This window comes from Streptomyces vietnamensis (assembly GCF_000830005.1).
Taxonomy (GTDB): Bacteria; Actinomycetota; Actinomycetes; order Streptomycetales; family Streptomycetaceae; genus Streptomyces; species Streptomyces vietnamensis.
The window spans coordinates 628,448-686,118 of sequence record NZ_CP010407.1 but is presented as its reverse complement, the minus strand read 5'-3'; the positions used below and the strand labels follow the sequence as shown (position 1 = coordinate 686,118).

The 57,671-nt window shown below is 73.1% G+C and carries 46 protein-coding genes and 1 pseudogene (2 of these 47 running past the window's edge); 34 read left to right on the top strand and 13 right to left on the bottom strand.

Features of this window, described 5'->3' with window-relative positions; all coding sequences use genetic code 11:
• The 5 genes from SVTN_RS03040 to SVTN_RS03020 all read left to right on the top strand — a co-directional run.
• Nucleotides 1-955, top strand: partial view of a phytoene desaturase family protein gene (locus SVTN_RS03040; protein WP_041127689.1) — the 3' portion only. It extends 614 nt beyond the left edge of the window; the window shows 955 of its 1,569 coding nt (coding positions 615-1,569); the start codon falls outside the window, past its left edge; its stop codon occupies nt 953-955.
• Between the two features lie 222 nt (nt 956-1,177).
• On the top strand, nt 1,178-2,212 hold the full coding sequence (gene tdh, locus SVTN_RS03035) for an L-threonine 3-dehydrogenase (protein WP_041127688.1): 1,035 nt from the start codon (nt 1,178-1,180) through the stop codon (nt 2,210-2,212).
• Between the two features lie 3 nt (nt 2,213-2,215).
• Nucleotides 2,216-3,415 (top strand): glycine C-acetyltransferase, encoded by a 1,200-nt coding sequence (locus SVTN_RS03030; protein ID WP_041127687.1) that lies wholly within the window; start codon nt 2,216-2,218, stop codon nt 3,413-3,415.
• Nucleotides 3,416-3,453: 38 nt separating this feature from the next.
• Entirely contained in the window at nt 3,454-4,362 is a 909-nt protein-coding gene (locus SVTN_RS03025) for a LysR family transcriptional regulator (RefSeq protein WP_041127686.1), read from the top strand.
• An 81-nt stretch (nt 4,363-4,443) separates the two neighbouring features.
• On the top strand, nt 4,444-5,220 hold the full coding sequence (locus tag SVTN_RS03020; RefSeq protein ID WP_041127685.1) for an alpha/beta fold hydrolase: 777 nt from the start codon (nt 4,444-4,446) through the stop codon (nt 5,218-5,220).
• A gap of 6 nt (nt 5,221-5,226) precedes the next feature.
• Here SVTN_RS03020 and SVTN_RS03015 read toward each other — a convergent pair whose 3' ends face one another.
• Nucleotides 5,227-7,008: a serine hydrolase domain-containing protein gene (locus tag SVTN_RS03015; RefSeq protein WP_245727427.1), complete on the bottom strand. Its 1,782-nt coding sequence runs from the start codon at nt 7,006-7,008 to the stop codon at nt 5,227-5,229.
• Between the two features lie 208 nt (nt 7,009-7,216).
• On the opposite strand from SVTN_RS03015, the gene SVTN_RS03010 reads away from it, so the two are divergent.
• The 5 genes and pseudogenes from SVTN_RS03010 (at nt 7,217) to SVTN_RS02990 (ending at nt 12,195) form a co-directional block, all read left to right on the top strand.
• A complete protein-coding gene (locus SVTN_RS03010; protein ID WP_041127684.1) occupies nt 7,217-8,329 on the top strand; it encodes an NAD(P)H-dependent flavin oxidoreductase in 1,113 nt (370 codons plus the stop codon).
• Nucleotides 8,326-9,876 carry an acyl-CoA synthetase gene (locus tag SVTN_RS03005; protein ID WP_041127683.1) on the top strand — a complete coding sequence of 517 codons (1,551 nt, stop codon included), beginning with the start codon at nt 8,326-8,328 and terminating at the stop codon, nt 9,874-9,876. The genes SVTN_RS03010 and SVTN_RS03005 overlap by 4 nt, the downstream gene beginning before the upstream one ends.
• Before the next feature lie 169 nt (nt 9,877-10,045).
• Complete coding sequence (locus SVTN_RS03000; protein WP_041127682.1) at nt 10,046-10,714, top strand: hypothetical protein; 669 nt, start codon at nt 10,046-10,048, stop codon at nt 10,712-10,714.
• Nucleotides 10,715-10,752: 38 nt separating this feature from the next.
• Nucleotides 10,753-11,046: pseudogene (locus SVTN_RS02995) on the top strand (MarR family winged helix-turn-helix transcriptional regulator); the annotation flags it as partial.
• A gap of 42 nt (nt 11,047-11,088) precedes the next feature.
• The gene (locus SVTN_RS02990) at nt 11,089-12,195 is read left to right on the top strand and encodes a calcium:cation antiporter (protein WP_078908712.1); all 1,107 of its coding nucleotides are present in this window, start codon (nt 11,089-11,091) and stop codon (nt 12,193-12,195) included.
• Here SVTN_RS02990 and SVTN_RS02985 read toward each other — a convergent pair.
• On the bottom strand, nt 12,185-14,569 hold the full coding sequence (locus SVTN_RS02985; protein ID WP_041127680.1) for a penicillin acylase family protein: 2,385 nt from the start codon (nt 14,567-14,569) through the stop codon (nt 12,185-12,187). The genes SVTN_RS02990 and SVTN_RS02985 overlap by 11 nt on opposite strands.
• A gap of 156 nt (nt 14,570-14,725) precedes the next feature.
• Between SVTN_RS02985 and SVTN_RS02980 the strand changes: the two genes are divergently transcribed.
• Nucleotides 14,726-16,237, top strand: a complete 1,512-nt coding sequence (locus tag SVTN_RS02980) for a fatty acyl-CoA synthetase (protein WP_041127679.1) — start codon at nt 14,726-14,728, stop codon at nt 16,235-16,237.
• Here the strand turns inward: SVTN_RS02980 and SVTN_RS02975 are convergent.
• On the bottom strand, nt 16,228-16,611 hold the full coding sequence (locus tag SVTN_RS02975; RefSeq protein ID WP_041127678.1) for a VOC family protein: 384 nt from the start codon (nt 16,609-16,611) through the stop codon (nt 16,228-16,230). The genes SVTN_RS02980 and SVTN_RS02975 overlap by 10 nt on opposite strands.
• Nucleotides 16,612-16,664: 53 nt before the next feature.
• Nucleotides 16,665-17,951 (bottom strand): phenylacetate--CoA ligase PaaK, encoded by a 1,287-nt coding sequence (gene paaK, locus SVTN_RS02970; protein WP_041127677.1) that lies wholly within the window; start codon nt 17,949-17,951, stop codon nt 16,665-16,667.
• A 295-nt stretch (nt 17,952-18,246) separates the two neighbouring features.
• Here paaK and SVTN_RS02965 point away from each other — a divergent pair, with 295 nt between their 5' ends.
• Nucleotides 18,247-19,674, top strand: coding sequence for a family 2B encapsulin nanocompartment shell protein (locus SVTN_RS02965; RefSeq protein ID WP_041127676.1), 1,428 nt, complete (start codon nt 18,247-18,249; stop codon nt 19,672-19,674).
• A gap of 57 nt (nt 19,675-19,731) precedes the next feature.
• A complete protein-coding gene (locus SVTN_RS02960) occupies nt 19,732-20,508 on the top strand; it encodes a GNAT family N-acetyltransferase (protein WP_041133481.1) in 777 nt (258 codons plus the stop codon).
• Between the two features lie 6 nt (nt 20,509-20,514).
• On the opposite strand, the gene SVTN_RS02955 is transcribed toward SVTN_RS02960, so the two are convergent.
• Nucleotides 20,515-20,856 (bottom strand): ArsR/SmtB family transcription factor, encoded by a 342-nt coding sequence (locus SVTN_RS02955; RefSeq protein WP_041127675.1) that lies wholly within the window; start codon nt 20,854-20,856, stop codon nt 20,515-20,517.
• A 149-nt stretch (nt 20,857-21,005) separates the two neighbouring features.
• Between SVTN_RS02955 and SVTN_RS02950 the strand changes: the two genes are divergently transcribed.
• Nucleotides 21,006-22,010, top strand: a complete 1,005-nt coding sequence (locus tag SVTN_RS02950; protein WP_041127674.1) for a zinc-dependent alcohol dehydrogenase family protein — start codon at nt 21,006-21,008, stop codon at nt 22,008-22,010.
• Between the two features lie 12 nt (nt 22,011-22,022).
• On the opposite strand, the gene SVTN_RS02945 is transcribed toward SVTN_RS02950, so the two are convergent.
• Nucleotides 22,023-22,838 (bottom strand): pentapeptide repeat-containing protein, encoded by an 816-nt coding sequence (locus tag SVTN_RS02945; protein WP_041127673.1) that lies wholly within the window; start codon nt 22,836-22,838, stop codon nt 22,023-22,025.
• A 130-nt stretch (nt 22,839-22,968) separates the two neighbouring features.
• Between SVTN_RS02945 and SVTN_RS02940 the strand changes: the two genes are divergently transcribed.
• Nucleotides 22,969-24,489, top strand: a complete 1,521-nt coding sequence (locus SVTN_RS02940) for an alpha/beta fold hydrolase (RefSeq protein ID WP_041127672.1) — start codon at nt 22,969-22,971, stop codon at nt 24,487-24,489.
• Between the two features lie 9 nt (nt 24,490-24,498).
• Here the strand turns inward: SVTN_RS02940 and SVTN_RS02935 are convergent, their stop codons facing one another.
• The gene (locus SVTN_RS02935; protein ID WP_041127671.1) at nt 24,499-26,139 is read right to left on the bottom strand and encodes an acyl-CoA synthetase; all 1,641 of its coding nucleotides are present in this window, start codon (nt 26,137-26,139) and stop codon (nt 24,499-24,501) included.
• A 172-nt stretch (nt 26,140-26,311) separates the two neighbouring features.
• Between SVTN_RS02935 and SVTN_RS02930 the strand changes: the two genes are divergently transcribed.
• The 7 genes from SVTN_RS02930 to SVTN_RS02900 all read left to right on the top strand — a co-directional run bounded on the left by SVTN_RS02930 (nt 26,312) and on the right by SVTN_RS02900 (nt 32,297).
• A complete protein-coding gene (locus tag SVTN_RS02930; protein WP_041133480.1) occupies nt 26,312-27,112 on the top strand; it encodes a crotonase/enoyl-CoA hydratase family protein in 801 nt (266 codons plus the stop codon).
• Between the two features lie 357 nt (nt 27,113-27,469).
• Nucleotides 27,470-28,432 carry a Zn-ribbon domain-containing OB-fold protein gene (locus tag SVTN_RS02925; protein WP_041127670.1) on the top strand — a complete coding sequence of 321 codons (963 nt, stop codon included), beginning with the start codon at nt 27,470-27,472 and terminating at the stop codon, nt 28,430-28,432.
• Complete coding sequence (locus tag SVTN_RS02920) at nt 28,429-29,487, top strand: thiolase domain-containing protein (protein WP_041127669.1); 1,059 nt, start codon at nt 28,429-28,431, stop codon at nt 29,485-29,487. Before SVTN_RS02925 ends, SVTN_RS02920 begins: the two co-directional genes overlap by 4 nt.
• Nucleotides 29,480-30,646 (top strand): thiolase domain-containing protein, encoded by a 1,167-nt coding sequence (locus SVTN_RS02915; protein ID WP_041127668.1) that lies wholly within the window; start codon nt 29,480-29,482, stop codon nt 30,644-30,646. The genes SVTN_RS02920 and SVTN_RS02915 overlap by 8 nt, the downstream gene beginning before the upstream one ends.
• Before the next feature lie 20 nt (nt 30,647-30,666).
• Nucleotides 30,667-31,077 carry an ACT domain-containing protein gene (locus tag SVTN_RS02910; protein WP_041127667.1) on the top strand — a complete coding sequence of 137 codons (411 nt, stop codon included), beginning with the start codon at nt 30,667-30,669 and terminating at the stop codon, nt 31,075-31,077.
• 337 nt (nt 31,078-31,414) lie between these two features.
• A complete protein-coding gene (locus tag SVTN_RS02905; RefSeq protein ID WP_030688984.1) occupies nt 31,415-31,915 on the top strand; it encodes a hypothetical protein in 501 nt (166 codons plus the stop codon).
• A 16-nt stretch (nt 31,916-31,931) separates the two neighbouring features.
• Nucleotides 31,932-32,297: an RNA-binding S4 domain-containing protein gene (locus SVTN_RS02900; protein WP_041127666.1), complete on the top strand. Its 366-nt coding sequence runs from the start codon at nt 31,932-31,934 to the stop codon at nt 32,295-32,297.
• Nucleotides 32,298-32,380: 83 nt separating this feature from the next.
• On the opposite strand, the gene SVTN_RS02895 is transcribed toward SVTN_RS02900, so the two are convergent.
• The 3 genes from SVTN_RS02895 to SVTN_RS02885 all read right to left on the bottom strand — a co-directional run bounded on the left by SVTN_RS02895 (nt 32,381) and on the right by SVTN_RS02885 (nt 38,177).
• Nucleotides 32,381-34,579 (bottom strand): terpene synthase family protein, encoded by a 2,199-nt coding sequence (locus SVTN_RS02895; RefSeq protein WP_041127665.1) that lies wholly within the window; start codon nt 34,577-34,579, stop codon nt 32,381-32,383.
• Between the two features lie 159 nt (nt 34,580-34,738).
• Nucleotides 34,739-36,712, bottom strand: coding sequence for an N-acetylmuramoyl-L-alanine amidase (locus SVTN_RS02890; RefSeq protein WP_167352190.1), 1,974 nt, complete (start codon nt 36,710-36,712; stop codon nt 34,739-34,741).
• A 337-nt stretch (nt 36,713-37,049) separates the two neighbouring features.
• Nucleotides 37,050-38,177 carry an aminoglycoside phosphotransferase family protein gene (locus tag SVTN_RS02885; RefSeq protein WP_041127663.1) on the bottom strand — a complete coding sequence of 376 codons (1,128 nt, stop codon included), beginning with the start codon at nt 38,175-38,177 and terminating at the stop codon, nt 37,050-37,052.
• A gap of 232 nt (nt 38,178-38,409) precedes the next feature.
• On the opposite strand from SVTN_RS02885, the gene SVTN_RS02880 reads away from it, so the two are divergent.
• Nucleotides 38,410-39,900, top strand: a complete 1,491-nt coding sequence (locus tag SVTN_RS02880; protein WP_041127662.1) for a DNA-binding protein NsdB — start codon at nt 38,410-38,412, stop codon at nt 39,898-39,900.
• 215 nt (nt 39,901-40,115) lie between these two features.
• Here SVTN_RS02880 and SVTN_RS02875 read toward each other — a convergent pair whose 3' ends face one another.
• Entirely contained in the window at nt 40,116-41,594 is a 1,479-nt protein-coding gene (locus SVTN_RS02875) for a PP2C family protein-serine/threonine phosphatase (RefSeq protein WP_041127661.1), read from the bottom strand.
• Nucleotides 41,595-41,770: 176 nt separating this feature from the next.
• Between SVTN_RS02875 and SVTN_RS02870 the strand changes: the two genes are divergently transcribed.
• On the top strand, nt 41,771-43,402 hold the full coding sequence (locus SVTN_RS02870; RefSeq protein WP_425428939.1) for a hypothetical protein: 1,632 nt from the start codon (nt 41,771-41,773) through the stop codon (nt 43,400-43,402).
• A gap of 46 nt (nt 43,403-43,448) precedes the next feature.
• Nucleotides 43,449-44,660: a threonine synthase gene (locus SVTN_RS02865; RefSeq protein ID WP_052498899.1), complete on the top strand. Its 1,212-nt coding sequence runs from the start codon at nt 43,449-43,451 to the stop codon at nt 44,658-44,660.
• Nucleotides 44,661-44,860: 200 nt separating this feature from the next.
• Here the strand turns inward: SVTN_RS02865 and SVTN_RS02860 are convergent, their stop codons facing one another.
• Nucleotides 44,861-46,111 (bottom strand): MFS transporter, encoded by a 1,251-nt coding sequence (locus tag SVTN_RS02860; RefSeq protein WP_041127659.1) that lies wholly within the window; start codon nt 46,109-46,111, stop codon nt 44,861-44,863.
• 236 nt (nt 46,112-46,347) lie between these two features.
• On the opposite strand from SVTN_RS02860, the gene SVTN_RS02855 reads away from it, so the two are divergent.
• Complete coding sequence (locus tag SVTN_RS02855; RefSeq protein WP_041127658.1) at nt 46,348-46,851, top strand: GNAT family N-acetyltransferase; 504 nt, start codon at nt 46,348-46,350, stop codon at nt 46,849-46,851.
• A gap of 13 nt (nt 46,852-46,864) precedes the next feature.
• Here SVTN_RS02855 and SVTN_RS02850 read toward each other — a convergent pair whose 3' ends face one another.
• On the bottom strand, nt 46,865-47,413 hold the full coding sequence (locus tag SVTN_RS02850) for a YdeI/OmpD-associated family protein (RefSeq protein WP_041133478.1): 549 nt from the start codon (nt 47,411-47,413) through the stop codon (nt 46,865-46,867).
• Nucleotides 47,414-47,618: 205 nt separating this feature from the next.
• Between SVTN_RS02850 and SVTN_RS02845 the strand changes: the two genes are divergently transcribed.
• The 8 genes from SVTN_RS02845 to SVTN_RS02810 all read left to right on the top strand — a co-directional run.
• On the top strand, nt 47,619-48,605 hold the full coding sequence (locus SVTN_RS02845; RefSeq protein WP_245727426.1) for a LacI family DNA-binding transcriptional regulator: 987 nt from the start codon (nt 47,619-47,621) through the stop codon (nt 48,603-48,605).
• A gap of 74 nt (nt 48,606-48,679) precedes the next feature.
• A complete protein-coding gene (locus SVTN_RS02840; protein WP_041127656.1) occupies nt 48,680-50,368 on the top strand; it encodes an ABC transporter substrate-binding protein in 1,689 nt (562 codons plus the stop codon).
• Nucleotides 50,369-50,436: 68 nt separating this feature from the next.
• Nucleotides 50,437-51,414 carry an ABC transporter permease gene (locus SVTN_RS02835; RefSeq protein ID WP_041127655.1) on the top strand — a complete coding sequence of 326 codons (978 nt, stop codon included), beginning with the start codon at nt 50,437-50,439 and terminating at the stop codon, nt 51,412-51,414.
• A gap of 15 nt (nt 51,415-51,429) precedes the next feature.
• Nucleotides 51,430-52,425, top strand: coding sequence for an ABC transporter permease (locus SVTN_RS02830; protein WP_078908159.1), 996 nt, complete (start codon nt 51,430-51,432; stop codon nt 52,423-52,425).
• The gene (locus SVTN_RS02825; protein ID WP_041127654.1) at nt 52,422-53,369 is read left to right on the top strand and encodes an ABC transporter ATP-binding protein; all 948 of its coding nucleotides are present in this window, start codon (nt 52,422-52,424) and stop codon (nt 53,367-53,369) included. The genes SVTN_RS02830 and SVTN_RS02825 overlap by 4 nt, the downstream gene beginning before the upstream one ends.
• Complete coding sequence (locus SVTN_RS02820; RefSeq protein WP_041127653.1) at nt 53,366-54,379, top strand: ABC transporter ATP-binding protein; 1,014 nt, start codon at nt 53,366-53,368, stop codon at nt 54,377-54,379. The genes SVTN_RS02825 and SVTN_RS02820 overlap by 4 nt, the downstream gene beginning before the upstream one ends.
• A complete protein-coding gene (locus SVTN_RS02815; protein ID WP_041127652.1) occupies nt 54,376-55,872 on the top strand; it encodes a glycoside hydrolase family 32 protein in 1,497 nt (498 codons plus the stop codon). Before SVTN_RS02820 ends, SVTN_RS02815 begins: the two co-directional genes overlap by 4 nt.
• Nucleotides 55,873-56,065: 193 nt before the next feature.
• Nucleotides 56,066-57,671: the start of a glycoside hydrolase family 32 protein gene (locus SVTN_RS02810; protein ID WP_041127651.1), read on the top strand. It continues 1,988 nt past the right edge of the window; only the first 1,606 of its 3,594 coding nucleotides appear in the window; the start codon lies at nt 56,066-56,068; the stop codon falls past the right edge of the window.

The window sequence follows — 57,671 nt, the reverse complement described above, 5'->3', positions numbered from 1 at the left end:
CTTCGCCGACGCCCACGACCCCGCGCTCCTCCAGAACCGCTGCTTCCTGTACCACGTCATCGGCGGCGGCACCGGCGACTGGGACGTGCCCGTCGGCGGCATGGGCGCCCTCACCGACGCCCTCGCCGGCGCCGCCCGCGCCGCCGGGGCCCGCATCCTCACCGGGCACGAGGCCACCCGGATCGAGACCGACGGGCGCCGCGCCTCGATCACCTACCGCACCGCCGACGGCGAGGGCACCGTCGAGGCCGGCCAGGTCCTCGTCAACGCCTCCCCGCAGGAACTCGCCGCCCTGCTCGGCGAGACGCCCCCGCCCGCCCCGGAGGGCGCCCAGCTCAAGGTCAACATGCTGCTGACCCGGCTGCCGCGACTCCGCGACCGCTCCGTCGACCCGCGCGAGGCCTTCGCCGGCACCTTCCACATCGCCGAGGGGTACGGGCAGCTGGCCACCGCCCACGCCGAGGCCGCCGCCGGGCGCCTGCCCTCCGCCCCGCCGTCCGAGATCTACTGCCATTCGCTCACCGACCCGACGATCCTCGGCCCGGAACTGGCCGCCACGGGCCACCAGACGCTCACCCTGTTCGGCCTGCACACCCCCGCCCGGCTGTTCGCCGCCGACAACGAGGGCACGCGCGCGAAGCTCCTCGCGGCGACCCTCGCCCAGCTCGACGCGCACCTCGACGAGCCGATCGCCGACTGCCTCGCCCTCGACGCGGAGGGCCGGCCCTGCATCGAGGCGAAGACCCCGCTCGACCTCGAACGCGAACTGCGGCTGCCCGGCGGCCACATCTTCCACCGCGACCTCTCGTTCCCGTACGGGGAGGAGGGCACGGGCCGCTGGGGCGTCGAGACCCCGCACGCCAACGTCCTCCTGTGCGGAGCGGGCGCGATCCGCGGCGGCGGAGTGAGCGGCATCCCCGGCCACAACGCGGCGATGGCCGCGCTGGGCCGCTGACGCGGGCCCGACGGAGAGGCCGCCCCACGGTGGTCTCTCCGTTCGGCCCCGTTGACGTCGCCGTCTCCCCGCCTGCGGTGTGAAGCTGATCTGCGAGCGCGCTTAAGAAATCCTCGATGGACCGCAAGCCTCGCGTACGGAAGATTCTCTTCCGGGGATCTTGGGCACTCAGCCGTGCCCGCACCCTCACATCACAGGACACGCACGTCGGGAGCCGTTGCATTGAAGGCGCTGGTCAAGCTGAACGCGGAGCCGGGACTCTGGCTCACGGACGTGCCCGAGCCGGAGACCGGCCCCGGAGACGTCCTCATCAAGGTCAAGCGGACCGGTATCTGCGGGACCGACCTGCACATCCGCTCCTGGGACGGCTGGGCGCAGAAGACGATCGCCACGCCGCTGACGATCGGCCACGAGTTCGTCGGCGAGGTCGTCTCCGTCGGCCGTGACGTCGCCGACATCAACGTCGGCGACCTGGTCAGCGGCGAGGGCCACCTCGTCTGCGGCAAGTGCCGCAACTGCCTGGCCGGCCGCCGCCACCTCTGCCGCGCCACCGTCGGCCTCGGCGTCGGCCGGGACGGCGCCTTCGCCGAGTACGTCGCGCTGCCCGCCTCCAACGTGTGGGTCCACCGCGTCCCCGTCGACCTCGACGTCGCCGCGATCTTCGACCCCTTCGGCAACGCCGTGCACACGGCCCTGTCCTTCCCGCTCGTCGGCGAGGACGTCCTCGTCACCGGCGCCGGCCCGATCGGCATCATGGCCGCCGCCGTCGCCAAGCACGCCGGCGCCCGCAACGTCGTCATCACCGACGTCAGCGAGGAGCGCCTGGCCCTGGCGCGCAAGACCGGCGTCTCGCTCGCCCTCAACGTCGCCGAGCAGACCATCGCCGACGGCCAGCGCACCCTCGGGCTCAAGGAGGGCTTCGACGTCGGCCTGGAGATGTCCGGCAACCCGCGCGCGATGCGCGACATGATCGCCAACATGACCCACGGCGGAAAGATCGCCATGCTCGGCCTGCCCGCCGAGGACTTCGCCGTCGACTGGGCGAAGATCGTCACCTCCATGATCACGATCAAGGGCATCTACGGCCGCGAGATGTTCGAGACCTGGTACGCGATGTCGGTGCTCCTGGAGGGCGGCCTGGACCTCAGCCCGGTCATCACCGGCCGTTACGACCACACCGACTTCGAGGCCGCCTTCGACGACGCGGCCTCCGGCAAGAGCGGCAAGATCATCCTCGACTGGACCACGGGAGCCTGACCCATGTTCGATTCCGTACGCGACTCCGTCCGCGCCACCCTCGAAGAGATCGAGCAGGCCGGACTGCACAAGCCCGAGCGGGTCATCGGCACCCCCCAGTCCGCGACCGTCGAGGTCACCGCGGGCGGCCGCCCCGGCGAGGTGCTCAACTTCTGCGCCAACAACTACCTGGGCCTCGCCGACAACCCCGAGATCATCGCCGCCGCCCACGAAGCGCTCGACCGCTGGGGCTACGGCATGGCGTCCGTCCGCTTCATCTGCGGCACGCAGGAGGTGCACAAGGAGCTGGAGGCCCGCCTCTCCTCCTTCCTCGGCCAGGAGGACACGATCCTCTACTCCTCCTGCTTCGACGCCAACGGCGGCGTCTTCGAGACGATCCTCGGCCCCGAGGACGCGGTCATCTCCGACGCCCTCAACCACGCCTCGATCATCGACGGCATCCGCCTCTCCAAGGCCCGCCGCTTCCGCTACGCCAACCGCGACATGGCCGACCTGGAGCAGCAGCTCAAGGCGGCCGTCGAGGGCGGCGCCCGGCGCAAGCTGATCGTCACCGACGGCGTCTTCTCGATGGACGGTTACGTCGCCCCGCTCGACGAGATCTGCGACCTGGCCGAGCAGTACGACGCCATGGTCATGGTCGACGACTCGCACGCGGTCGGCTTCGTCGGCCCCGGCGGCCGCGGCACCCCCGAGCTGCACGGCGTCATGGACCGCGTCGACATCATCACCGGCACCCTCGGCAAGGCCCTCGGCGGCGCCTCCGGCGGCTACGTCGCGGCCCGCGCCGAGATCGTCGCCCTGCTGCGCCAGCGCTCCCGCCCGTACCTCTTCTCGAACACCCTCGCCCCGGTCATCGCCGCCGCCTCCCTCAAGGTCCTCGACCTGCTGGAGTCCGCCGGCGACCTGCGCGAGCGCCTCAACGCCAACACGGCGCTGTTCCGCTCCCGCATGACCGAGGAGGGCTTCGACATCCTCCCCGGCGACCACGCCATCGCCCCCGTCATGATCGGCGACGCCGCCGAGGCCGGCCGGATGGCCGAGCTGCTCCTGGAGCGCGGCGTGTACGTGATCGGCTTCTCGTACCCGGTCGTGCCGCAGGGCCAGGCCCGCATCCGCGTCCAGCTCTCCGCCGCCCACTCGACGGAGGACGTGAACCGGGCCGTGGACGCCTTCGTCGACGCCCGAGCGGCTCTGCGGGGCTGAGCACCCGGCCTGTGTCCGCAGGCTGAGACACTAGGGGCATGATCGAAGCGCGGCGGTTGCACATCCTCCGTGCGGTGGCCGACCACCGCACGGTCACGGCGGCGGCCGCCGCGCTCTATCTCACCCCTTCCGCCGTCTCCCAGCAGCTCGCCGCCCTGGAGCAGGAGACCGGCCACCGGCTCGTGGACCGCAGCGCGCGCGGCGCGCGCCTCACCCCGGCCGGCGAGATCCTGCTCAGCCACGCCAACGCCGTGCTCGCACAGCTGGAGCGCGCCGAGGCCGAGCTCGCCGCCTACGGCTCGGGAGACGCCGGTACGGTCACGGTCGCCGCCTTCGCCACCGGCATCGGGCTGGTGGTGGCCCCCGCCATCACGGCCCTCGCCCGCACCGCGCCCGGCATCCGGGTCCGGGTCCGGGACGCGGAGGGCGACGAGAGCCTGCTCATGGTCCTGGACCGGCAGGTGGACGTGGCCGTCGCGGTCGAGTACCGGGGCGCCCCCGGCGAGGACGACGACCGGCTCACCCGCGTCCCGCTCTACGCCGAGCCCTTCGACGCCGTCCTGCCGCCCGGCCACCTCCTGGCGGCCGGCGAACGGGTCGCGCTCGCGGACCTCGCCAAGGACACCTGGATCGGCCAGTCCGAGGGCAACCCCTGCCATGACGTGACCGTCCTGGCCTGCGAGTACGCCGGGTTCACCTTGAACCCGGAGCACTCCTCCGACGACTTCCGCGCCGTCGTCGCCCTCGCGGCGGCGTCCGCCGGCGTGGCGCTCGTGCCGCGTTCGGCCCTGCGCGGGATGGAGCTCGGCGGCGTGGAGGTCCGCCCGATCGAGGGCGTCGCCCCGACCCGCCGGGTCTTCGCCGCCGTCCGGCGCGGAGCGGAGGACCACCCCCTCATCAGCCCCGTCCTGACCGCCCTGCGCGCGGCGTCCGAAAACGGTGCCTGACGGGCGCCTCGTCGGCCGGACTCCCGGAGGCGCACTGGCGGAGTTCCCGTACGCCCCATCAGACTGGGGCCCGTGGAAACCATGATCCCTGTCAAGGACGGCGAAGTCTGGGCGGACGACACGGGAGGGGAGGGCCTGCCGCTGGTCCTGCTGCACCCCGGCGTCGGCGACTCCACGGTGTGGGACCCCGTCCTGCCCCCGCTCCTCGCGCGGCACCGGGTGATCCGCTACGACGTGCGCGGCTACGGACGCTCACCCGCGCCCACCGCCGCGTACTCCCCGGTCCGTGATCTGGCCGAGGTCCTCGACCGCTTCGAGATCGAGCGGGCGGTCCTGGTGGGCTCCAGCATGGGCGGGGCCACGTCGGTCGACTTCGCCCTGGAGGCTCCCGGGCGGGTGGCGGGCCTCGCCCTCTTCGTTCCCGGTGTGTCGGGGTACGAGGGGCTGGACTCGGGCGAGTTCTTCGAGCGCCTCGGACCCATGGCCGAGGCCGGTGACACGGAGGGCATCGTCCGGCTCGGCCTCGCCGAGTGGGGGAAGGCCGGCGGCGGGTCCCCCGAGTCCGACCCGGTCGCGGCGCGGCACTGCCGGGCGGTGCTGCCCGCCTGGCTCAGCAACGTCGGCCGCCAGCTCACGGGCCCGCCCGCCTTCGACCGGCTCGAGGAGATCTCCGTGCCGACCCTGCTCGCGCTGGGCGAGCAGGACCGGCCGGTGGTCGTGCGCTGCAACGAGGACATGGCCGACCGGATCCCGGGCTGCCGTCTCGTCCGACTGGCCGCGTCCGACCACTACCCGACGCTGCGTGAGCCGGAGCACGTCGCCGGGCTGATCGAGGAGCTCTACGCCGAGGCGGCGTGATCGGCCTCAATCGGCCGACCTGGTCCAGCCGTTCGCCTCGATGCGGGCTCCGTCCGTCGGCCGTGTCTCGTCGAACACCGGCAGCCCGGCCCCGTCGAGAAGCCGCAGCCCGTCGACGTACACGCCCCGCCCCACGTACCGCTGATCCGTGGTGTACCGCCAGCGCAGGAGGGCGTTCGCGTCGGGCAGCGCCGCGGACACGGTGTGCCAGACGCGGCCGGACCAGCCGCCGAGGCTGCCCGTCGGATGCTCGGTACGGCTGTCGGTGGTGAAGGGCATCGGCCGCCAGGTCGTGCCGCCGTCGGCCGAGGCCTCCAGGGAGACCCGGTCCGCGCCCGGTTCGGTGTCCCACCACAGCGCGCACTCCAGGCGGGCGGCTTCGGGCACAGGCGGCAGGGTGAGCGTGCCGGTGGCGCCGCTGTCCATGCCGGAGAACCAGGAGGCGCGGCCCCGGGCCGGCCGTACGGGCACGGCCCTGGCCAGCCGGTCCGCCGTGGCGACGCGCGGCGCGGAGCCGGAGCGCCAGGACCGCACCGGGTGCACGGAGTTGCCGAGCACGATCAGGAACGCGTCGGTCGTCGGGTCGAGGACGAGGCTGGTGCCGGTGAAGCCGGTGTGCCCCGCCGTGTGCGGGGTGGCCATGGCGCCCATGTACCAGTGCTGGTAGAGCTCGAAGCCGAGCCCGTGCCCGTCGCCGGGGAAGGCGGTGTTGAAGTCGGTGAACATCAGCTCCACCGACGCGGGGGAGAGGATCCGGGCCCGGCCGTACGCGCCGCCGTTGAGCAGGGTGCGGGCGAGGATCGCGAGGTCCCAGGCGCGGGAGAAGACCCCGGCGTGGCCCGCGACGCCGCCGAGGGCGTAGGCGTTCTCGTCGTGGACCTCGCCGTGGACCATGCCCCGGTCGAGGCCCGACCAGGGCGGCCGGGCGTCCTCGGTGGCGGCGATCCCCGGCCGCCAGGAGAGCGGTGGATTGAAACGCGTGCGGTGCATCCCGAGCGGAGCGGTGATCTCGTCGTGGAGCAGGATGTCCAGACCGAGACCGGTGATCTTCTCCAGGATCAGCTGGAGCGTGATCAGGTTGAGGTCGGAGTAGAGGTACGTGGTCCCTGGCGGGTTCGCCGGGACCTCCTTCCACAGCAGCCGCAGCTTCCCCTCCCGCGTCGGTTCCCGGTAGAGCGGGATCCAGGACCGGAACCCGGAGGTGTGGGTGAGCAACTGCCGTACGGTGACGTCCTGTTTCCCGCCCCCGCCGAACTCCGGCAGGTACGCGGTGACCTTCGCCTCCAGTTCGAGCGCCCCGCGCTCGATCTGCTGCACCGCCAGGATCGAGGTGAACAGCTTGGAGACCGACGCCAGATCGAAGACGGTGTCCTCCGTCATGGGGATCCGCTGCTCCGGCGGCAGCTCGATCCCCGTGTCGGTCTTCTCGTCGTACGCCGCGTACCGCACGGCCGAGCCGATCGCCCGGTGCAGCGCGACGGTCCCGCCCCGCCCGGCGAGCAGCACGGCGCCCGCGTACCAGGGGTGCGCGGGGGAGGGGGCGAGGAAGCGCTCGGCCTCCGCGACGAGCCCGTCCAGGTGCGGTGCGAGCAGCCCGGCCCGCTCGGCCGACCCGCGCCGCAGCGTGGTCCGCCGCGCGGCCGATCCCGGTCCCGTCGCCCGGCCGGCCGATCCCGGTCCCGTCGCCCGGCCGGCCGATCCCGGTCCCGTCGCCCGGCCGGTCGCGGTCGGTCCCGACCCCGGCTCGGGGCCGGCCGCAGCCGCCGCCCCCGGCACCGCACCGATCATCAGCGCACCTCCGAGGGCCAGTATCCCGCCGCCGAACGCGCGGCGGCTCGGCCCTCCGTCTCGTTTCGCTTCCCGCGTCAGGCCCACCCTCTCCCACCGGACGCGGCCGCGAAACGCAGACGCACCGGCACGCACCCGCCCCAAAGAATCTGACGTTGCGTCAGAAAACCTCTTCCCTCCGCCGCGCCGCTGCGGCATCCTGCCGCCCATGGAGACGGAGCTGAGTCGCACACTGGGGATCGAGCACGCCATCTTCGGCTTCACGCCCTTCCCCGCGGTGGCCGCCGCACTCACCAGAGCCGGCGGCTTCGGCGTCCTCGGCGCGGTCCGCTACACCGCGCCCGACGACCTCGCCCGCGACCTCGACTGGATGCAGGAGCACACCGACGGCCTGCCCTACGGCCTCGACGTCGTGATGCCCGCGAAGAAGGCGGTCGAAGGCGTCGGCGAGGCCGAGATCGAGGCGATGATCCCCGAGGAGCACCGGGCGTTCGTCCGCGCCACCCTCGCCAAGCACGGCGTCCCCGAACTGGCCGAGGGTGAGGCCTCCGGCTGGCGGATCACCGGCTGGATGGAGCAGGTCGCCCGGAGCCAGCTCGACGTGGCCTTCGACTACCCGATCAAACTCCTCGCCAACGCCCTCGGCTCGCCGCCGCCGGACGTCGTCGCCCGCGCCCACGACCACGGCGTCCTCGTCGCCGCACTCGCCGGCAGCGCCCGCCACGCCCGCCACCACGCCGCCGCCGGCATCGACATCGTCGTCGCCCAGGGGTACGAGGCGGGCGGCCACACCGGCGAGATCGCCTCCATGGTCCTCACCCCCGAGGTCGTCGACGCGGTCTCCCCGCTGCCCGTGCTCGCCGCCGGCGGCATCGGCAGCGGCGAGCAGATCGCCGCCGGACTCGCCCTCGGCGCCCAGGGCGTCTGGCTCGGCTCGATCTGGCTCACCACCACCGAGGCCGAACTGCACTCCCGCGCCCTCACCGCCAAGCTCCTCGCCGCCGGCTCGGGCGACACGGTCCGCTCCCGCGCCCTGACCGGCAAGCCCGCCCGCCAGCTCCGTACCGAATGGACCGACGCCTGGGACGACCCGGCGGGGCCGGGGCCGCTCCCCATGCCGCTCCAGGGACTCCTGGTCGCCGAGGCCGTCTCCCGCATCCAGAAGTACGAGGTGGAACCGCTGCTCGGCACCCCCGTCGGCCAGATCGTCGGCCGGATGAACTCCGAGCGCAGCGTGCAGCAGGTCGTCGACGAGCTCACCCGCGGCTTCGAGAAGGCCGTCGACCGCATCAACCGCATCGCCGGACGGAGCACCCAGTGACGCAGACTCTCCCCGGGTTCTGGGCCCAGGCCGCCGCCGACCCCGGTCGCACCGTCCTCGTCGCACCCGACGGCGAGGAGTGGTCCGCCGGCCGGCTGCACGCCGAGGCCAACCGGCTCGTCCACGGGCTGCGCGCCGCCGGCCTCGAACGCGGCGACGCGTTCGCCGTCGTCCTGCCCAACGGCCCCGAGTTCTTCGCCGCCCATCTCGCCGCCACCCAGGCCGGGTTCTACCTCGTCCCGGTCAACCACCACTTCGTCGGCCCCGAGATCGCCTGGATCGTCGCCGACTCCGGCGCCAAGGTCCTCGTCACCCACGAGCGGTTCGCCGAGGCCGTGACCCTCGCCGCCGACGAGGCCGGACTCGCACCCACCCACCGGTACGCCGTCGGTACGGTCCCCGGCTTCCGCCCGTACGCCGAACTCCTCGACGGGCAGCCGGAGTCGGCGCCCGAGGACCGCACCCTCGGCTGGGTCATGAACTACACCTCCGGCACCACCGGCCGGCCCCGGGGCATCCGCCGCCCGCTCCCCGGGAAGCTTCCCGAGGAGACCCATCTCGGCGGCTTCCTCGGCATCTTCGGCATCCGGCCGGCCGACGGCAACGTCCATCTCGTCTGCTCGCCGCTCTACCACACCGCCGTGCTCCAGTTCGCGGCCGCCGCCCTCCACATCGGACACCCGCTCGTCCTCATGGACCGCTGGACGCCCGAGGAGATGCTGCGCCTGATCGACCGGTACGCGTGCACCCACACGCACATGGTCCCCACCCAGTTCCACCGTCTGCTCGCCCTCCCCGCGGAGGTGCGGGAGCGGTACGACGTCTCCTCCATGCGGCACGCCATCCACGGCGCCGCGCCCTGCCCCGAGCACGTCAAGCGGGCGATGATCGACTGGTGGGGCCGGTGCGTCGAGGAGTACTACGCGGCCAGCGAGGGCGGCGGCGCCTTCGCCACCGCCGAGGAGTGGCTCAAGAAGCCCGGGACGGTCGGACGGGCCTGGCCCATCAGTGAACTCGCCGTCTTCGACGACGACGGTCAGCGGCTGCCGGCCGGCGAACTCGGCACCGTCTACCTCAAGATGAACACCGGCGGCTTCCAGTACCACAAGGACGAGGCGAAGACCGCGAAGAACCGCATCGGCGACTTCTTCACCGTCGGCGACCTCGGCGTCCTCGACGAGGACGGCTACCTCTTCCTCCGCGACCGCAAGATCGACATGATCATCTCCGGCGGGGTCAACATCTACCCCGCCGAGATCGAGGCGGCCCTGCTCGCCCACCCCGCCGTCGCGGACGCCGCCGCCTTCGGCATCCCGCACGCCGACTGGGGCGAGGAGGTCAAGGCGGTCGTGGAGGCGGCCGAGGGGTACGAGCCGGGTCCGGCGCTCGCCGCCGAGATCCTGGCCCACTGCGGCGACCGCCTCGCCGGCTTCAAACGCCCGAAGTCGGTCGACTTCGTCGCGGCCATGCCCCGCGACCCCAACGGCAAGCTGTACAAGCGCCGCCTCCGCGACCCGTACTGGGAGGGCAGGGAGCGCCCGCTCTAGGAGGTCTCCTGCCGACGGACCATGTCGTCGGCCTCGGCCGTCACCTCGGTCGTCACCTCGGTCGACGCGGTCCCGGCCGCCTCGTCCTCCGGTCCGTCGCCCGCGAAATCCGGCTCGGGGCGGCCACGTGCCGGGTTAGGGTGCGGCGGATCGAGGATGCGAGGGGCGTGTGGAACAGCGGGTACGGGTGCACAAGGTCCGTTTCGGCGGCGGCGAGCTCAGGGTCGTCCGGCCGGACCCGGCCCCGGGGCGGCTCGCCCTGCGCGACGACGGCCACTGGCTGTCGATGTACGCCGACCGGGACGGTGCCGAGCGGCTCACCGCGCTGTGGTCGCTGGCCGCCCGCTCCGCCCGCTCCCTGGTCCATCTCCCGATCCGGGCCAACCGGGCCCCCGACGGGGCCGCGGGGGAGGGCGAGCCGGTCGCGCTCGATCTGGTCCTGGTCCACCACAGCCTGCAGTTCCCCACCGCCTCGTGGAAGCAGGTCCGGTCCCGGCTCGGTGCCGGCAGTCCGCACACGGCCTCCACCCCGGACCGTGACTTCCCCGAGGCGAGTGCCATCGACCACGACCGCAGGTACCACCCGACGTACCGGGACCACCTCGGCTTCGACATCGCCGCCCACACCCTCTTCGTGGTGGGCAGCGCCACCGCGTTCCGCGAGCACGGCACGGCGCTCCGCGGTCTCGTCGACGAGGCCCCGTCCCACCGGCACCGCCACCCGGGAGCCGGGCACTTCTGCGTGGAGTTCAGCTCCGGCCCCTGGACCCGGCCCCGCACCCGCCGGCATGTGCCGGGCGCCCTGCACATCGAGTACTGCGAGGACTGGCCGGTCTGATCAGCGCTCCGGCGCCAGGGCCGGGAGCAGCTGGGACTCCGCTCGGCGTCAACGAGCTCGCCGCCCGCCTGGAGGTTGCCCCGACCACCGTGAGCCTGATGGTCGGCGACCTCGCCAAGAAGGGGGTCCTGGAGCGGGCCGAGGACCCCGTCGACCGGCGGCGGAAGATCGTCTCCATCGCCGAGGCGCACCGCCCCGCCATCGACGGCCGGCTGGGCCGCAGTGCCGGCGCCTGGCGCGCGGCCCTCGCGCCCCTGAGCCCTTCCGAACGCAGGATGTTCGTCGAGACCCTCGCCGCCTACGAGAACGGCCTCACCGACCCCGAGGGCTGAGTGAAGCGGGCGAAAAGGCCCTCTTGTGGCAATATGCGGATCATGAGTTCGAGTGTGACGGCAAGGGCACGGCAGTGGACCACCTGGGGGCCGGTGGTGGCGGCGCTTGTGCTCGGCCTCGCCTGGGGGCGCGAACTCCCGGGCTTCGCGGTGGCGATCGTCGTCATCTGTCTGTTCGCCGCGGTGCTCTCCGCCGTCCATCACGCCGAGGTCATCGCCCACCGCATCGGCGAACCCTTCGGCTCCCTCGTCCTCGCCGTGGCCGTCACCGTCATCGAGGTCGGACTGATCGTCATGCTGATGATCGGAGGCGGCGACAAGGCGACGAGCTACGCCCGGGACACCGTCTTCGCCGCCGTCATGATCACCTGCAACGGCATCGTCGGCCTCTCCCTGCTCGTCGGCGCGCTGCGCAACCGGATCGCCGTGTTCAACGCGGAGGGCTCCGGCGGCGAGCTCGCCATCGTCTGCACCCTCGCGACCATGACGCTCGTCCTGCCGACGTTCACGACGAGCCACCCGGGCCCCGAGTTCTCCGCCGCACAGCTGGCCTTCGCCGCCGTCTCCTCGCTCCTCCTGTACGGGGTGTTCGTCACCGTCCAGACGGTTCGTCACCGCGACTACTTCCTGCCCGTGCCGCGGCCGGACCGGGGGATCCCGGAGTCGGAGGACGAGCACGCCGCGCCGCCGACCGCCCGTGACGCCTGGTTCAGCCTCGGTCTGCTCGTGGTCGCCCTGGTGGCCGTCGTCGGCAACGCCAAGCTCGTCTCGCCCACCATCGAGGACGCCGTCGCCTCCGCGGGCCTGCCCAAGGCGGTCGTCGGCGTGGTCATCGCCCTCATGGTGCTGCTTCCCGAGACGCTCGCCGCCGTGCGCGCGGCGAGCCGGGACCGCATGCAGACCAGCATGAACCTGGCCTACGGCTCGGCCATCGCCAGCATCGGCCTGACGATCCCGTCGATCGCGCTCGCCTCGATCTGGCTGGAGGGACCCCTGATCCTCGGTCTGGGGCCCCTCCACATGGTGCTGTTCGTGCTCACGGCCGTGGTGAGCGCCCTGACGGTGGTGCCCGGACGGGCCACCCTCCTTCAGGGCAGCGTCCACCTCTCGATCTTCGCGGCCTTCGTGTTCCTCTCGTTCAGCCCCTGACGACCTCCACCTTCAGCGCGGGCGAGCGCAGGATGTCCTTCTCGCAGAACCGGGAGGTCACCCAGCGCCCGTCCGAGAACAACCGGGTCTGGTCGCTGTAGTGCGGCGACGCCGGGTTCGACGACTGGGAGTACGAGAGCAGGGTGCGGGCCACCGGACACCGGCTGCCGTCCCAGCCCACCGCCTGCACGTGGCTGGTCCCGTGCGCGACCTCCACGTAGCCGCCGCCCGCCGCGTTCCACACGGGCTCGGTCTTGTTCCAGATGCCGAGCGCCTCGGTCCCGCCGCTCACCGGGATCCGCTCCCCGTTCCGTACGACGAACTGGTGGGCGCCCAGCGGTGCGTCGAGGGCGATGCCCGCCGCCCGGAGTTCCGCCGCCGCGTCCTTGAGGGCCTGCGCGAAACCGGGCGTCCCCGTGTTGAGGGTGTGCGGGGTGCGGACCGGGTCGGCCGCCGAGAACGGCACCAGCCACTGGTCGGCCGGCTTCACCGTGCCGGTGAACTTCCGCCAGAAACGGTCGAAGAGCAGCGCGCCCCGGCTGTCGGTGTTCACGGTCCGGTCCCAGTCCCCGATCACCCGGCAGACCTCCGGGTCCTCCGGCAGCACCGACGCGCAGGCCTTCGCCGCGTCGGCCGCCGCCAGGTCACCGGCCGGCGCCCAGTCGGCGAACTGCTGGCGCTGGAGGTCGGCCACCGTGAGCCCGCCCCGGTCCGCCATCGCCGCCACGTCCTCGATCCCGCCCCGGGTGCGCAGCGAGCGCGGGGTCGCGACCGTGCCGAAGATCCGCTCGTAGCCGGTCAGCGGCCGGTCGGCGTTGGCCAGCCACGCGCTGTCGTTGGAGTTCTCCACGTACGGGGTGTCCCGCAGGACCGGCATCCGCGCCGGGCCGAAGACGCCCGGCTGCACCGCGTCCGGGTCGGAGCCGAGCGCGCAGTCCGACCGCGAGCCGTCGAGCACGGCGACGCCCGAGGCCGGGTAGGTGGCCCGGCCGAGCGGCGTGGAGCAGCGCGCGGCGAGCTCGTCGGTGATCCGGGGGAGCACCTGGGACTGGGCGAAGAGGGAGTGCCCCGCCGAGTCCGCCGCGATCGTGTTGACCCAGGGCAGCCCCTGTGTGCGCGCCAGGGTGTCGGCGATGTCCTGTGTGGAGCGGGCCCTGCCGAAGCCGAGGGCGGTGTCGGAGCCGCGCAGGTTGGCGGCGTTGGGGTCGTTCAGCGCGTACGCCGTGGTCGCGGTCCACGGCAGTGGCAGCTGCGCGCCGAGGCCGCCGACGACGGGTCCGTACCGGGTCCACCACTGGGTACGGGTGACGGGGGCGCCGTCCTTGACCGCCACCGTCACCGCGCGCGGGGTCATCCGCTCGGGCTTCCCGTCCACCAGGTACGCGGTCGGGTCGCCCGGCACCAGGGCCAGCTGATGCAGGTTCAGCGGCACCCCGGTGGCGACGGTGTGGCTCCAGGCGACCTTGTCGTTGAAGCCGATGTTGACGACGGCCGTGCCGAGGAGCGAGGCGCCGGAGACGTTCAGCTCGCCCGGGATGGTCTGCTGCGACTGCCAGAACCGGCGGCCGCCCTGCCACGGGTAGTGCGGGTTCCCCAGGAGCAGCCCGCGCCCGTTCGCCGTCGTGGCCCCGGAGAACGCGACGGCGTTGGAGCCCATGGTGGCGTTCTCGGGAGCGAACAGCTCACGCGCGGCCCCGGCGGCGTCCTCCGGATCGGGGACGGCGGCCGACGGGGGAGCGATGGCCGGCGGCCTGGCCGCCGTGATCCCGTCCACGGCCCTGCCCTGCCCGCCGAGCACCGAGACGGCGAAGCCGCGCCGGGCCACGTCGAGCGCGGTGACCGGGCGGACCCAGTCGGCGTCCGCGCAGGCCGGATCGGTGATCCGGTTCTTCCGCAGCCAGGCGTTGTAGCCGGCCGCCCAGCCGCGCATCAGCTCCTTGAGGTCCCGGCTCGGCCCGGCGGGGGCCGGGGTGGCGAGCAGTTCCTCGACCGTTCCGGCGTCCTTCACGCCACGGAAGTACAGGTCGCTGGAGAGGTTCGTCGTGGCGGAGGAGAGCGAGCCGTCCGGGGCGGCGTCCGGGCCGAAGTGCCGGGAGCGTTCACCGTTCACGGTCAGGAAGCCGTCGGCGAGCACGCAGACCTGGTCGGCGGCCTGCGCCCAGCCCGTGCCGAAGCCGAGGTCCGCGTAGTCCTTCGCCACGATGTGCGGGATGCCGTACTCGGTGTAGCGGATGACGGCCGACAGGCCCCGGTCGGACGGGTGACGGTCCCGGCCCCCGGAGTCGGCGGCCGCCGCGCCGGGCAGCGAGGCCGTGACGACGGCGAGGGCCGCGCCGGTGAGCGCCAGGTGTTTCAGACGGGTGCGGAGGTGCAAGATGCCTCCCAACGGGCGGATGAGCACTGCGGGTTGGACCATGCACGCAGCCGCGCGGCCCCTTGTCAACATCCCGTTCGGTATCCGAGGTCCGGGTGTGTACGGCGCGCCGCGCGGTACTTGACCTTCCGCCCGCTCCCCGCCGAGGATCACCGCATGGACCGACTCCTCAGCCGCACGGTCGACGGTGTTCTGCGCGCGAGCGCCCGGCGCGTGCCCGACCGGATCGCCGTCCGGTACGCCGACCGGACCTGGACGTACGCGGAGCTGGACGCGGCGGTGTCCACCGCCGCCGCCGTCCTGCGGGAGCGGCGGCACGGCCTCGCCCTGCCGGAGTACGCCCGGGTCGCGACGTACGGCCACAACTCGGACGCCTATCTGATCGCGTTCCTCGCCTGCGCCCGGGCCGGCCTGGTCCACGTACCGGTCAACCACCATCTGACCGGCGAGGACCTCGCGTACGTCCTGGAGCAGTCGGACAGCTCGCTCGTGCTCGCCGACCCCGCCCTCGCCGACCGGATCCCCGAGGGCTTCGCGGTCAAGGCGCTGCGGGACGCGCCCGGTTCACTGCTCGACGCGCTCGCCGAACCGGAGGCGTACGACACCGACCGCGACGCGCGTGACCTCGCCCAGCTGCTCTACACCTCGGGCACCACCGCCCTGCCCAAGGGCGCGATGATGACCCACCTCGCCCTCGTCCACGAGTACGCGAGCGCCGTCGAGGCCCTCGACCTGAGCGAGGACGACCGGCCGGTGCACGCGCTGCCGCTCTACCACTCGGCGCAGATGCACGTCTTCCTGCTGCCCTACCTCGCCGTCGGCGCCGAGAACACGATCGTCGACGCACCCGACCCGGCCGTCCTGTTCGACCTGATCGAGGCGGGCCGCTGCGACAGCTTCTTCGCCCCGCCGACCGTCTGGATCGGCCTCGCCAACCACCCCGAGTTCGCCGCCCGCGACCTGTCCGCCCTGCGCAAGGCCTACTACGGGGCCTCGATCATGCCCGTGCCCGTCCTGGAGCGGCTGCGCGCCCGGCTGCCGGAACTCGCCTTCTACAACTGCTTCGGCCAGTCGGAGATCGGCCCGCTCGCCACCGTCCTCGGCCCCGACGAGCACGAGGGCCGGATGGACTCCTGCGGCCGCCCCGTGCGCCACGTCGAGGCCCGGGTCGTCGGCGAGGACGGCGAGGATGTGCCCGACGGCACGCCCGGCGAGATCGTCTACCGCTCCCCGCAGCTGTGCGAGGGCTACTGGCGCAAGCCCGACGAGACCGAGGCGGCCTTCCGGGGCGGCTGGTTCCACTCCGGCGACCTCGCGGTCCGCGACGCCGAGGGCTACCTCACGATCGTCGACCGGGTGAAGGACGTCATCAACTCCGGTGGTGTGCTCGTCGCCTCCCGCCAGGTCGAGGACGCGCTCTACACCCACCCGGGGGTCGCCGAGGTGGCCGTCATCGGCCTCCCCGACGAGCGCTGGATCGAGGCGGTCACGGCCGTCGTCGTCCCCCGCGGCGAGGTCACCGAGGCCGAACTCCTCGGCCACGCGCGCGAGAAGCTCGCCCACTTCAAGGCGCCGAAGCGCGTCTTCCTCGTGGACGCGCTTCCCCGCAACGCCAGCGGAAAGATCCTCAAGCGCGAGCTGAGGGACCGCTTCGCCCCTCAGCCCTGATCCTTCTCCTCCGTCACGCAGAGGATGTTGCCCTCACTGTCCTTGAACCAGGCGCCCCGCATGGTGTCCGATTCGACCACGCCGTCGACCGTCTTGATGCCGGGCAGGTCGTACTCCTCGAACGTGACGCCCATGGAGCGCAGGGTCGACATCTCCGCGTCGAGGTCGTCGACCTTCCAGCTCGCCAGGGTGTGCTCGGCCTTGCCGCCGTAGGGCGTCTCGTAGAGGCCGATCACCGTGCCTCCGCATTCGAACCTGGTGTCCTCGGGCGTCTCCTTCGTGAGGGGAAGTCCGAGGGTCTCCGAGTAGAACTGCTTGGCCCGGTTCATGTCACTGACCGGAATGATCGCGGCTATGGGGGAGTCCGACAGCATCGCAACCACCTCCTGCCTCCAGGCTACGCAGCGCCCGGGCCCGGCGCTCCCTCTCAGCCCTCCCGCAGGTCCACGATCCTCTTGATCTTGCCCACCGAGCGCTCCAGCGTCTCCGGGTCGACCACCTCCACGCCCACCGAGACCCCGATCCCGTCCTTCACCGCTGCCGCGACCGCCCGGGCCGCCTCCGCGCGCTCCTCCGGCGTCGCGTCCGGCCGGGCCTCCGCCCGCACGGTCAGCGCGTCGAGCCGGCCCTCCCGGGTCAGTCGCAGCTGGAAGTGCGGGGCCACGCCCGGGGTGCGGAGCACGATCTCCTCGATCTGGGTGGGGAACAGGTTCACCCCGCGCAGGATGATCATGTCGTCGCTGCGCCCGGTGACCTTCTCCATCCGGCGGAACACCCGCGCGGTCCCCGGAAGCAGCCGGGTCAGGTCGCGGGTCCGGTAGCGGATCACCGGCATGGCCTCCTTGGTGAGCGAGGTGAAGACCAGCTCGCCCTCCTCCCCGTCGGGCAGCACCTCGCCGGTGAACGGGTCCACGATCTCCGGGTAGAAGTGGTCCTCCCAGATGTGCAGGCCGTCCTTGGTCTCCACGCACTCCTGCGCCACGCCGGGGCCGATGACCTCCGACAGGCCGTAGATGTCGACCGCGTCGATCGCGAACCGCTCCTCGATCTCCTTGCGCATCTCCTCCGTCCACGGCTCCGCGCCGAAGACGCCCACCTTCAGCGAGGTCGACCGCGGGTCCACGCCCTGCCGTTCGAACTCGTCGAGCAGCGTCAGCATGTACGAGGGGGTCACCATGATGATCTCGGGCCGGAAGTCCTGGATGAGCTGCACCTGCCGGGCCGTCATGCCGCCGGAGGCCGGGATCACCGTGCACCCGAGGCGCTCGGCGCCGTAGTGGGCGCCGAGGCCGCCGGTGAACAGGCCGTACCCGTACGCCACATGGACCTTGTGCCCGGGGCGGGCCCCCGCGGCGCGCAGGGAGCGGGCCACCACGTCGGCCCACATGTCCAGGTCGGCCTCGGTGTAGCCGACGACGGTCGGCCGGCCGGTGGTGCCGCTGGAGGCGTGGATGCGCCGGATCCGGGACTGGTCGACGGCGAACATGCCGAAGGGGTAGTGGTCGCGCAGGTCCGACTTGGCGGTGAAGGGGAAGCGGGCCAGGTCGGCGAGCGTACGGCAGTCGTCCGGGGTCAGCCCGGCCGCGTCGAAGGAGCGCCGGTAGAAGTCCACGTTCTCGTACGCGTGACGCAAGGTGGCGCGCAGCCGCTCCAACTGGAGGGCCGCCAGCTCCTCGCGTCCGAGCCGTTCGCCGCTGTCCAGCAGTTCCGTCATGCGCCCACTCCTCCACTGTCGTAAAACGGACTACCGATCATTCGGTTGATCCGTTCCGGGCCAGTAAAACCGGAGGTACCCGGGGCTTGGCAAGGGGTCGGAGGAACTTTCCCGCCCGCGTCGCCGCCCGGACGGCGGAGCGTGTGGGGCGCGCGCGGGGCGGCCGCCCCCGCCCGGTGCTCCCACCCGTTCGCGCCGCACCCGGATGACGTACACCACCGTGCGTTACATCTGGATGCGGAGAGTCACGCACGAGAGTCCGCACGCCCACGAGAGCCCCAGAAAGCGAGTCCCCATGTCGGTCGACACCGCCCCGGCAGCCGGCCCCACCCCGCCCGCCGTCGAGATCCGCCAGGTCCAGCTCAGCCTCAGCACCGCCGCCGCCCGCAACCTCGCCACCACCACCAAGTCCGAACCCCAGATGCAGGGCATCAGCTCCCGCTGGCTGCTCCGCAAGCTCCCCTGGGTCCACACCCCCGGCGGCACCTACCGGGTCAACCGGCGCCTCTCGTACGTGGTCGGCGACGGCCGCGTGACCTTCGTCAAGAGCGGCTCCAGGGTCGAGGTCATCCCCGCCGAGCTGGCCGAACTCCCGCTCCTTCGCGGCTTCGACGATCCCACCGCGCTCGGCGCCCTCGCCGACCGCTTCGTCCAGCAGGAGTACGAGCCCGGCCAGGTCGTCGTGCACGCCGGCAGCCAGGCCGACCACGTCTACCTCATCGCCCACGGCAAGATCGAGAAGCTCGGCACCGGACAGTACGGCGACGAGACCGTCCTCGGACGGCTCGGCGACGGCGACACCTTCGGCGGCCAGGTGCTCGCCGGGGACGGGACGTGGGACTTCACCGCCAAGGCCGTCACCGCCGCCACCCTCCTCGCCCTGCCCCGCACCGCCTACCTCGCCGTCGCCGAGCAGTACGAGAACCTCCGCGAGCACGTGCTGAGCGCCGGGGCCGACGGCCACCCCCGCCCCGCCAACCCGTTCGGCGAGGCGGCCATCGAGCTCAGCGCGGGACACGTCGGCGAGGCCGTGCTGCCCGGTGCGTACGCGGACTACGAACTCAAGCCGCGCGAGTACGAGCTCAGCGTCGCCCAGACCGTCCTGAAGGTCCATACCCGCGTCGCCGACCTCTACAACCAGCCGATGAACCAGACCGAGCAGCAGCTCCGTCTGACGATCCAGGAGCTCCGCGAGCGCCAGGAGCACGAGCTCGTCAACAACCCCGAGTTCGGGCTGCTCCACAATACCGACTTCGACCAGCGCATCCAGACCCACTCGGGCCCGCCGACCCCGGACGACCTCGACGACCTGCTCAGCATGCGCCGCGACACCGACTACATCTTCGCCCACCCCCGGGCCATCGCCGCCTTCGGCAAGGAGTGCAACAAGCGCGGCCTCGTGCTCGGCACCGTCGACGTCGAGGGACGCCACATGCCGGCCTGGCGCGGGGTCCCCCTCCTGCCCTGCGGAAAGATCCCGGTCACCGACCGGCAGAGCTCCTCGATCATCGCCGTCCGCACCGGCGAGAACAACGAGGGCGTCATCGGCCTCCACCAGACCGGCCTGCCCGACGAGGTCGAGCCCGGCCTCAACTGCCGCTTCATGGGCATCGACGAGAAGGCGATCATCTCCTACCTCGTCTCCACCTACTACTCCGCCGCGATCCTCGTCCCGGACGCGGTCGGCATCCTCGAGAACGTCGAGGTCCGTCCGCGCGCCTGACCGCCACCCGGGCAAATTCCGTTGCCCGGAGACGAACACGGTGCTGGAGTGGCCGCCATGGAACCCCAGCACCTGCGTGACCTGTACGACCTCCAGCTGCGCCGCGAGGCGCGCCCCGAGGGGCCCGGCTGCCGCGTCGAGCGCGTCGGCGCCGTCGTCCGGCAGACCGGTCCCGCGCACGCGTGGAACGGCGTCCTCTGGTCCGGCCTCGACGCGCCCGCCGCCGACGGCGCCATCGCCGAGCAGATCGACCACTACCGTGCGGCCGGCCTGTCCTTCGAATGGAAGCTGTACGCGCACGACACCCCCGCCGACCTCGGCGACCGGCTCCGCGCGGCGGGTCTCAGCCCCGAGGAGCCCGAGACCCTGATGGCCGCCGAGGCCGCCGCCCTGCCCCGGGAGGTCCCGCTCCCCGAGGGGGTCGAACTCCGCGCCGTCACCGACGAGGCCGGGGTCCGCCAGGTCGTCGAGGTCCACGAGCGGGCCTTCGGCACCGACAGCTCCCACCTCGGGCGCCGGCTCCTCGACCGGCTCGCGGCCGACCCCGACACGGTCACCGCCGTCGTCGCCCTCGCGGCCGGCGAACCCGTCAGCGCCGCCCGCATGGAGCTGTACCCCGGCACGGACTTCGCGGGCCTCTGGGGCGGCGGCACCGTCGAGGGCTGGCGAGGCCGCGGCCTCTACCGCGCCCTGGTCGCGCACCGCGCCCGCATTGCCGCCACCCGCGGCCACCGCTACGTCCAGGTCGACGCGGCGGCCACCAGCCGCCCCATCCTCCAGCGCCTCGGCTTCCTGACGCTGACGACCACGACGCCGTACGTGTACGAGGTCTGAGTCCGCCTACCCCTGGGCGTGTGCGGTGACCACGGCCCGCAGGAGCCCCGGGAAGCGCTCCTCGAACTCCTCGCGGCGCAGTGCGTTCATGCGGGAGGTCCCCGCGTAGTGCTGGCGGATGAGGCCGGCCTCGCGCAGGACGTGGAAGTGGTGGGTGGCCGTCGACTTGCTGACCGGCAGCTCGATGGTCCCGCAGGCCAGGTCCTCGCCCGCCGCGTACAGCTCGGCGACGATCCGTCGCCTGACCGGGTCGACCAGCGCCTCCAGGACCTGCTGGAGGCCGATCTCGCTCAGCTCGGGGTGGGGCGGGACGCGGTCCCGTCGGCCGGTGCCTGTCACTGCTGTCATCGTCGTGTCGCCTCCGGGAGCATCGTACGACAGACGTCAAAGTTCTACGACCATCGAAGTTTGACAGTAGTCGAACCTTGCGCTTGGCTGGGGCACCGGCGGCGGAGCGGTCCGCCCGCCGCCGTCACCGAACGGGGAGGGGAAGCCCGATGAGCAAGGCCAGGACGGTGCGGTTCCACGAGTACGGCGGCCCGGAGGTGCTCCGCCTGGAGGACGTGGAGGTCGGCCAGCCCGGCCCCGGCGAAGTCCTCCTCCGGATCGAGGCCATCGGCCTCAACCGCGCCGAGGCGCTCTTCCGCGGCGGCCACTACATCGAGCGGGCCCGGAGCTTCCCCGCCCGGCTCGGCCTGGAGGCGTCAGGTGTCGTCGAGGCCCTCGGGGACGGGGTCGACGGGCTCGCCGCAGGGCAGGCCGTGAGCGTCGTGCCCTCGTTCTCCCAGAACGACCACGGCGTCTACGCCGAGCGCGCCATCGTCCCCGCCTCCTCCCTCGTGCCCCGCCCCGAGGGGCTCGGCGCCGTCGAGGGCGCCGCGGTCTGGATGCCGTACGTCACGGCATACGGCGGCCTCGTCGAGGTCGGCGGGATGCGCGCCGGGGACACCGTCGTCCTGACCGGCGCCTCCAGCAGCGTCGGCCTCGCCGCGATCAGGACCGCCCACCGGATCGGTGCCGCACCCCTCGCCACCACCCGCACCCGGGCCAAGAGGGACGCCCTGCTCAAGGCCGGGGCGGCCGAGGTGATCGTCACCGACGAGGAGGACGTCGCCGAGCGGGTGCGGGACCTCACCGCCGGGCGCGGCGCCGACCTCGTCTTCGACGGCGTCGCGGGACCCGGCCTCACCGACCTCGTCCGGTCCGTCGCCCCCGGCGGCACCGTGCTGCTGTACGGAGCCGTGAGCGGGCTGCCGACCCCGTACCCCGGCTTCGACCTCGGGATGCCCGCCGTCTCCCTCCGCACCTACACGATGCCGGAGACGACGAGGGACCCGGAGCGGCTGCGCCGGGCCCGCGCCTTCGTCGAGTCGGGCCTGCGCACCGGCTTCTTCGAACCGGCCGTGGACCGCACCTTCACGCTCGACGAGATCGTCGCGGCACACCGGGCCATGGAGGCCGGCCACCAGGTGGGCAAGATCGTCGTGACCGTGCCCCACTGACGTCCGGGGCCGTCAGGCCGCCCAGTGCGCGGGGCGGTCGAAGCCCTCCGGGAGGCGGGTCGCCGCGTTCCCGCGCGCCGAGTTCAGCTGGGGCTGCGTGAGGAACAGGGCGCCCGTGAGGTCCGCGTCCGACAGGTCCGCGTCCCGCAGGTCCGCGCCGATCAGGTCCGCGAGCGACAGGTCCGCGCCCGTCAGGTCGGCGGCGATGAGCAGCGCCCCGCGCAGGTCCGTGCCCCGCAGCTTCGCCCCGCGCAGCCGCTTGCCGATCAGGTCCGCCCCGCGCCGGCTCTTCGGCCGCCCGCCGGCCGTCGCGCGGACCAGCTCGCTCGTCCGCAGGAGCAGCGGATTGACCTCGGCGCGCACCGCGGCCACGTCCAGCTTCTCCAGGGCGTCCGGGGTGCCCCCGGTGAGCTCCTCGACCCGGGCCAGCGCCGCCCGCAGCCCGGCGTGGACGGGGCGGGCCGTCGGCAGCGCCAGGGCCTCCGTGAGGTAGCGCAGCAGCTCGTGCAGCTGGCGCACCACCGGGAACACCTCGTACATCTGCCGGGCCGTCTCCGGAGCCTCCCGCCAGGACACGCCGCCGAAGGTCACCTGGGAGACCTGCTGGCCGGCGCCGAAGCAGTCGTACACCGTGCAGCCCTGGAAACCGCTCGGCCGCAGCCGCGTGTGGATCCCGCAGCGGAAGTCCTCCTGGAGGTTCCGGCAGGGCTCGCCCGAGGACTTGTTCACGGCGAAGTCGGCCGACTTGGCGAAGGGCAGCGCCACACAGCACAGGCCGAAGCAGTTCGCGCAGTCGCCGCGCAGGGCGGATTCCCGGGTCTCGGGCACGGTGAAACGGTTCCTTCGCAGTTCGGGGACGGCCCTCCACCGTATCGCGCCGCCGGCCCCGCCCTTCCCGGACGGCGCCCACGGCGAAACCGATTGCCATGATCCACACGGACCCGTGAGGATCGTCGGCATGCCGACGTTCACCACACATGACGGAACCGAACTCGCCTACCGCGTCCAGGGGGAGGGGGAACCGCTCGTCTGCCTCGCCGGCGGACCGATGCGCGACGCCGGCTACCTCGGGGACCTCGGCGGACTCGCCGCCCACCGCGCCCTCGTGCTGCTCGACGCCCGGGGCACCGGCGCGAGCGCCGAACCCGCCGACCCCGGCACGTACCGCTGCGACCGGCAGGTCGGCGACGTCGAGGCGCTCCGCGCCCACCTCGGCCTGGAGCGGATCGACCTGCTCGGCCACTCGGCGGCCGGAAACCTCGCCATCCTGTACGCCGCCGCCCACCCCGAGCGGATCCGCTCCCTCGTCCTCGTCACCTCCCTCTCACGCGCCCTCGGGGTCGGGACCACCGACGAGGAATGGGACAAGGCCGTCGAGGTCTTCGCCGATCGGCCCTGGTACCCGGAGGCCAAGGCCGCCCTGGACACGATCGGCCCGGACACCCCGCTGCGGCGCGTCTACGAGATCACCGCCCCCTTCGCCTACGGCCGCTGGGACGCGGCCGCCCAGGAGCACGCGGCGCGCACCGGGCGGGAGGTGAACTGGGAGGCGGCGCCCGTCTACCACGGCGAGGGCGCCTACGACCCGGAGTCCACCCGCCGCGCGCTCGGCGCGCTCACCGCGCCCGTCCTGATCCTGGCGGGCGAGCACGACGCGGGCCCGACGCCCGCCAAGGCCGCCGAGGCGGCCGCCCTCTTCCCGCACGCGGAGCTCGTCGTCCAGCCGGGCGCCGCACACCACCCCTGGGTCGACGACGCCGAGGCCTTCTCCCGCACGGTCGCCGCCTTCCTCGACCCCGACGTCTCCACGGTCACCGTGGACGGCGTACGGATCGCCTACCGGGTCGCGGGACCCGAGGACGCCCGGCCCGTCGTCCTGGTCCACGGCCGCGGCAACAACAGCACGACGTGGACGGAGATCGGCGCGGACCTGGCCGCCGACCACCGGGTCTACGCGGTCGACCTGCGCGGCCACGGACTCAGCGACCGCCCCGGCTCCTACGGCTTCGAGGACTTCCGCGACGAACTCGGCGGCTTCCTCAAGGCCCTCGGCCTCGCCGGCGCCACCGTCGTCGCCCACTCGATGGGCGCCGCCGCCGCGTACCTCCTCGCCCAGCGCGAACCCGGCCTCATCGGCCGCCTCGTCCTGGAGGAGGCCCCGGCCTTCGTCCCGCTCGACCCGCCGCGGCCCGTGGCCGAGCGCCCCGAGGGCCCCCTCGCCTTCGACTGGGAGATCGTCCCCACCACCGACGCCCAGCTGAACGCCCCCGACCCGGCCTGGCGCGAGGAGCTCCCCGCGATCACGGCCCCCACCCTGGTCCTCGCCGGCGGCCCCACCAGCCACATCCCCCAGGACCAGCTCTCCCACCTCGCCGACGCCATCCCCGACGCCCGCCTCGTCACGATCGAGGCCGGACATCTCATCCACAACGCCCGCCCGGCCGAATTCCTCGCCGCGATCAGGGAGTTCGGGATCTGAGCGGCTGCTTCAGGGAGTGTCCGCCTCTTCAGGGGTGTCCGCCTCCACCGCCACCGCGCGGGCCCAGCGGTAGTCCGCCTTGCCGCTGGGGGAGCGCTGGATGCGGTCGGTGAGGACCAGCTGGCGGGGGACCTTGTAGCCCGCCAGCTGCTGCCGGCAGTGGGTCTGGAGGGCTTCCAGGTCCAACGGCTCCGCCCCGTCCCGGAGCTGGACGACGGCGGCGACGTGGTTGCCCCAGCGGGCGTCGGGGACACCGGCGACCAGCGCGTCGTACACGTCGGGATGGGACTTGAGCGCCTGCTCCACCTCCTCGGGGTACACCTTCTCGCCGCCCGTGTTGATGCACTGCGAGCCGCGCCCCAGGACGGTGACCACCCCGGCCTCGTCGACGGTCGCCATGTCGCCGAGCAGCACCCACCGCACCCCGTCCCGCTCGAAGAAGGTCTCGGCGGTCTTGGCCGGGTCGTTGTAGTAGCCGAGCGGGACGTGACCCTGCTGGGCGAGACGGCCGGTCTCGCCCGGTCCGACGGGGATCCGGGTCGCCGGGTCGACGACCTGGGTGCGTTCGTTGACGTGCAGCCGGAAGCCCTTGGCCGGGCCGGAGTCGTCGGTGGCGCGCCCGTTGGAACCGGACTCGGTGGAGCCGAAGTTGTTGAGCAGCGTGACGTTCGGCATGAGCTCCTGGAGCTGGGCCCGTACCGTCTCCGACATGATCGCCCCGGAGGAGGAGAGGCTGAAGAGGGCCGAGAGGTCCGTCCCCTTGAGCGGTCCGCGCAGCGCGTCCACGAGCGGCCGCAGCATCGCGTCCCCCACCAGGGAGATGCTGGAGACCTTCTCCTTCTCCAGGGTGCGCAGCACCTCCTCGGGCACGTACTTGCGGTGCAGGACGACCCGCTGCCCGTAGTTGAGGGCGATGAACGCGGTGAGGGTGGACGTGCCGTGCATCAGCGGCGGCGCGGGGAAGAAGGTGATGCCGGAGCCGCCGGCCGCGACGCGCTCCGCCAGCTCCTCGGGCCGCTTCACGGGTTCGCCCGAAGGGTCGCCGCCGAAGAGCCCCGCGAAGAACAGGTCCTCCTGGCGCCACAGGACGCCCTTGGGCATGCCGGTGGTGCCGCCGGTGTAGATGATGAAGAGGTCGTCGGGGGAGCGGGGTCCGAAGCCGCGCCCGGAGGAACCGGCGGCCTCCGCCTCCGTGAAGGGCACGCAGTCGAGTGGCGGGGCGTCCTTGTCCGGGGTCCCCACCCGTACGAGGTGCCGCAGCTTCTCCGTCTGCGGCAGCGCCGCCGCGACCCGTTCGGTGAACTCGGCGTCGAAGACGAGCGCGGCCAGGTCGGCGTCCCGGTACAGGTAGACGAGCTCCTCCTCCACGTACCGGTAGTTGACGTTGACCGGCACGATCCGCGCCTTGAGGCAGGCGAGGACGGTCTGGAGGTACTCGACGCCGTTGTACAGGTGGAGGCCGAGGTGTTCGCCGGGCCGGACGCCCGCGTCGATCAGGTGGTGCGCGATCCGGTTGGCGGCGGCGTCGAGCTCGGCGTAGGTGAGCCGCCGCTCCGCGCCCGTGCCCGGATGGTCGACGTACACCAGCGCCTCGCGGTCGGGGACCACGTCGACGACCGATTCGAACAGGTCGGCAAGGTTGTACTCCACCGTTCCTCCTGACCCCGGTTCGCTGGTTCACATGGACGTGGCGGTCATTAGAGCGCCGACCGGTCACCGGGGGAAGGGGGTGCGCAGAAGAATCTGACTGAGTGTCAGAAAACTATTGAACTGGGCCCCCGGCTCCTGCAACCTGTTCCAGAACTGGAGACGGGAGACCCCCATGGGCGGCACCGAACACCTCAGCGTCCGGCGCGAAGGCGCCACGCTCGTCCTCACCTTGAACCGGCCCGAGGCCAAGAACGCCCTCTCACTGCCGATGCTCGTCGGCCTGTACGACGGCTGGCTGGAGGCCGACGCCGACGACGGCGTCCGCTCGATCGTCCTCACCGGCGCGGGCGGTTCCTTCTGCGCGGGCATGGACCTCAAGGCCCTCGCCGGGAAGGGCATGGAGGGCGAGCAGTACCGGGACCGGCTCAAGGCCGACCCCGACCTGCACTGGAAGGCGATGCTCCGCCACCACCGCCCCCGCAAGCCCGTCATCGCGGCCGTCGAGGGGTACTGCGTCGCCGGCGGCACCGAGATCCTCCAGGGCACCGACATCCGGGTCGCCGCCGCCTCCGCCACCTTCGGCCTCTTCGAGGTCCGGCGCGGCCTCTTCCCCATCGGCGGCTCCACCGTCCGCCTGCCCCGCCAGATCGCCCGCACCCACGCCCTCGAAATGCTCCTCACCGGCCGCCCCTACAGCGCCGAGGAAGCCGCCGCCATCGGCCTCGTCGGCCGCGTCGTCCCCGACGGCGCCGCCCTGGAGGCCGCCCTCGACATCGCCGAACGCATCAACGCGTGCGGGCCGCTGGCCGTCGAGGCGGTCAAGGCGTCGGTGTACGAGACGGCGGAGCTGGCCGAGACGGAGGGGCTCGCCGCCGAGCTGAAGAGGGGGTGGCCGATCTTCGACACGGCGGACGCGAAGGAGGGGGCGAGGGCGTTCGCGGAGAAGCGGACGCCGGTGTACCGGCGGGAGTGAGGTGCTCCCCACCCCGCCCCTTCCCGAAACCGGGGGCTCTGCCCCCGGACCCCAGGCAAACCGGGGCTCCGCCCCGGACCCCCTACGGCCTGCGGCCGTGTCCTCAAGCGCCGGACGGGCTGAATTCAGCCCCGTCGGCGTTTGAGGCGCGGGGTCTGGGGCGGAGCCCCAGTTCGGGAAGGGGCGGGGTGGGGAAAGGCCCCGCGCAGCGGCCCCGCGCTCGCACCCGCCCGCGCTGCCGCACCCGCACCCGCCCGCGCTGCCGCACCCGCGCCCGTACCCGCCCGCGCCGCCGCACCCGCGCCGCCACGCCCGCGCCCGCACCAGCGCCCCCCACCCCACCCAAGGAGCCGTCCCATGACAGCCGTCACCCCACCGCCAGAAGCCCTCCGCGCCCCGCTCGTCGTCGAGTTCCCCTTCACCCGTTCCCTCGGCCCCGTCCAGTCCGCCTTCCTCACCGGACTGCGCGAGCGCACCGTCCTCGGCGTGCGCACCGAGGCCGGTGAGGTGCTCGTCCCGCCCGTCGAGTACGACCCCGCCACTGCCGCCGAGCTCCGCGAGCTCGTCGAGGTCGCCGCCACCGGCACCGTCACCACCTGGGCCTGGAACCCCGAGCCCCGCCCCGGGCAGCCCCTCGCGACCCCCTTCGCCTGGGTCCTCGTCCGCCTCGACGGCGCCGACACCGCCCTCCTCCACGCCCTCGACGCCCCCGGCCCCGAAGCCGTCCGCACCGGACTGCGCGTCCGGATCCGCTGGGCGGCCGAACGCTCCGGCGCCATCACGGACATCGCCTGCTTCGAACCGTACGAGAGCACGGAGGCGCACGAACCCGCCCCGCACGACCGGGAGTTCGAGAACCCGGTGACCGGCATCGTCGCCCCCGCCCGGCTCGACTACACGTACAGCCCCGGCCGCGCCCAGACCCGCTATCTGCACGCGCTCGCCGAGCGCCGCACCGTCGGCGAACGCTGCCCCTCCTGCGCCAAGGTGTACGTGCCTCCCCGCGGCGCCTGCCCCACCTGCGGCGTCGCCACCACCGACCAGGTCGAGGTCGGCCCCCGCGGCACCGTCACCACCTTCTGCATCGTCAACATCAAGGCGAAGAACCTGGACATCGAGGTCCCGTACGTCTACGCCCACATCGCCCTCGACGGCGCCGGGCTCGCCCTCCACGGCCGCATCGCCGGCATCCCGTACGACGAGGTCCGCATGGGCCTGCGCGTCGAACCCGTGTGGAGCGAGGACGGCCGCTATCCCGACCACTACCGGCCCACCGGCGAGCCCGACGCCGACTACGACACCTACAAGGAGCTGCTGTGACGACGGCCAGGGAAGTGGCGATCGTCGCCTTCGCCCAGAGCGACCACCGGCGGCGCACCGACGACCTCTCCGAGGTCGAGATGGTGATGCCCGTCCTCCACGAGGTGCAGCGGCAGACCGGCCTGAAGGCCTCCGACATCGGCTTCACCTGCTCCGGCTCCTCCGACTACCTCGCCGGGCGCGCCTTCTCCTTCACCATGGCCCTCGACGGCGTCGGCGCCTGGCCGCCGATCTCCGAGTCCCACGTCGAGACGGACGGCGCCTGGGCGCTCTACGAGGCATGGGTGAAGCTCCTCACCGGCGAGGCCGACACGGCCCTCGTCTACTCCTACGGCAAGTCCTCGCCCGGCTCCGCCCGCGACGTCCTCACCCGCCAGCTCGACCCGTACTACCTGGCCCCGCTCTGGCCCGACTCCGTCGCCCTCGCCGCCCTCCAGGCCCAGGCCCTCGTCGACGCCGGGGACACCGACGAACCGGCCCTCGCCGCGATCGCCGCCCGCAGCCGCGAGGACGCCCGCACGAACCCCCACGCCCAGCTCGCCGGCGCCCGCCCCCAGGGCGGGTACGCCGTCCAGCCCCTCCGTACCGGCGACTGCCCGCCCATCGGCGACGGCGCCGCCGCCGTGATCCTCGCCGCCGGCGACCGGGCCCGCGAACTGTGCGCGCGCCCGGCCTGGATCCGGGGGATGGACCACCGGATCGAGGCCCACTCCCTCGGAGTCCGCGACCTCACCGACTCGCCCTCCACCCGCCTCGCCGCCGAACGCGCCGGAGCCTTCGAACGGCCCGTCGACACCGCCGAACTCCACGCGCCCTTCACCTCCCAGGAGGTCGTCCTGAGGAAGGCCCTCGGGCTCGACGACAGCGTGCGGATCAACCCCTCCGGCGGCGCCCTCGCCGCCAACCCCGTCATGGCCGCGGGCCTCATCCGGCTCGGCGAGGCCGCCGCCCGCATCCACCGCGGGGAGTCCGACCGCGCCCTCGCCCACGCGACCTCGGGCCCCTGCCTCCAGCAGAACCTCGTCGCCGTCCTGGAAGGAGAACCCCGTGGCTAAGGAGCCCGTGGCGATCGTCGGCATCGGCCAGACCAAGCACGTCGCCGCCCGCAGGGACGTCTCGATCGCCGGACTCGTCCGCGAGGCCGCCCTCCGCGCCCTGGCGGACGCGGAGCTGACCTGGGCGGACATCGACGCCGTCGTCATCGGCAAGGCCCCCGACTTCTTCGAGGGCGTCATGATGCCGGAGCTGTACCTCGCCGACGCGCTCGGCGCCGTCGGCAAGCCCATGCTCCGCGTCCACACCGCCGGATCGGTCGGCGGCTCCACCGCGCTCGTCGCCGCCAACCTGGTCTCCGCGCGCGTGCACCGGACCGTCCTCACCCTCGCCTTCGAGAAGCAGTCCGAGTCCAACGCCATGTGGGGCCTCTCCCTGCCCGTCCCCTTCCAGCAGCCGCTGCTCGCCGGCGCCGGCGGCTTCTTCGCCCCGCACGTGCGCGCGTACATGCGCCGCACGGGCGCCCCCGACACGATCGGCTCCCTCGTCGCGTACAAGGACCGGCGCAACGCGCTCAAGAACCCGTACGCCCACCTCCACGAGCACGACCTCACCCTGGAGAAGGTCCAGGCCTCCCCGATGCTCTGGGACCCGATCCGCTACTCCGAGACCTGCCCCTCCTCGGACGGCGCCTGCGCCATGATCCTCACCGACCGCGCCGGCGCCGACCGCGCGCCGCGGCCGCCCGCCTGGGTGCACGGCGGGGCGATGCGCAGCGAACCCACCCTCTTCGCCGGCAAGGACTTCGTCTCCCCGCGGGCAGGCCGGGACTGCGCGGCCGACGTCTACCGGCAGGCCGGCATCACCGACCCCCGGCGGCAGATCGACGCCGTCGAGATGTACGTCCCGTTCTCCTGGTACGAACCCATGTGGCTGGAGAACCTGGGCTTCGCAGAGGAGGGCGAGGGCTGGAAGCTCACCGAGGCCGGGGTGACCGAACTCGACGGCGACCTGCCCGTGAACCCCTCGGGCGGGGTGCTCTCCACCAATCCCATCGGAGCCTCCGGGATGATCCGTTTCGCCGAGGCGGCCCTGCAGGTACGGGGGGACGCCGGCGCCCACCAGGTCGAGGGTGCCCGTCGGGCGCTCGGCCACGCCTACGGAGGCGGCGCCCAGTTCTTCTCCATGTGGCTCGTGGGGGACACCCCGCCCACCGGCTGAGCCCGCCTACCCTGAGCCCCATGAACGCGGAACGTGACCTGACCGGGCTCCTCGCCGGGATGCGCCCGGAACTCGACCCCGGCCGCTACGTCTTCACCACGGTGGACGGCCCCGCCCCGGCCGGGGTCGCCCCCGTCGTCACCGTCGCCGAACCCGAGGGCCTCACCCTCGTCGTACGGCAGGAGGAGGCGGACGCCGCCGGGCTCGCGTACGACTACGTGGCGGGGCGGATCACGCTCCGGGTGCACTCCGCGCTCGACGCCGTCGGGCTCACCGCGGCCGTCGCGACCGAGCTCGCCGCGGCGGGCATGAGCTGCAACGTGGTGGCCGGATTCCACCACGACCACCTCTTCGTCGAACACGACCGCGCGGAGGAGGCGTTGGCCGCTCTGGACCGGCTCTCGCGACGGTCGGCCGGCTCGGCCGGGTGACGGCCACGGGCGGCCCCGTCGGCCGTACGTCGGCGCCCGAGCCCGGCAGTACGGTGTGCCCTCCGTGACCGGGAGGGCACACCGGGTGACCGCCGAGGCCTCCGGACCCTCCGCGCGCCCGAAGCTCCGGGGGAGTCCGCCGGCCGGCTCGACCGGTCGCCCGCCGCGTACGAGCGGCACGAGCGCGCTCACCGCCCGTGAGCGGGGCCGCCGCCGGGCTCACCGTCCGCGACCGGGACGGCGACCGGGACGGTGATCGGCGGCCCGGCGGACGGGGCCGGCCGGAGGGGGCCGCCCGGCGCGTCGCGTCGTGCGCCGGGGCACGTACCATGGCCGTATGTCCTTCCTCCGCCGCCGCAGCGCCGCCACACCCGCGGGCCCGGACTTCGACGTCCTGGCCATGGATCCGGGGGACTGGCCCGGCAATCTCGGCGCCGGTCTGCTGCCCGCACCCGACGGCTCCTGCCAGGGCGTGTTCCTCCGCTACGACCTGTTCGGCGGCCGCGGACCCGCGATGATCATCGGCAACCTCCCCGAGGGCTCCCCGGCGCGCGAGCTCGCCGACGGCCAGATCCCCTTCGAGGTCGCGCAGCTCCTCGCCGCCCTGGAGAACGACGAGCCGGTCGAGGTCCTCGACACCGAGGACATGCCCGTCATGCAGGGCGACAACCTCCTCATCGTGCGCCGCCTCAAGCTCTCCGAGAGCCGCATCTCCTGCGTCCAGTTCGACCGCAGCGACAACGTCCTCGTGACGATCGCCAGTTGGGACCGGCCGATCACCGACGACCTGTACGCACTGCTCAAGCCGCTGCCCGCCGAACTGTTCCAGCAGGGCTGACGGGGGGCGGGGCCCGATGAGCGCGCGCGTCGACGCCTGGATCTGGGCGGTCCGTCTGACCAAGACCCGCTCGCAGGCCGCGGCCGCCTGCCGGGCCGGACACGTCAAGGTCAACGGCGAGCGGGTCAAGCCCGCCCAGGCCGTGAAGCCCGGCGACGAGGTCCGGATCTACCACGGCGGCCGGGAGCGGATCGTCGAGATCAAGGAGCTCCACGTCAAGCGGGTCGGCCCGCCGGTCGCCGCCGAGGCGTACGTGGACAACAGTCCGCCCCCGCCGCCGCGCGAGCACGTCGCCGTCGCCGCCGTGCGCGACCGGGGCGCGGGACGCCCCACCAAGCGCGAGCGCCGCGAGCTCGACGAACTGCGCGGCCGACGCCCCTGACCCGCCGATCCCCTGATTCGTCGATCCGTCGATCCTTTGATCCGAAGGCCTCCGGGGCCCGTCCCGGAGGCCTTCGGCGTTCCTCAGCGCGGACCCGCGCCGAGCAGCTCGGAGATCCGCGCCGCCGAGGTGCCGAGCCCCCTCGGACCCTGGCGCAGCAGAGTGCTGCCGCTGCCCGCGCGCACGTCCTCGGAGCCGTAACGCCGTACCTTCCGGTGCCAGTTGAGGACGCCCGCGAGCCAGTCCTCAAGGCCCCGCAGATACGCCTCGAAGGCCTCCCGCCCCGCCGGGGTGAGCTCGAACTCCTCGTACAGCAAGGGGATCTCACGCTGCTTCAGCGTCTCGTACTGGCGCAGCCGGCCCCGCATCAGGTCGTCGATCATCGACACGGCGGTCGGGTAGTCGCAGTCGAAGAACTTCTGGAGCACGAGGACGCCGTTGTGCACCTCGCCCTCGACCTCGATCTCCTTCTGGTACGAGAACAGGTCGTTGACCAGCGCCCCGTAGTCCATCACCGCGTTCTCCAGGCTGCGTACCGTCCCCGACGCCAGGACCGCGGGCGGCAGCGTCGTCTCCTGCCGCAGCCGGCAGAGCAGCATGGTCAGCTCGGAGCCGAAGGTGCTGCGGCGCATCTCGATGTAGTCGACCGGGTCGGGCACCCGGTGCTGCACCACGTTGTGCATCTCCCACATCCAGCTGTCGAGCATCGCGTCGAGCGAGTCCCGCAGCAGTGCCCGCGTCGCGCGCGTCATCGTCGTGGTGGTCCGCGCCCAGACATCGGCGAGCGCACTCTCCAGCGGGTTCACCGCGAACGCCGCGCCGGTCGCCGGCTCGTCGAGCGGCACGCACGCCTTGAGCCGGTCGGTCTGCTCCTTCGCGCCGGCCAGACTGCCCGCCCGCCCGAAGACGGCCGGATAGTAGTCGTCCGCGTAGGTCCCCCAGGTCAGCCAGTCCGAGCTGAGCTTCAGCTCCTCCAGGGAGGCGCCCGGATCGAGGCCCGCCGCGCACAGCGCGAGGTCGAAGCCCTCCGCCATCGGCCGGTCCCAGAGGTCGTCGAGGAGCCCCATCCGCTCGGCCCAGTCGACCGTGTGCCGCGCCGCCTCCCGGTGGTGGGGGTTGAGCGTGAGCGGGTACGGCAGGTCGAACTCGGGCAGCAGCGAGGGCCCCACGGGCTGGTGCGGCGCATGGGTGAACGCCCGGTGCCGGGCCGCCGCCGGTCGCCCGAAGAGGGTCCGGACGTCGAGGGCGGAGGTGCCGATGATCCCGTCCAGGTGCGAGGGCCCGCCGACCATGCCCTCGTTCATGTACCGGCTGGAGCGCATGTGCCACTCGTGACCGCCGGACTGCCAGTCCTGGAGCCCCTTCGCGTACGCCGCGACGGCCGCGCACTCCTCCGGGCTCAGGCCCTTCTCGGCGGCGAGCAGCGGCACCTCGGTGAGCGCGGTGTTCTCGAACTGCTGGACCCGTGAGGTCAGCAGGTCGTTGACGGCGTTCGCCGCCTCCTGGGTCGTGCAGCCGAGGAAGCGCTCCAGGACGAGGACGCCGTTGCTGTTCTCGCCCTCCTCCTCCACCTCGCGCTGGTACGAGAAGAGGTCGTTGCGCAGGTGCACGGCGTCCGAGAAGGCGTCCCTGAGCACGCGCAGCGGCCGGGAGTACGCCACCTGGGCGGGGACCTCGGCGCCCGCCGCGTACTCGACGAGCCCGGCCGACCAGGGCGCGCCGCCGACCTTGCGGCGCATCTCGATGTACTCCAGGGGGTTGGCGACCCGCCCGTCGTTGATGTTGTCGAGCTCCCACAGGGACTCGTGGAGCAGGTGCTCGGTCGCCTCCGCGAACCGCACCCGCCAGCCCTCGGACATCGAGGGGACGGTCCGCCGCCAGAGGTCGGCGAGACCCGCCTCGACGGGGTTGACCGGCTCGGGCATGCCCGCCGCCGGGTCCGCCGGCATGAAGAGCGGCAGCCGGTCCAGATAGGCCTTGCTGCCCGCCCGGTCCTGGGTGCGCTTGAAGACCTCCAGGAAGTGGTCGTCGAAGAAGAAGACCCAGGTGTACCAGTCGGTGACGAGGTTCAGGGCCTCCTCGTCGCAGTCCGGGTGGGTGTAGGAGCAGAGCAGCGCGTAGTCGTGGGATTCGAGGTCGTGCTCCTCCCAGACGCCCGAGCCCTCCAGCATCCCCATCTCCCGCGCCCAGTCACGCGTGTGCGTGCGGGCGGCCTCCACATGGGGATTGAGCCGTGCCGGATACGGAACATAGAAATCCGGCATAACGAAGGGCTGAGGCATTTCCTGGGGAGCCTTCCGGTGAGCTGGGCCTTTGACCGGCCCAGCCTTACCCGTCGCCCGGACGGCACACGCGATCTCCCGAATAGTCGTATGAACGCCGGAGGGGTGGTGCCGGACCCCGCGCCCGGCACCACCCCGCGCCTTTCGGCCAGCCCTTCGTCAGCCCTGGGAAACCCGCACGTCAGCGGCCTTCACAAAGGCGACCCGATGGCCGAACTGGATCTGGTAGTACTCCTCCTGACCCCGGACGACCGTGTGCCCGCTCGGGTCGAACACCGGCGCGAAGTAGTACTCGCCCGGGGTGCGGCCACCCACCACGTACCGCTGACCCGCGAGCAGCTTGTACGGCAGCGGCGACACCGACTGCACCGGCACGCCCGCCGGATAGGCCGAGGCCTCCGGATACGCCCGCCCGTACACCGGCACCTCCGCCAGACCCTCCCGGGGCGTCAGGACCTGCCCCCGTACGTTCACCGCGGTCGGCTCCTCCACCGGGTTCTCGAACCACGCCTTCTGCCCGAGGTACCAGACCGCCGTCCAGTCGCCCCGGCGCTCCGCCACCGCGAAGCTCTGCCCGGTCGAGGCCCGCGCCCCCGTGTCGTTGACCCCGGTGGTGGAGTCCTGCCCGCCCGGCCGCAGACCGATGTCCTTCACCAGGGGCGCGTCGGCGCTCGGCGCGGTGTGCAGGCGCACCGCCCCGCTGCCGTGCGGCACACACGCCTGCCCCGCCGTCACACAGCCCGTGTAGACCGGCCGGTGGGACTCGTAGTCGGGACGGATCGTCACCACGCCCGCGTGCGGACCGGCGCTCGGGGTGATCGGACGGCCGAGCAGCTGGAAGTAGTGCGCCCAGTCCCAGTACGGACCCGGGTCCGTGTGCATGCCCTTGATCGAGGACGCCGTCGTCCCCGGCACGTTGTCGTGGCCCAGGACGTGCTGCCGGTCCAGCGGGATGCCGTACCGCCCGGCGATGTACCGCACCAGGCGCGCCGACGACCGGTACATCGCCTCCGTGTACCAGGAGTCCGGCGAGGTCAGGAAGCCCTCGTGCTCCAGGCCCACCGACTTGGCGTTCACGAACCAGTTGCCCGCGTGCCAGGCCACGTCCTTCAGCGGCACGTGCTGGGCGATGTGCCCGTCGGAGGAGCGCAGCGAGTACTGCCAGGACACGTACGTCGGGTCCTGCACCAGCTTCAGGGTGGTCTTCCAGTCGGCCTCGGTGTCGTGGATCACGATGTAGTCGATCGACTGGGAGACGGGCCGGTTCGCCTTGTCGTGGTTGCCGTAGTCGCCGTCGCCGAACTCCTCGTACGGCGCGGGGACCCACTCGCAGGCCACCGAGGCCGGGCACTCCACGGGGCCGGCGGCGGACCGGCGGAGCCCCAGGGCGTCCACCTGGCCGGTGGCGGGCGCGACCGCCGGGGCCGCCGGGAGCGACACCACCTGCCCGCTGTCCGTCGTCCGCGTCTCCCCGGTCCTGATCACGTCGAACACGTCGTTCGCGTACGTAGCCGCGGTCGCCGAGTCGTCCGCACCGGAGTACCGCGCCACCGCCCCGTACCAGTCGGCCGGGTCCGCGCTCGCCGGAAGCCCGGCCTCCCGCTGCGCCGCCGCGAGGAGCGCCGCTCCGCCCTCGATGTTCGCGGCCGGTACGGTGCGCAGCTCCTCGGCCGGGATCCCGGACAGCTCCGAGGCCCGCTCCAGGGTCCGCAGCCGCTCGGGCAGCTGCTCCGGCGCGGGGAGCGGGACCTCCGCGCCCGTCCGGGCCGGACGGGAGGAGTCGCCGCGGGCGTCCTCCTCGCCCTCGGAGTGGTGCGGAGCGGCCCCTTCGAGCGCCGTCACCGCGTCCGTCAGGTGCATCGGCCCGTAGCCGCCGGTCACGCTCGGCGCACCGCCGTGGGTGTCCCACCTCGACTGCAGGTACGCGACGGCGAGCAGCACGCTCTCGGGCACGCCCTGACGCTCGGCCGCCCGCGCGAACTGCCCCTGCAGGGCACCCGCCTCGGGCACGTCGGCGCCGGCGGGCGGGGCGGCGGACAGCAGCGGAAGCAGCAGGGCGGCGGACGCCAGGGCGCCCACCGCCCCCGGCACACGGATCGGTGACGGACGTCTGCGCGATGTGGAACGGAGCAAGGCGGCCTCCAGAGGCAGGGGGTGAGACGGGGGCGTGCGGGGCCGAACCCGTACAGGGGTATCGGCTCCCGGACGTCCCGTCAATCACGCCCGCGCAAACGGAAGTTCCCACGTCAGGGCGGCAATGGAGGCCATGAGGCGGAGTTTCGCGGAGACGGGTCCCGGGCCTGGGACGCGTCACTGGAGTGGACCAATGAAGGGCCGTCGGAAGGGACTTCGGGGAGTTCGGGGACTTCCGCGAATACCCCGACGGGGACAAGCCGGTGCGCCGCGTCCCGGTGTGTCGGCACCGGGCCCACGGCGCACCGCCCCCGTGTGGTCGGCCGGACCCGCCCCTTCAGCGCGTCCCGACCGCCGCGCGCACGGCCCGCCGTGCCATGGCGCAGTCGTCGTGCAGCCGCCTCAGCAGCAGCCGCTGTTCCTCACCGGGCGCGAGCGCCCCCGACGGCACCGGCACGGAACCGGCCGGCGGAGCCTCCTTCATGGTGCGCTGCACCGCCGTCTCGTAGGTACGGATCTCCCGCGTCAGCACGATCATCAGGTTCACCAGGAAGGCGTCCCGGGAGGCCGGGCCCGCCTGCTGGGCGAGCTGACTGATCTGGCGCCGGGCCAGCGGCGCGTCACCGAGCACCGCCCACAGGGTCGCCAGGTCGTAGCCGGGCAGGTACCAGCCCGCGTGCTCCCAGTCGACGAGGACCGGCCCGGCGGGGGAGAGCAGGATGTTGGAGAGCAGGGCGTCACCGTGACAGAACTGACCCATGCCCTGGCGGCCGCCCGCGTGCGCCAGACCGTGCAGCAGCTTCTGCAGGTCGTCCCGGTCCCGGTCCGTGAAGAGCCCGAGCTCGTGGTAGCGGGCGATCCGGGCGCCGTAGTCCAGCGGCGCGTCGAAGGTCCCGGCCGGCGGCCGCCAGGCGTTGAGCCGGGCGATCGCACCGAGCGCGGCCCGCACGTCCGCCCGGGGCGGGGCCTCGACGGGATGGCGCGACAGCGCCGCCGCCCGTCCGGGCATCCGCTCGATCACCAGCGTGCAGTTCTCCGGGTCCGCGGCGATCAGCCGCGGCGCCCGCACCGGCGGACGGTGACGGACGAAGGAGCGGTAGGACGCTATCTCGTGCCGGAACCGCTCGACCCACGCGGGGGAGTGGTCCAGTAAACACTTCGCGACCGCCGTGGTCCGCCCGGTCGTCCCGACGATCAGTACGGAACGGCCGCTGCGCCGCAGCACCTGCACCGGGTTGAACTCCGGGCAGATCCGGTGGACCGACGCGATCGCCGTCTTCAGCTGCGCCCCCTGGGGGCCGGACAGATCGATTCGCCCGCTGACCGGCTGGGTACCGGTGCCGCCCGCCCAGCGCCTCGGTCGGACGACCTGGGGCGCGGGGGCGAGGTACGGTCCGGCGCCGGCGGGGACGATGCGGTGCTGCGGCCGGGGCGGGGCGGACACGGAGGACGATGCTGTGTACATGCGAGGACAGATCCCTTCGTGTGCCGACGAGTTGCGTGCGTCGCCCCGCCCGCCCCCGGTCCGCACCCTGGGGAATGAGGGCCGGTCGGCGGGGCGGGGTGGCGCGTTCCTACCTGACACCCGGGCGCGGGTGGCGGAACATCTCGCGCACCCTGGCGAAGCCTGGCGAATTGTCGCCAGGCCTATGACAGGGGGCTACTGTCAACTCAGCCGAGAACCTGGGGGCTTAGACGTGACCGAGCAAACCAACACCCGCCTGGCAGACCTGTTCGGCCTGGCCGGCTGGTCCAAGGGCGAACTCGCGAGACTGGTCAACCGGCAGGCGGCGGCCATGGGCCACCCCCAGCTGGCGACGGACACCTCGCGGGTGCGGCGGTGGATCGACCGGGGCGAGACCCCGCGCGATCCCGTCCCCCGGGTGCTGGCAGCACTGTTCACCGAGCGACTCGGCCGTGTCGTGACCATCGAGGACCTCGGGTTCGTACGACGCGGGCGCGCCGGAAAGAAGCAGGACGTCAGGAAGACGGAGAACCCTGACGGGCTGCCCTGGGCACCCGATCGCACGGCGGCGGTCCTCACCGAATTCACGGGAATGGACCTCATGCTCAACCGACGCGGCCTGGTGGGCGCGGGTGCCGCGCTTGCCGCCGGTTCCGTACTCAGCAACGCCATGCACGACTGGCTGCAGACCGACCCCGCACGCCAGGGCACCGCCCAGCGGGCCACCGATCCCCTCCACGCCGACCCCGCTGGGTTCGACCGCTACGAGGCCGCCCCCATCGGGTCGGAGGAGATCGAGGCCCTGGAGCACTCGGTGGAGGTGTTCCGTGCCTGGGACGCCTCCCGGGGTGGCGGTCTCCAGCGCAAGGCGGTCGTGGGCCAGCTCAACGAGGTGGGCGGCATGCTCGCCTACCGCCACGCCGACCACCTCCAGCGGCGCCTGTGGGGCGTCGCCGCCAACCTGGCGGTCCTCGCGGGCTGGATGTCCCACGACGTCGGTCTCGAACCGACGGCGCAGAAGTACTTCGTCATCGCCGCCCACGCGGCGCGCGAGGGCGGCGACCGGCCCCGGGCCGGCGAGGCGCTGTCCAGGGCCGCCCGCCAGATGGTGCACCTGGGCCGCCCCGACGACGCCCTCGACCTGATGAAGCTCGCCAAGGCGGGTTCGGGCGAGCGGGTGCTGCCCCGCACCCAGGCCATGTTCCACACCATCGAGGCCTGGGCGCAGGCCTCCATGGGCCGGGGCCAGGCGATGCGCCGCACCCTCGGCGAGGCCGAGGAGCTGTTCGTGTCCGACCGGCAGGACGAGAAGCCGAGCTGGATGCAGAACTTCGACGAGGCCGACATGCACGGCATGCAGGCCCTCGCCTACCGCACCCTCGCCGAGCACGACCCGGCGGCGGCGGTCCCCGCACAGCGCCACGCCAAGCTGGCGCTCGAACTGCGGCGCGGCGGGCACGACCGCTCGAAGCTCTTCGACCACATCTCGATGGCCTCGGCCTGCTTCATCGCCGACGACCCGGAACAGGCCGACCGGTACGCCCGGCTCGCCCTCATGTCCATGGGGGACACCTCGTCCCACCGGACCTGGGACCGGCTGCGGGAGATGTACCGGCTCACCGGCCAGTACGCGGGCTACTCGAGGATCGAGAACCTGCGCGAGGAGATCGAGCTGGCCCTCCCCAGGTCCCCCGTCAACCGCCCCAGGACCGGACAGGCCTGAGCCTCCCCGTCCTGCGGGACGGGGAGGCTCGGGAAGGTCTCGTCAGCGGGCGGGGCCGGCTCCCGCGTGCAGCGGGTGAGGCCGACTTCGACGTGCGGCGGGCGAGGACAGTCCGGCGGTGACCCGGGCCGGCTTCGGTCCGGCGCAGGGGGTGCCCACCGGGGGCATCGGCGTGTGACCCCGGGCTCGTTCCAGAGGGGTGACCCCGGGCGTTCTCAGCCGGTGACCCGGACCACCATCACGCAGGCGTCGTCCTCGCGTGACTCCTCGCCGAACTCCTCCACCACCGCGCGCACGCCGTCCTGCGCGTCCCGTGCCTCCGCGAGCCGGGGGCCGAGGGCGAGCAGCCGTCGCGTGCCCGTGTCGTCGTCCCAGTCACTGCCTCGGGTCAGCCCGTCGGTGTGCAGGACGAGCAGGTCACCCGGGAGCAGCCGGGTCTCGGCCTCGCCGTAGGCGCCGCCGGTCGTCGCCCCGAGCAGGACGCCCTCGGGCCGCCGGAGCACGTGCCCCGTCCCGTTGCGGAAGAGCAGCGGGGCGGGGTGGCCGGCCTGCGCCCAGACCAGGGTCTGGGCCACCGGGTCGTACCTGCAGCACATCGCGCTGCCGAGCGCGGGCTGTACGGAGGTCTCCAGGAGCTGGTTGAGGTGGCCCATCAGCGCGGCGGGGCGGATACCGGCGACGGCCATGCCGCGCAGCGCGCCGAGGAGCATGGCCATGGAGGAGGTCGCGGCGACCCCGTGGCCCGTCAGGTCGCCGACGGTCAGCAGCGCGTCCCCGCCGGGCAGCGCGAGCGCGTCGTACCAGTCGCCGCCGATCAGACCGGTGCTGGCGGCCGGGAGGTAGTGCGCGGCCACGTCGAGCGGGGCGGGCCCGTCGTGGGCGAAGCGGAGCGAGCCGCGCCAGGGCGGGAGGACCGCCTCCTGCAGCTCGACGGCGACCCGCCGCTCGGTGCGCTCCATGTGGCGGCTGCGCTCCAGGCTGTCCCGGCTCTCGCGGACCGCCCGCTCGCTGCGCCGCAGTTCGCTGACGTCCCGGAGGACGGCCCACATGGAGGCGGTGCAGCCGTCGGTGTCGAGCACGGGCTCGCCGGTCATGTGCACCGTGCGCACCCGGCCGTCCGTCCGTACGATCCGGAACTCGCCGTCGATCGGCTTCCCGTCGATCAGGCAGTCCGTCACCATCCCCTGGAGGACGGGCTGGTCCTCGGCGAAGACCATCGTGGGCATCTCGTCGAGCGACATCGCCCCGCTCTCGCGGGGCCGTCCGAAGATCTGGAACAGCTCCTCGGACCAGCTGACCTCGTCGGTGAGCAGGTTCCACTCGGCGGAGCCGACCCGGGAGAGCAGCGAGCCGGTCCGGGGCGGGGCGGCCGCTCCGTACGCCGTGCCGGGGGCGGTCGCGTGCGCGGTGTCGACGGCGGCCTCGATGTCCCCGGTCCCGTCCTCGGGGGCGGCGCTCGCCGGGACTCCCGCCCGGAGCTGGCCCAAGTGGGCGCCCAGGTCGTCGAGTTGGTGCATCGCGAGGTCGCACAGGGCGCGCTGCCAGCGCTGCTGGGGGTCGTCCTCGTCCGCCACGGAGTCCCGGCGGACGGCGTCCACCTCGCCGCGCAGGCGGCGGGTCTGTGAGATCAGCGCGTCCACCGCGCCCGGCTCCGGCGGCTGGGCGGGGCGGTCCGCGAACAGATGGGACGGCATGTCGTACTCCGATACAGGCGCGGCGCGGCCAGGTGTGGAAGGTGGCCCGTAGACGACTGTTGCACAGCCCGGGACGGCCCGTAAGGGATTTGGCAACACTCGATCCGGTGGTGCTTCTGGCATATGCCAAAGGCCCGGCGATTATCGGACAGGGCGCGACCCGTTACGGTGCTGGGGTGGTGAACGACGACGGAAACGGCACGGTGGGCGCGGGGACGACGGTCACGGGCGGGGTGACCGCGGGCGAGTCGGACATGCGTACGGGGGTGGATGCGGCGGTACCGGGGGGCCGTACGCCCGGCACTCCGGCGACGGGTGGGGTCGCCGTGGCCGGTGGTGCGGGTGCGGCGACCACGGGCACGGCAAGTGCGGGCGGGGCGGGTGCTGGTGCGGGCACGGCGGCCGCGGGCGTGGCGGGTGCCGGTGGGGGCGCGGCGGCCGCGAGCGCGGTAGGCGCCGGTGCGGGCGCGGCCGTCATGAGCGCGGTGGGGACGGCCGTACTGCTCGCGGCCGCACCCGCCGGGCGGGGCCGCGCGATGGACGCCGCCTCCGTCCTCCCGGCGCTCGCCGCCGTACCGCCCGGGGTCCTCACCGGCACCACGGCCGCCACGGTCGTCGAACTCGCCGACCCGCTCGACCCGCAGACCGTCCTCACCCGCCTCCGCGCGGCGGCCGCGAGCCCCGGCCCCCTGGTCGTCTGCCTCGCGGGCCAGCTCCACCTCGACCGCCGCCAGCAACTGCCCCATCTCGCGCTCGCCCGCACCACCCCGGCGACCCTCCGCTACACGGCGCTGCCCTGGCACTGGCTCGCCGGCGAGCTCGGCGCCCGGCAGCCCGGCACCACGACCGTCGTCGCGGACCTGGCGGCCGACCCGGACGTCTGGCAGCGCCTCACCGCCGCGCCCGGACTGCTGCACCTGGGGCCCGGCACCCTGCTCTACGGGCGTGTGGTGCCCGCCCCGCGCAAGGGCGAGCCCACGACCCCCGAGTACCTGCGCGCCTGGGCCGAACTCTGGCGCTCCGGAGCCCGGTTGACGCCGACGGCGGCGCACACGGAGGCGGCTGCGCGGGCGCGGACGGTGGCCCCGGCGCCGGAGCCGGTGTTCCTTGCGCCGATGACCGTACCGACGCCGGGACTTGGACCGGCTCCGGTGCCCGCGCACGGTCCGGGATCCGCGCCGGTGTCCGCGCCCGGTTCGGCACCCGTACCCGCGCCCGCACCCGTACCCGCGCCCGCACCCCGACCCGCGCCGGCTTCGGCGCCCGCGCACGCGACCCGTCCGACCCCTGCACCCGTTTCGACTCCCGTGCCCGCGGCCCGTCCCGTACCCCTGCCCGCGATCCCTCCGGCCTTCGCACCGGCGACACCCGCACCCGCGCCCACGTCCGGGCCGGCGCCCGTCGTGGACCCGCACCCCGCGATCCTCGCCGCCGCCATGGCCGGGCGGCACGGGGAAGCGGCGGCGGTGGCGGCGGCCTGGGAGCACGAGGCCCTGCGCCGCCACGGACCCCGGTCGGTGGAGGCCGTGCACTGGACGGAGGTACGGGCCGACCTCGCCCGCCTCGCCGGGGAACCGGCCCGCAGCTGCGAACTCTGGCTCGCCGCCGCCGAGGCCCGGCTAGGACTGGGCCAGCGCCCGGACGACCCCGACGTCGAAGGGGCCGTGGACCGGGCCCACCACCAGTGGGAGCAGATCGGGGACCGCGACCGGGCCCGTGCCCTCGGCCCCACCCTGGTCGGACTCCGGCGACGGGTCCCGGGCCGCCGGCCCGGCGCACTGGCCGCCCTCACCCGCCGCATGGACTGAAGGCCCCGGACAGTCCGGAGTTCCCCGCCTCCGAAAGGCCCCACACGTGACGCCCTCGCTCGCCATCGCCCAGCGCTCGCTCGCCGATCCGTCCGTACGCCACCCGTTGTGGCCGCCGCTCACCCGGGGCTGCCCCGTCACCTCCACCGAGGACCTCGCGTACCCCCTCGACATCGACTACGCCTACGACCGGGTCCCCGCGGACCTGTTCAAGCGCCCGGCCGCTCACGGCCTCGAACGGTGGGCCCCGCTGCTCCCGCCCCTCGCCGCGCCCGGCCTCGGCGAGGGCAACACGCCCCTGGTCCGACTCCCCGACGGCGTCTGGATCAAGGACGAGTCGCGCAACCCCACCTGGAGCCACAAGGACCGGCTCAACCGGGTCGCCGTCAGCGCCGCCGTCGCCTCGGGGGCGAAGGGCATCGTCGTCTCCTCGTCCGGCAACCACGGTGCGGCGGCCGCCGCCTACGCGGCCCGTGCCGGACTGCCGTGCGCCGTGTTCACCTCCCCGGACGCCCCGCCCGCCGTCGCCTCCCACCTCAGGGCCTACGGCGCGACGGTGCTGACCGTTCCGTACGAGTCGGTACGCCCCCTGATGCGCCGCATCGTCGACGAGCTCGGCTTCCAGAGCGTCAGCAGCGTCACGGACACCGCCCACACCGGGCACCCCTTCGGGCCGGAGGGCTACAAGACCCTGGCGTACGAGCTCGCGCTCGACCTCGGACGCGCACCGGCGGAGGTGCATCTCCCCACGGGGTACGGCGAGTTGCTGTTCGGCGTGGCCAAGGGCTTCCAGGAGCTCGCGCGGCTCGGCGTCACCGGCTCCGTCCCCCGCATGTACGCGTCCGAGCCCGCTGCGGCGGGCGCCCTCACCGAGGCCCTGCGCACCGACCGGCCCGTCGCCCGCGTCCCGGTCGGGCCGACCGCCGCGTACGCCATCGACTGCGAGGTCAACAGTTACCGGGGCGTCCTCGCCGTCCGTACGACCGGGGGAGCGGCCCGTACGGTGACCGACGATCAGATGGCCGCAGCACGGGCGGAGTTGGCGGCGCAGGGCATCTGGTGCGAGACCTCCTCAGCCGCCGGACTGGCCGGCCTGCGCGCCCACGGACCACGCGAGGCCGACGGCCCGGTGGTGTGCGTGGTCACCTCCAGCGGCTACAAGGACATCGCCACGGCGAAGGAGACCTTCGAACCGACAGCCCCGGACTGGGAGCCGATCAAGGCGGCGCTGACGGCTCGGGAGACCGAGCCGCGCTGACCGACCCGGCGCCGGGCCCTGGTCCCGGTCCGATGGCGAATCCCGGCTACGAGGCGCCGGCCCGGGCCCGGCTCGTGCACGTCGAACGGCTTCACCGCAAGCGTCCCGGCCGCCGGCGCCCTGCGCCCGCTGCGCGACCCGGACGCGCCGGAGCTGGAAGGGGACGACGAGGAAGAAGGCTTCTGACACCTACTCGCTGGTCATCCCGTCGCTTCCGCGGCAACGCCTGGCTGCGGCCGGGTCCGCGTGCCCCAGCGGGCAAGAGACGGGCCGGCAGCGCCCAGTGCCGCGAAGAACACCGCCAGCAGCAGCCAGCCTTTCGTGCCGAGGCCGAGCACCACCGTGGTGAGGATCGCGGGGGCGAGAGCCTGGCCCGCGCTGAAGCCGAGACCGAGGACACCTTGGTACTGGCCCTGGGCGTGGTCGGGGGCAAGACCGAAGCCCAGGGCGAAGCACGCCGATGACTCCCAGACCTCTCCCAAGCTGTGGACGAAGATCGCGGTCAGGACCAGTCCTGCCGCGGCCCAGACCGGGGTGTACGCCGCCAGCGCCATCATCGGGCAGCTGACGAGGAAGAGCAGCCCCGCGTTGCGGAACGCCCGGCCGCCGTCGTGCAGGGTCTCGATGCGCGAGCCGATCCTGGTCTGCATCAACACGCAGAAGAGGGAGTTGACGGCGAACAGCGCGGCCACCGTCCAGCGCGGCGCTTCGGTGTGCTCGGAGATCCAGATCGGCAGGAGCAGCGAGACCACCGGGTACTGCAGTCCCATGGCCCCGTAGAGGGCGGTGAACGCCAGGAACGGGCGGTCCGTGAACGCGAGCCAGCGACGCTGCTGCGGCGGTGCGGCCAGCACGGGGTAGCGGGGCAGCAGGAGCAACAGCACGGCATACAGGGCGAAGCTCGCCGCGTTGCCGAGGATCAGCGTGACATAGGCGCCGCGGGTGCCCGCGGCCAGCGCCAGCCCGGCGCCCACCGTTCCCAGGACGACGCCCAGGTTGACGAAGGTGCGCAGCTTCGCCCGGAACCTGGCCGGGCGATCACCCCCGACCCGGACCACCAGAGCGCCCCAGGCCGCCCCGCCGACCGCCGCGGCGATCTGGTCGACCGTCGCGATGATCGTGAGCGCGGTCCAGCTCTCGACGAGGACGAGGGACGCCATCGACACCGCCTGGACCACGAGGGCGAGCATCATGATCGTGCGTGCGCCGCGCCGGTCGGCGAGATGCCCACCGGGTATCCCCGCGCACAGGCCGATCACTCCGGCGATGGTGAGCGCGGCGCCGACCTGCACCGCGGGCAGGCCCACGACCAAGGTGAAATAGAGCGCCGACGCCGCGTTGAACAGACCATTGCCGACCCGGTTGACGAAACTGGCGGCGATCAGCACGCGCTCCGGCCTGCTGTCCCCCGCTAAGCGGCCTATGCGGCCTGCCAGGCTTCGCTTGATCATGGACGGCAGGCTAACAGCGGCCGCTGATCCAGCAGCAGTCGCACCAAGGCCGCGTGCTGTGGTTGCGCCACGGGACCGGACGAGGAGCGCTCCACCCCGAAGGTTCTGTCGTCGACCGACCGGCAGTCGACCGACCGTCGGAACCTCGTCCTGGACGAGGCCGGGATCGAGGAACCGGCCGTACCGCTGTTCCCCGAGCCCGGGGACAGTCGGACGAGGGCTGCGATGATGGGGTCATGTCCCACGTCCCGGCCCCGACGCCTCCCGCCCGTCCGCTCGTCACCGAGCGGCTGGTGCTGCGGCCCGTCCGGAGCGGTGACGTGCCGGCCGTGACGCGGCTGTGGACCGACCCGGAGGTGCGGCGGCACCTCGGCGGTCCCGTGATCGACTCGGTCATCCGGATCCGGCAGCGGCGGATCGTCGGGGCCGCCGGTTTCCACGCGGTGGTCCGGGCCGAGGACGGTGTCGTGCTCGGGCTCGTCACGGTGGAGGCCGCCGGGCGGGGCGGGGAGACGGAGGTCTCGTACCAGTTCCTGCCCGAGCACTGGGGGCGGGGGTACGCGCGCGAGGCCGTCGGCGCGGCCGTGGCGCGGGCGCTGGAGGCCGCGCCGAGCGTGGTCGCGGTCACCCAGGAGGCGAACCACCGTTCCCGTCGGCTCCTGGAGGCCGTCGGCCTGGAGCACGCCGAGTCCTTCGTGGAGTGGGACGCCCACCAGGTGCTGTACCGCCGGAGTCGATGACCGTTCCGTCCCGCTACGGTCGTTCTCCCGCCGCCAGCGCCGCCACCGCCCGTTCCAGTCGTGCCGTCCGCGTCTTCGCCGTGCGGGCCTGCCAGAGGCTGAGGATCACCAGGTAGCGCTCGGTCCTGCCGAGCGCGTCGAAGGCCTCCGCCGCGCCCGGCTCCGCCGCCAGGGCCGCCGCCAGGTCGTCCGGCACGGTCGCGTCCTTCTGGGAGGGGTACGCAGCTTCCCACCGGCCGTCCGCCCGGGCCGCCCGCACCTCGGCGAGGCCCGGCTCCCGCATCCGTCCGGCGGCGGTCAGTGCCTCGACCTGCCGCACGTTGACCTGGGACCAGAGGCTGCGGGGCCGGCGCGGGGTGATCTTCTGGAGGTAGCTCCGCTCGTCGCGCGCCATGCGCTTGCCGGTGATCCAGCCGTACGCGAGCGTGCCGTCGAGGATCTCCTCCGCGCTCGGCGAGGGGACGTCCGAGCCCTTCCTGCCGAGCAGCAGCCAGAGGCCCGGGGTGTCCCCGTGGTGCTTTTCCAGCCAGGCCTCCAGTTCCTCCCCGCCGCCGAACGCCATGACCGCGAGCCCCTCGACCGTCTCCACCGGGCACCTCTTCCCCGTCGTCGGACTTCCCCGGGGACCAAGATATTGACAGTGGCCGGAAGGCGGCCGTAACTTGCGTGCAACGTCGTACTAACGCGCGTTACTAAAGCGCGTAACCCAGAGACGCGGCAAAGGCAGGGGGGACGACATGGCGGCCGGCAGTCCTCGTAGCGTCACCATGAGTGATGTCGCCCGGCGGGCGGGGGTCTCGCGCACGGCCGTCTCCTTCGTCCTGAACGACCGCCCCGGCGCGGCCATCCCGGACGAGACCCGGCGGCGCATCCTGGCCGCGATCGACGAGCTCGGCTACCGCCCCAACGCGGGCGCCCGCGCCCTCGCCGCCCAGCGCAGCGAGTGGTACGGACTGATCACCGAGATCGTCACCGCGCCCTTCGCCGTCGACGTCATCAAGGGCGCCCAGGACCGCGCCTGGCTCGACCGCAAGTTCCTGCTGATCGCCGCGAGCGAGGGCGACCGGGCCCAGGAGGCCGCCGCCCTCGACAAGCTCCTCGAACAGCGGGTCGAGGGACTGCTCTACGCCACGACCTGGCACCGCGCGGTCACCCTCCCCAAGGCGGCCCGCGAGGTCCCCACGGTCCTCGTCAACTGCTACGACGCCGAGGGCGAACTGCCCTCCGTCGTCCCCGACGAGGTCGGCGGCGGCCACCGTGCCGCCCGCCGGCTCGTCGAGGCCGGTCACGAGCGCATCGGGTTCATCAACCTCGACCCGGACATCCCCGCCGCCCTCGGCCGCCGCGAGGGCTACGAGCGGGCGCTGCGCGAGGCCGGTCTGCCCCTGGACCCGTCGCTGGTCGTCTCCGGCCACGCGACCGCGGACGGCGGTTACACCGCCGCCTGCGAACTGCTCGACCGCGCCGACCGGCCGACCGCGCTCTTCTGCGGCAACGACCGGATGGCGATGGGCGCGTACGACGCCATCAAGGAACGTGGGCTGCGGATCCCGGACGACGTGGCCGTGGTGGGCTACGACAACCAGGAACTCATCGCCGCCTATCTGCGGCCCAAACTGACCACGCTCGCCCTGCCGTTCGAGGCGATGGGCGCCAAGGGCGTGGACATGCTCGCCGCTCTCGCAGCGGGACAGTCGCTCGACACCCCTCGGGTGATGGTCGACTGCCCGCTGCTCGAACGCTCGTCGGTCTGACCGCGAATCAGATCCGCCGAGTTCTTCCGTCCCGTCTTCGTCCGGTGTGTTGAAGAGAGGAAAGAGCCACCATTATGACACCCTCCCCTGCCCGCGGCCGCTCCCCGCGGGGGCTCCGCCCCGCCCTCGTGGCGGGCGCGGCGGCGACCGCCCTGCTCCTGACCGGCTGCTCCGGCGGCGCGGGAGCAGCCGGTGCCGGAGACACCTCCGGCAACCAGCTCCTCACCATTCCCCGCGAGGACATGGGCACCTTCACGCGGAACTTCAACCCCTTCTCCCCGAAGGCCGCGCCCATGACCAAGGAGGCGGTCTACGAACCGCTGATGGTCCACAACCCGGCCGACGGCAAGGACACCCCCTGGCTCGCCACCGCGTGGACCCAGGCGCCCGACGGGAAGTCCGTCACCTTCACCCTCCGCGAGGGCGTGAAGTGGTCCGACGGCAAGCCCTTCGCCGCCGAGGACGTCGTCCACACCTTCGAGCTCCAGAAGAAGCTGCTCGGCGGCTTCGAGTACCTGGACGAGGTCACCGCCGACAGCCCGCAGAAGGTCACCTTCCACTTCAACAAGCCCTTCTCGCCCTCGCTCTACGAGATCGGCGGGCACTACATCGTCCCGAAGCACATCTGGTCGAAGATCGCCGACCCCGCGAAGGACACCAACGCCACCCCCGTCGGCACCGGCCCGTACACGCAGGTCGAGCACTTCCAGAGCCAGTCCTACGAGCTGCGGAAGAACCCCTCGTACTGGCAGCCCGCGAAGCAGCGGATCGCCGGCATACGCCTGCTCGCCTTCTCCGGCAACGACAGCGCCAACCTCGCCTTCACCAACGGCGAGGTCGACTGGACCCAGGCGTTCATCCCCGACATCCAGAAGTCCTTCGTCGCGAAGAACCCCAAGACCAACCACTACTGGTTCCCCACCACCGGCGCCATGATCAACTGGCAGCTGAACACGGCCAAGGCGCCCTTCGACGACCCCGCCCTGCGCAAGGCGCTCAGCCGGGCCGTCGACCGCGCCAAGATCGCCAAGGTCGCCATGAACGGCTACAGCGTCCCCGCCGACTGCACCGGCCTGTCGAACGCCTACGACACCTGGCGCGACAAGACCGTCGCCGCCTCCTGTGACTGGACCACGCACGACAGCAAGGCCGCGGCGCAGGCCCTCGACGCCGCCGGGTACAAGCTCGGCGCCGGCGGCAGGCGCACCCAGAAGAACGGCAAGCCGCTCACCCTCGACATCTCCGTCGGCTCCGCCTCCTCCGACTGGATCTCGGTCGCCAACATCATCAAGCAGAACCTCGCCGAGGTCGGCGTCACCGCCACCGTGAAGTCCCCGGACTGGTCCGCCGTCGTCTCCTCGTACGAGACGGGCACCTTCGACAGCGGCATCGTGTGGAGCAACAACGGCGCCACACCGTACGAGTTCTACCGCGGCGCCATGGCCACCACCCAGGTCAAGCCCGTCGGCGAGAAGGCCACCGAGAACTACCACCGCTTCGGCGACCCGAAGGCCGACAGGCTCATCGACGCCTTCGCCGCCACCACCGACCCGAAGACCCAGCAGGCCAGGGCGGGCGAGCTGCAGAAGCTGTTCGCCGCCGACGCCCCCGTCGTCCCGCTCTTCCCCGGCCCCGAGTGGGGCGCGTACACCGACGCCCGCTTCACCGGCTGGCCGACGAAGGACGACCCGTACGCGACCCTCTCCAACCGGTCCGTGACCACCGTCCTCGTGCTCACCTCCCTCCGGCCCGTCAAGGGCTAGTTCCGCCAGAGGCCCCGGCGCGCGCCGCCGGGGCCCGTACCCCCGAAACACCGACAGGGAGAAGAGCAGTGCGTCTCGTCCTGCGCAACCTGGGGTTCTACCTGATCGCCTTCTGGGCCTCCGTCACCCTCAATTTCCTGCTGCCGCGCTTCATGCCCGGAGACCCCGTCTCCCGGATGTTCGCCCAGGCCCAGGGGACGATGCAGCCCGATCAGATCGCCCAGTTGCAGAAACTCTTCGGTCTCGACGACCGCCCGCTGTGGCGCCAGTACGTCGACTACCTCCACAGCGTCGCCACCGGCGACCTCGGCATCTCCATCTCGCGCTTCCCGACCCCGGTCTCCGAGGTCATCGGCTCCCAGATCGGCTGGACGCTGCTCCTCGGCCTCACCGCCCTGCTCGTCGCCGCCCTCGTCGGCAACCTCCTCGGCGTCCTCGCCGCCTGGCGCCGGGGCGGGATCCTCGACTCCGCGCTGCCGCCGCTGCTGATCTTCGTCGGCTCGTTCCCGTACTTCTGGCTGGCGATGGGCGCGCTGTACCTCTTCGGCGTCACCCTCGGCTGGTTCCCGCTCCGGCACGCGTACGACGTCGGACTCGAACCCGCCTTCGACGCCGCGTTCCTCGGGAACGTCGCCACCCACCTGGTGCTTCCGGCCCTCACCATCGTGCTCGTCTCGATCGGCGGCTGGATGCTCGGCATGCGCAACACCATGATCGCCACCGCCGCCGAGGACTACGTCACCATGGCCGAGGCGAAGGGACTGAGCCCCGCCCGGATCATGTTCCGGTACGCCGCCCGCAACGCCCTGCTGCCGTCCGTCACCAACTTCGGCATGGCCCTCGGCTTCATGGTGGGCGGCGCCCTCCTCACCGAGGTCGTCTTCGCCTACCCCGGCATCGGCTACCAGCTCCTCGCCTCCGTCCAGGCCCTCGACTACCCGCTGATGCAGGGCATCTTCCTCACCATCACGGCGGCCGTCCTGCTCGCCAACTTCGTCGTCGACCTCATCCACGTACGCCTCGACCCGCGCGTCCGCGTCCGCTGAGGAGGGAACCCCGACATGCCCGTCCCCGACCTGCCCGTCGCCGACACGTCCGTCGTCGGCACCCCCGTCGCCGACACGTCCGTCCTCGACGCCCCGGACACCGCCACGGCCGTGCCCCACGACACGCCGCCCCGCCCGCAGGGCACCGCGCGCCCCGCCCGCCAGGGCCTCGGGCGCCGGTTGCTCGCCGACCGCAAGGCCCGCGCCGGACTCCTCCTGCTCGCCGTCTTCGCGCTGCTCGGCACACTCGCCCCGGTCCTCGCACCCGGCGACCCGTCCCTCATCACCGACCTCGGCGCCACCCCGCCCTCCGCCGGCCACTGGCTCGGCACCACCGCCAAGGGCCAGGACGTCCTCGCCCTCACCCTGTGGGGCACCCGCAGCTCGATGCTCGTCGGCTTCACCGTCGGCATCGCCGCAACGCTCGTCGCGCTGCTCGTCGGGCTCGCCTCCGCCTACCTCGGCAAGCTCGTCGACGACCTGCTGACCCTCGTCACCAACGTCTTCCTGCTGCTGCCGGGCCTGCCGCTGCTCGTCATCCTCGCCGCGTTCCTGCCGCCCGGCACCACCACCGTCGTCCTCGTCCTCACCGTCACCGGCTGGGCCGGCTCGGCCCGTGTACTGCGCGCCCAGGCCACCTCCATCCGGGGCAAGGACTTCGTCGCCGCCGCCGTCGTCACCGGCGAGCGTCCGCTGCGGATCATGTTCCGGGAGATCCTCCCCAACATGGCGTCCGTGGTCATGACCACCCTGCTCGGCTGCGTCATCTTCGGCATCGGCGCCCAGGCCGGCCTGGAGTTCCTCGGCCTCGGCGACGCCTCCGTCGTCAGCTGGGGCACCAACCTCTACTGGGCGGGCAACGACGGCGCCCTGATGACCGGGGCCTGGTGGGCGTTCGTCCCCTCCGGCCTGTGCATCGCGCTCGTCGCCTTCGCGCTCGCCCTCGTCAACTACGCGGTCGACGAGATCACCAACCCGCGACTGCGCGCCCGCCGGAAGGGGAAGAAGTGAACGTCCTCGACGTCCAGGGCCTGCGGGTCGAATACCGCGGCGACGGCCGCAGCGTCGTCGGCGCCGACGACGTGTCGTTCACCATCGGAGCCGGAGAGATCTTCGGACTCGCCGGCGAGTCGGGCTGCGGCAAGTCGACCGTCGCCAACGCCGTCATGCGGCTCCTCAAGCCGCCCGCCGAGATCACCGCCGGCTCGGTCACCTTCCGGGGCCGCGACGTCCTCGCCATGGACGCCCGCGAACTGCGCGCCTTCCGCTGGCGGGAGATCGCCATGGTCTTCCAGTCCGCGATGAACTCCCTCAACCCGGTCCTCACCGTCGGCGAACAGATCGGCGACATCTTCACCACCCACGAGAAGCTGAAGAAGCGGGCCGCCCGCGACCGCTCCGCCGCACTCCTCGACCTCGTCGGCATCTCGCCCGACCGGCTGAAGGCCTATCCGCACCAGCTCTCCGGCGGCATGCGCCAGCGCGTCGTCATCGCCATGACCGTCGCCCTCAAGCCGGCCCTGCTCATCATGGACGAGCCGACCACCGCGCTCGACGTCGTCGTCCAGCAGGAGATCATGGCCCAGATCCGCGAACTCCAGCAGGCGTTCGGCTTCTCCGTCCTCTTCATCACCCACGACATGTCCCTGATGGTCGAGCTGTCGGACCGCATGGGCGTCATGTACGGCGGCCGGCTCGTCGAACTCGCGGACGCCAAGGAGCTGTTCGCGCGCCCCCTCCACCCGTACACCGAAGCGCTGATGAACGCCTTCCCGCCGCTCACCGGACCGCGCCGGGAACTCACCGGTCTCTTCGACGCCCCGCGCACCGCCGACAGCTGCGGCTTCCACGTCCGCTGCCCCGACGACCGCGCCGACTGCTCCACGAACATCCCGGACCTGCGCCAGGTGGCCCCCGGCCGCTGGGCCGCCCTCACCGGAGGCACCCCCGCATGACCCTCCTCCAGATCCGCGGGCTCACCAAGGACTTCCCCGTCGGCACCGTCTTCTCCCGCCGCCGCGTCCGCGCCGTGAACGGCGTCGACCTCGACCTCGCCCCCGGCCGCGTCACCGCCCTCGTCGGCGAGTCCGGCAGCGGCAAGTCCACCCTCGCCCGCTGTCTCGCCCGCCTCGAACGGCCCACCTCCGGGCAGATCCTCCTCGACGGCGAGGACGTGCTCCGCACCGAGCGCCGCCGTGCCTCCCGTACGTACCGGGGCAAGGTCCAGATGGTGTTCCAGGACCCCTTCGGCTCCCTCAACCCCGTCCACCGCGTCGAGCACTTCCTCACCCGCGCCCTCGTCCTCCACGGCCACCCGGCCGACCGGGGACGGCTCACCGCCCTCATGGAGGAGGTCGGCCTGGCGCAGGACATGCTCGACTCCCACCCGCACGAACTCTCCGGCGGACAGCGCCAACGCGTCGCCATCGCCCGCGCCCTGGCCGTCGGACCGGACGTCCTCCTCGCCGACGAACCGACCTCCATGCTCGACGTGTCCGTCCGGGTCGGCGTCCTCAACCTGATGCGCCGGCTCCGCGACGAACGCGGCCTGTCCATGCTGTACATCACCCACGACCTGGGCTCGGCCCGCTACCTCGCCGACACCACCGCCGTCATGTTCGCCGGCGAACTCGTCGAGGGCGGCGACGCGCTCGCCGTCATGGACGCCCCCGCCCACCCGTACACCCGGCTGCTGCTCTCCGCCGTGCCCGACCCCGCCCGGCGCACCGGCTACGACAAGGCCGAGCGCGCCGGGCTGCGGGCCGCCGTCCTGAACCCCGAGTCCTGCCCGTACGACGACGGCACCTGCAACACCACCACCCCCGTACGCCACACCGTCGGCGAGGACGGAGGACAGCCGCACTGGGTGCGCTGCCACCTCTACGCGCCCGCCCACGAGATCGCCCACCGCGTGCTCCAGCCCGCCGACGACGCCTCCCCGGAAGCCGAGAACACCGCCGCATGACACACGACCTGATCGCCGCCACTGTCGAAGAGGGCCTCGCCGAGCGGGCCTTCCGCGACCCGCACCGGCCCCGCTTCCATTTCACGTCCCCCGGCGGCTGGCTCAACGACCCCAACGGGCTCAGCCACTGGGACGGCGTCTACCACCTCTTCTACCAGTACAACCCGCTCGCCCCCGCCCACCACCGCATCCACTGGGGCCACGCCACCTCCACCGACCTCGTCACCTGGACCGACGAACCCGTCGCCCTCGTCCCCGGCACCACAGGACCCGACCGCGACGGCTGCTGGTCCGGCGTCCTCGTCGACGACGGAGGAGTGCCCACGCTCGTCTACTCGGGCCGGCACGGCGAACGCGAACTGCCCTGCGTCGCCACCGGCAGCCCCGACCTGCGGCACTGGACGAAGGACCCCGCCAACCCGGTGATCGCCGCGCCGCCGGAGGGCGTCGACGTCACCGCGTACCGCGACCACTGCGTCTGGAAGGAGGGAGACGTCTGGCGCCAGCTCGTCGGCTCCGGCATCCGCGGCCAGGGAGGCACCGCCTTCCTGTACGAGTCCCAGGACCTGCGCCACTGGCGGTACGTCGGCCCGCTCCTCACCGGCGACGCGAGCCACGGCACCGCCGCCGACCTCGACTGGACCGGCACCATGTGGGAGTGCGTCGACCTGTTCCGGGTGGACGGCACCGACGTCCTCGCCTTCTCCGCCTGGGACGAGGGCGCCACCCACCACCCCCTCTACTGGACGGGCCGGTACGAGGGCGACCGCTTCGAGCCGAGCGCCCTGCACCGCCTCGACTACGGACAGAACTACTTCTACGCACCCCAGTCGACGCGCGACGCACACGGCCGCCGCATCGTGTTCGGCTGGCTCCAGGAGGGCCGCGGCGAGGAGGCCACCGCCCGCGCCGGCTGGTCCGGGGTCATGTCCCTGCCGCGCCTCGTCACCCCCGGCCCCGACGGCGCCCTCGCCCAAGCGCCCGTGCCCGAACTGGCACGACTGCGCCGCGACCACGTGCACGTCGGCCCCTTCGAGGGGGACGCCGACCTGGACGCGATCCGCGGCGACCAGCTCGACCTGGAGACGACCCTCCGGCTCGCTCCCGGCGCCACGGTACGGCTCGGGGTACGGGAGACCCCGGACGGCGCCGAGCGGACCGTCGTCGAGATCACCCGCGACCCCGCCGGCACCTCGGGCACCCTGCGCCTCCACCGCGAAGCGAGCAGCCTCGACCCGGACGTCGACACCGCACCTCGCCACGGCGACCTGCCCTTCGGCCCGGACGGCACGGTCGAACTCCGCGTCCTCGTCGACCACTCGGCCCTGGAGGTCTTCGCCAACGGCCGCGCCCTGGCCGCCCGCGTCTACCCGACCCGGCCCGACGAGGCGACCGGCGTCTCGCTCACCACGACCGGCCGCGCGACCGTCGCCCGCCTCGACGCCTGGCACATGGCCCCGATCGAGACGGCCCCGCGCCCGCTCTGGCCGTGACCGCTGCCCCGGTGCCGGGCTCGCGCCCGCTCCGGCCGCGCCCCTTTCGCTGATTCGGCCGTGACCCTTCCACCTGTCCGGCCGTGACCCCTCCACCTGTCCGGCCGTGACCCCTCCGCCGGTGCCGGGCCCCGTGCCCGGCACCGGACCCTCCCCTTCGTACAGGCGCCACCCCACCGCCGAGGAGGCCCCCATGCGTATCCCCGAACTCCCCTTCCGCCGCCGCACCCTGCTCCAGGCCGGCGGGCTCGCCCTCCTGCCCGCCCTCGCCGCACCCCGCACCGCCGAGGCCGCCCCCGCGCGCCGCCGCCGGACCGCGACCCTTCCCGAGGCCGTCACCTTGCCGCTCCCCGACCCCCTTCCGTACCGGGGGAGTTGGCAGCGCACCCCGGACGGCGGGCAGCACGCCTCCGCCGCCTCAGGGACCGCGCTCGCCGTGTCCGAGCACCGGATCGGCGTCCGCGCCGGCTGTTCCGTCCGGATCACGGCCGATCCGGCCACCCCGCACGCCCGGGGCGGGCTCGTCCTGCGGGCCGCGCCCGACGGCTCCACCGGCTACGCCGTCCTCCTGGAACCCGCGAACGGGCAGGTGGAGCTGGTCGATCTGGCGAGCGGCACCACCCTCGCCTCCGGCGGCAACGGCCCCGGTGCGGCCCTCGACGTCACCCTCGACGGGCCCGCCCTCACCGTCCACGTCGACGGCGAGCAGGTCCTCACCACCGTCGACCACCGCCACACCGCGGGCCACGTCGGCCTCCTCGCCGACGGCGGCACGGTCACCTTCGGACCGCCCCGGACCTGGACCGTCACCACCGACCTCGGCGACTGGACGAGCACCGGCAGCTGGACCCCGACCCCGCTCGGGCTCACCGGGGCCGCACCCGACGGCGCCAACATCCGGACGATCGCCGCCGAGGAGGCGTACGACACCTCCGTGCAGGCGGACGTCCTCGTCCACGACCCGTACGCCGTCGCCGCCCTCCTCGTCCGCGCCGACGCCACCGGCACCCGGGGCTACGCCGTCGAGGCCGACCCCAACCTGGGCCGCCTCCGCCTCTACCGCGTGGACGGCGACGTCACCCTCGCCACCCACACCACCCCGATCGCCCCCGGCACCGTCCACCGCCTGCGCGTCGAGGCCGAGGGACGCCGCCTCCGCGTCCACTGGCAGAGCGACTTCCTCCGCCCCGACGGCTACGCCCCCGTCATCGACACCGAGGACCCGGCGCCCGCCCCGCACCTCTCCGGCCGCCCCGGACTCCTCGCCTACAACGGACGGGTCTCCTTCGAGAACGTCACCGCCGCCGGACCGCCCGCCGAACTCCCCGGCGCCACCACCCTCTCCGGCACCTGGAGCCGTGACCTCAAGGGCCTGCGCGGCGACGACGGGCTGCGCACCGCGCCCGCCCCGGACGGCCCCGACCTCGTCGTCTCCGCCGACGTCCTGCTCGCCGGGGCGAGCGCCGCCGGCCTCCTCGTGCGTGGCCACGAGATCCTCCTGGACACCGCGACCGGCTCGATACGGCTCCTCGACCACACGGGCCGTGCCGTCCTCGCCACCGTGCCCCCGCCCGTACGCCCGATCCGCCCGGGGACTCCGTACCGGGTCGAAGTCCACCTCCTCGGTGGCGAGTTCACCGTGTACGTGGACGGGGTGGACGTCCTGCGCGCCCCGGCCGCCGCCTCCGGCGACACCGTCGGCCTCGTCGCGGCCGGCGGCACCGCGTACTTCCAGGACGTGTACGTCTCCGACGCGCGCGACCACTACACCGAGCCGTACCGCCCCGCCGTCCACCACT

Excerpts from the sequence above, each read along its gene's own strand:
- SVTN_RS03030 (WP_041127687.1), top strand. The coding sequence starts at position 2,216 with ATGTTCGATTCCGTACGCGACTCCGTCCGCGCCACCCTCGAAGAGATC.
- SVTN_RS03025 (WP_041127686.1), top strand. The coding sequence starts at position 3,454 with ATGATCGAAGCGCGGCGGTTGCACATCCTCCGTGCGGTGGCCGACCAC.
- SVTN_RS03020 (WP_041127685.1), top strand. The coding sequence starts at position 4,444 with ATGATCCCTGTCAAGGACGGCGAAGTCTGGGCGGACGACACGGGAGGG.
- SVTN_RS03015 (WP_245727427.1), bottom strand. The coding sequence starts at position 7,008 with ATGATCGGTGCGGTGCCGGGGGCGGCGGCTGCGGCCGGCCCCGAGCCG.
- SVTN_RS03010 (WP_041127684.1), top strand. The coding sequence starts at position 7,217 with ATGGAGACGGAGCTGAGTCGCACACTGGGGATCGAGCACGCCATCTTC.
- SVTN_RS02990 (WP_078908712.1), top strand. The coding sequence starts at position 11,089 with ATGAGTTCGAGTGTGACGGCAAGGGCACGGCAGTGGACCACCTGGGGG.
- SVTN_RS02980 (WP_041127679.1), top strand. The coding sequence starts at position 14,726 with ATGGACCGACTCCTCAGCCGCACGGTCGACGGTGTTCTGCGCGCGAGC.
- SVTN_RS02975 (WP_041127678.1), bottom strand. The coding sequence starts at position 16,611 with ATGCTGTCGGACTCCCCCATAGCCGCGATCATTCCGGTCAGTGACATG.
- paaK (WP_041127677.1), bottom strand. The coding sequence starts at position 17,951 with ATGACGGAACTGCTGGACAGCGGCGAACGGCTCGGACGCGAGGAGCTG.
- SVTN_RS02965 (WP_041127676.1), top strand. The coding sequence starts at position 18,247 with ATGTCGGTCGACACCGCCCCGGCAGCCGGCCCCACCCCGCCCGCCGTC.
- SVTN_RS02960 (WP_041133481.1), top strand. The coding sequence starts at position 19,732 with ATGGAACCCCAGCACCTGCGTGACCTGTACGACCTCCAGCTGCGCCGC.
- SVTN_RS02955 (WP_041127675.1), bottom strand. The coding sequence starts at position 20,856 with ATGACAGCAGTGACAGGCACCGGCCGACGGGACCGCGTCCCGCCCCAC.
- SVTN_RS02950 (WP_041127674.1), top strand. The coding sequence starts at position 21,006 with ATGAGCAAGGCCAGGACGGTGCGGTTCCACGAGTACGGCGGCCCGGAG.
- SVTN_RS02940 (WP_041127672.1), top strand. The coding sequence starts at position 22,969 with ATGCCGACGTTCACCACACATGACGGAACCGAACTCGCCTACCGCGTC.
- SVTN_RS02930 (WP_041133480.1), top strand. The coding sequence starts at position 26,312 with ATGGGCGGCACCGAACACCTCAGCGTCCGGCGCGAAGGCGCCACGCTC.
- SVTN_RS02925 (WP_041127670.1), top strand. The coding sequence starts at position 27,470 with ATGACAGCCGTCACCCCACCGCCAGAAGCCCTCCGCGCCCCGCTCGTC.
- SVTN_RS02910 (WP_041127667.1), top strand. The coding sequence starts at position 30,667 with ATGAACGCGGAACGTGACCTGACCGGGCTCCTCGCCGGGATGCGCCCG.
- SVTN_RS02905 (WP_030688984.1), top strand. The coding sequence starts at position 31,415 with ATGTCCTTCCTCCGCCGCCGCAGCGCCGCCACACCCGCGGGCCCGGAC.
- SVTN_RS02900 (WP_041127666.1), top strand. The coding sequence starts at position 31,932 with ATGAGCGCGCGCGTCGACGCCTGGATCTGGGCGGTCCGTCTGACCAAG.
- SVTN_RS02895 (WP_041127665.1), bottom strand. The coding sequence starts at position 34,579 with ATGCCTCAGCCCTTCGTTATGCCGGATTTCTATGTTCCGTATCCGGCA.
- SVTN_RS02885 (WP_041127663.1), bottom strand. The coding sequence starts at position 38,177 with ATGTACACAGCATCGTCCTCCGTGTCCGCCCCGCCCCGGCCGCAGCAC.
- SVTN_RS02875 (WP_041127661.1), bottom strand. The coding sequence starts at position 41,594 with ATGCCGTCCCATCTGTTCGCGGACCGCCCCGCCCAGCCGCCGGAGCCG.
- SVTN_RS02860 (WP_041127659.1), bottom strand. The coding sequence starts at position 46,111 with ATGATCAAGCGAAGCCTGGCAGGCCGCATAGGCCGCTTAGCGGGGGAC.
- SVTN_RS02855 (WP_041127658.1), top strand. The coding sequence starts at position 46,348 with ATGTCCCACGTCCCGGCCCCGACGCCTCCCGCCCGTCCGCTCGTCACC.
- SVTN_RS02850 (WP_041133478.1), bottom strand. The coding sequence starts at position 47,413 with ATGGCGTTCGGCGGCGGGGAGGAACTGGAGGCCTGGCTGGAAAAGCAC.
- SVTN_RS02845 (WP_245727426.1), top strand. The coding sequence starts at position 47,619 with ATGAGTGATGTCGCCCGGCGGGCGGGGGTCTCGCGCACGGCCGTCTCC.
- SVTN_RS02840 (WP_041127656.1), top strand. The coding sequence starts at position 48,680 with ATGACACCCTCCCCTGCCCGCGGCCGCTCCCCGCGGGGGCTCCGCCCC.
- SVTN_RS02830 (WP_078908159.1), top strand. The coding sequence starts at position 51,430 with ATGCCCGTCCCCGACCTGCCCGTCGCCGACACGTCCGTCGTCGGCACC.
- SVTN_RS02820 (WP_041127653.1), top strand. The coding sequence starts at position 53,366 with ATGACCCTCCTCCAGATCCGCGGGCTCACCAAGGACTTCCCCGTCGGC.
- SVTN_RS02815 (WP_041127652.1), top strand. The coding sequence starts at position 54,376 with ATGACACACGACCTGATCGCCGCCACTGTCGAAGAGGGCCTCGCCGAG.